The 57,671-nt window shown below is 43.6% G+C and carries 35 protein-coding genes; 19 read left to right on the top strand and 16 right to left on the bottom strand.

Going from position 1 to position 57,671, the window contains the following annotated elements; translation table 11 throughout:
• Window positions 1-424: 424 nt before the first annotated feature.
• The 5 genes from CQ839_RS20415 to obgE all read left to right on the top strand — a co-directional run bounded on the left by CQ839_RS20415 (window position 425) and on the right by obgE (window position 5,995).
• Entirely contained in the window at window positions 425-1,522 is a 1,098-nt protein-coding gene (locus tag CQ839_RS20415; RefSeq protein WP_103670136.1) for a molecular chaperone DnaJ, read from the top strand.
• Between the two features lie 171 nt (window positions 1,523-1,693).
• Window positions 1,694-2,893, top strand: coding sequence for an ATP phosphoribosyltransferase regulatory subunit (locus tag CQ839_RS20410; RefSeq protein ID WP_103670135.1), 1,200 nt, complete (start codon window positions 1,694-1,696; stop codon window positions 2,891-2,893).
• A gap of 396 nt (window positions 2,894-3,289) precedes the next feature.
• On the top strand, window positions 3,290-3,733 hold the full coding sequence (locus CQ839_RS20405) for an SH3 domain-containing protein (protein ID WP_103670134.1): 444 nt from the start codon (window positions 3,290-3,292) through the stop codon (window positions 3,731-3,733).
• A gap of 94 nt (window positions 3,734-3,827) precedes the next feature.
• Window positions 3,828-4,778, top strand: coding sequence for a cation diffusion facilitator family transporter (locus tag CQ839_RS20400; RefSeq protein WP_103670133.1), 951 nt, complete (start codon window positions 3,828-3,830; stop codon window positions 4,776-4,778).
• Between the two features lie 221 nt (window positions 4,779-4,999).
• Entirely contained in the window at window positions 5,000-5,995 is a 996-nt protein-coding gene (obgE, locus tag CQ839_RS20395; protein ID WP_103670132.1) for a GTPase ObgE, read from the top strand.
• Window positions 5,996-6,583: 588 nt separating this feature from the next.
• Here obgE and CQ839_RS20380 read toward each other — a convergent pair.
• From CQ839_RS20380 to CQ839_RS20365, 4 genes are all read right to left on the bottom strand, one after another.
• Entirely contained in the window at window positions 6,584-7,396 is an 813-nt protein-coding gene (locus CQ839_RS20380; RefSeq protein WP_103670129.1) for an alpha/beta fold hydrolase, read from the bottom strand.
• 295 nt (window positions 7,397-7,691) lie between these two features.
• Window positions 7,692-8,018 carry a DUF4359 domain-containing protein gene (locus CQ839_RS20375; protein WP_103670128.1) on the bottom strand — a complete coding sequence of 109 codons (327 nt, stop codon included), beginning with the start codon at window positions 8,016-8,018 and terminating at the stop codon, window positions 7,692-7,694.
• Window positions 8,019-8,110: 92 nt separating this feature from the next.
• Window positions 8,111-8,938, bottom strand: coding sequence for a 3'(2'),5'-bisphosphate nucleotidase CysQ (locus CQ839_RS20370; protein WP_258040811.1), 828 nt, complete (start codon window positions 8,936-8,938; stop codon window positions 8,111-8,113).
• 215 nt (window positions 8,939-9,153) lie between these two features.
• The gene (locus CQ839_RS20365) at window positions 9,154-9,321 is read right to left on the bottom strand and encodes a metallothionein (protein ID WP_103670126.1); all 168 of its coding nucleotides are present in this window, start codon (window positions 9,319-9,321) and stop codon (window positions 9,154-9,156) included.
• 98 nt (window positions 9,322-9,419) lie between these two features.
• Here CQ839_RS20365 and CQ839_RS20360 point away from each other — a divergent pair, with 98 nt between their 5' ends.
• The 5 genes from CQ839_RS20360 to CQ839_RS20340 all read left to right on the top strand — a co-directional run bounded on the left by CQ839_RS20360 (window position 9,420) and on the right by CQ839_RS20340 (window position 16,793).
• A complete protein-coding gene (locus tag CQ839_RS20360) occupies window positions 9,420-9,797 on the top strand; it encodes a metalloregulator ArsR/SmtB family transcription factor (RefSeq protein WP_103670125.1) in 378 nt (125 codons plus the stop codon).
• A 77-nt stretch (window positions 9,798-9,874) separates the two neighbouring features.
• Window positions 9,875-11,980, top strand: coding sequence for a D-alanyl-lipoteichoic acid biosynthesis protein DltD (locus tag CQ839_RS20355; protein ID WP_103670124.1), 2,106 nt, complete (start codon window positions 9,875-9,877; stop codon window positions 11,978-11,980).
• Window positions 11,981-12,215: 235 nt separating this feature from the next.
• Window positions 12,216-14,231, top strand: coding sequence for a GspE/PulE family protein (locus CQ839_RS20350; protein ID WP_103670123.1), 2,016 nt, complete (start codon window positions 12,216-12,218; stop codon window positions 14,229-14,231).
• 154 nt (window positions 14,232-14,385) lie between these two features.
• The gene (locus tag CQ839_RS20345; protein ID WP_103670122.1) at window positions 14,386-15,540 is read left to right on the top strand and encodes a type IV pilus twitching motility protein PilT; all 1,155 of its coding nucleotides are present in this window, start codon (window positions 14,386-14,388) and stop codon (window positions 15,538-15,540) included.
• Window positions 15,541-15,584: 44 nt separating this feature from the next.
• Entirely contained in the window at window positions 15,585-16,793 is a 1,209-nt protein-coding gene (locus tag CQ839_RS20340) for a type II secretion system F family protein (RefSeq protein WP_103670121.1), read from the top strand.
• Between the two features lie 105 nt (window positions 16,794-16,898).
• On the opposite strand, the gene miaA is transcribed toward CQ839_RS20340, so the two are convergent.
• On the bottom strand, window positions 16,899-17,798 hold the full coding sequence (miaA, locus tag CQ839_RS20335; RefSeq protein WP_103670120.1) for a tRNA (adenosine(37)-N6)-dimethylallyltransferase MiaA: 900 nt from the start codon (window positions 17,796-17,798) through the stop codon (window positions 16,899-16,901).
• 38 nt (window positions 17,799-17,836) lie between these two features.
• Here miaA and CQ839_RS20330 point away from each other — a divergent pair, with 38 nt between their 5' ends.
• Window positions 17,837-18,403, top strand: coding sequence for a 2OG-Fe(II) oxygenase (locus CQ839_RS20330; protein WP_103670119.1), 567 nt, complete (start codon window positions 17,837-17,839; stop codon window positions 18,401-18,403).
• Between the two features lie 167 nt (window positions 18,404-18,570).
• Here CQ839_RS20330 and CQ839_RS20325 read toward each other — a convergent pair whose 3' ends face one another.
• From CQ839_RS20325 to CQ839_RS20295, 6 genes are all read right to left on the bottom strand, one after another.
• On the bottom strand, window positions 18,571-19,962 hold the full coding sequence (locus CQ839_RS20325; RefSeq protein WP_103670118.1) for an ATP-binding protein: 1,392 nt from the start codon (window positions 19,960-19,962) through the stop codon (window positions 18,571-18,573).
• Complete coding sequence (locus tag CQ839_RS20320) at window positions 19,959-20,567, bottom strand: cysteine hydrolase (protein ID WP_103670150.1); 609 nt, start codon at window positions 20,565-20,567, stop codon at window positions 19,959-19,961. The genes CQ839_RS20325 and CQ839_RS20320 overlap by 4 nt, the downstream gene beginning before the upstream one ends.
• Window positions 20,568-20,952: 385 nt before the next feature.
• Window positions 20,953-21,534, bottom strand: coding sequence for a thermonuclease family protein (locus tag CQ839_RS20310; RefSeq protein ID WP_103670116.1), 582 nt, complete (start codon window positions 21,532-21,534; stop codon window positions 20,953-20,955).
• Between the two features lie 54 nt (window positions 21,535-21,588).
• The gene (locus CQ839_RS20305; protein ID WP_103670115.1) at window positions 21,589-21,960 is read right to left on the bottom strand and encodes a 2Fe-2S iron-sulfur cluster-binding protein; all 372 of its coding nucleotides are present in this window, start codon (window positions 21,958-21,960) and stop codon (window positions 21,589-21,591) included.
• Window positions 21,961-21,965: 5 nt separating this feature from the next.
• A complete protein-coding gene (locus tag CQ839_RS20300; RefSeq protein WP_103670149.1) occupies window positions 21,966-22,514 on the bottom strand; it encodes a 3-isopropylmalate dehydratase in 549 nt (182 codons plus the stop codon).
• A gap of 161 nt (window positions 22,515-22,675) precedes the next feature.
• Entirely contained in the window at window positions 22,676-23,179 is a 504-nt protein-coding gene (locus tag CQ839_RS20295) for a DNA recombination-mediator protein A (protein WP_103670114.1), read from the bottom strand.
• 675 nt (window positions 23,180-23,854) lie between these two features.
• On the opposite strand from CQ839_RS20295, the gene CQ839_RS20290 reads away from it, so the two are divergent.
• The 3 genes from CQ839_RS20290 (at window position 23,855) to CQ839_RS20280 (ending at window position 29,220) form a co-directional block, all read left to right on the top strand.
• A complete protein-coding gene (locus tag CQ839_RS20290; RefSeq protein WP_258040812.1) occupies window positions 23,855-24,568 on the top strand; it encodes a peptidylprolyl isomerase in 714 nt (237 codons plus the stop codon).
• A 63-nt stretch (window positions 24,569-24,631) separates the two neighbouring features.
• Entirely contained in the window at window positions 24,632-27,580 is a 2,949-nt protein-coding gene (locus CQ839_RS20285; RefSeq protein ID WP_103670148.1) for a peptidase domain-containing ABC transporter, read from the top strand.
• A gap of 92 nt (window positions 27,581-27,672) precedes the next feature.
• Complete coding sequence (locus CQ839_RS20280) at window positions 27,673-29,220, top strand: HlyD family efflux transporter periplasmic adaptor subunit (RefSeq protein ID WP_103670112.1); 1,548 nt, start codon at window positions 27,673-27,675, stop codon at window positions 29,218-29,220.
• Window positions 29,221-29,316: 96 nt separating this feature from the next.
• Here CQ839_RS20280 and CQ839_RS20275 read toward each other — a convergent pair whose 3' ends face one another.
• From CQ839_RS20275 to CQ839_RS25540, 3 genes are all read right to left on the bottom strand, one after another.
• The gene (locus CQ839_RS20275) at window positions 29,317-37,830 is read right to left on the bottom strand and encodes a hypothetical protein (protein WP_103670111.1); all 8,514 of its coding nucleotides are present in this window, start codon (window positions 37,828-37,830) and stop codon (window positions 29,317-29,319) included.
• A gap of 295 nt (window positions 37,831-38,125) precedes the next feature.
• A complete protein-coding gene (locus CQ839_RS25265) occupies window positions 38,126-38,275 on the bottom strand; it encodes a hypothetical protein (protein ID WP_181016270.1) in 150 nt (49 codons plus the stop codon).
• A 188-nt stretch (window positions 38,276-38,463) separates the two neighbouring features.
• Window positions 38,464-48,348 (bottom strand): esterase-like activity of phytase family protein, encoded by a 9,885-nt coding sequence (locus tag CQ839_RS25540; protein WP_219817826.1) that lies wholly within the window; start codon window positions 48,346-48,348, stop codon window positions 38,464-38,466.
• A gap of 1,055 nt (window positions 48,349-49,403) precedes the next feature.
• On the opposite strand from CQ839_RS25540, the gene CQ839_RS20260 reads away from it, so the two are divergent.
• The 3 genes from CQ839_RS20260 to CQ839_RS20250 all read left to right on the top strand — a co-directional run bounded on the left by CQ839_RS20260 (window position 49,404) and on the right by CQ839_RS20250 (window position 50,983).
• Window positions 49,404-49,742 carry a c-type cytochrome gene (locus CQ839_RS20260; protein WP_103670110.1) on the top strand — a complete coding sequence of 113 codons (339 nt, stop codon included), beginning with the start codon at window positions 49,404-49,406 and terminating at the stop codon, window positions 49,740-49,742.
• Window positions 49,743-49,833: 91 nt separating this feature from the next.
• A complete protein-coding gene (locus CQ839_RS20255) occupies window positions 49,834-50,430 on the top strand; it encodes a superoxide dismutase family protein (RefSeq protein WP_146048778.1) in 597 nt (198 codons plus the stop codon).
• Between the two features lie 100 nt (window positions 50,431-50,530).
• Window positions 50,531-50,983 carry a hypothetical protein gene (locus tag CQ839_RS20250; RefSeq protein ID WP_103670108.1) on the top strand — a complete coding sequence of 151 codons (453 nt, stop codon included), beginning with the start codon at window positions 50,531-50,533 and terminating at the stop codon, window positions 50,981-50,983.
• Between the two features lie 46 nt (window positions 50,984-51,029).
• Here the strand turns inward: CQ839_RS20250 and CQ839_RS20245 are convergent, their stop codons facing one another.
• Window positions 51,030-54,209 (bottom strand): efflux RND transporter permease subunit, encoded by a 3,180-nt coding sequence (locus CQ839_RS20245; protein ID WP_103670107.1) that lies wholly within the window; start codon window positions 54,207-54,209, stop codon window positions 51,030-51,032.
• Complete coding sequence (locus CQ839_RS20240) at window positions 54,206-55,576, bottom strand: efflux RND transporter periplasmic adaptor subunit (protein ID WP_258040809.1); 1,371 nt, start codon at window positions 55,574-55,576, stop codon at window positions 54,206-54,208. The genes CQ839_RS20245 and CQ839_RS20240 overlap by 4 nt, the downstream gene beginning before the upstream one ends.
• Before the next feature lie 262 nt (window positions 55,577-55,838).
• Between CQ839_RS20240 and CQ839_RS20235 the strand changes: the two genes are divergently transcribed.
• Complete coding sequence (locus CQ839_RS20235) at window positions 55,839-56,255, top strand: MarR family winged helix-turn-helix transcriptional regulator (RefSeq protein WP_219817825.1); 417 nt, start codon at window positions 55,839-55,841, stop codon at window positions 56,253-56,255.
• A gap of 35 nt (window positions 56,256-56,290) precedes the next feature.
• On the top strand, window positions 56,291-57,505 hold the full coding sequence (locus CQ839_RS20230) for a sulfite exporter TauE/SafE family protein (RefSeq protein WP_103670105.1): 1,215 nt from the start codon (window positions 56,291-56,293) through the stop codon (window positions 57,503-57,505).
• Window positions 57,506-57,671 lie beyond the last annotated feature (166 nt).

The following is a 57,671-nucleotide window of genomic DNA, read 5'->3' as shown; positions in this document are numbered from 1 at the left end:
TAGTTAAGACATAAAGCCCAAAAGAGATATGCAAAAGAGATTTGCATCGGTTGTACCTCAAATCTCTTTTGGGCTTTACGTTTTGTCCATATTGCTATAAATCGTAGAGTTTCAGTAAAGTAGCACGGCTTAAACCCATAGTATTTTTGTTGAAATTGCTGGCAAAATGCAAAACTTTTAACTGATGTTACATAGTTTAGGCTTCAGTGAAAGGCGCGGTAAGATTAGGATAAATAGCTCTTTTTTGACTTTAGGTATTGGTGTAAAGTAGGTTGACGCAATTAAATATAAAATCCCAAGACCTATACTGCATGGGCAAAGTGCGGCATAGGTCTTGGATACAGATTTTAATTATGCTGAGGTACTTAATCATTAGATACATCAGATCGCAACCATCATCTAGCCATGGGCAAAGCGAGCAAAAATGAATCAGCCCAAGGTGTCAAAACTCCATTTTATCCGCTTTGATCGGGGTATTAGTCAGTACAATCACGACTATTACGCTGCCTTGGGCCTACCAATCATTAGCAACCCTAAATACATTCGTAATGTATATTTACGGATTGCCCGCATCTTGCATCCCGATATATATGGCTTTTCGGCTGAAGAAAAAGAAATTGCAACGCAATATCTAGCAAAGCTGGTTAACCCTGCGTATAACGGTCTGATGAGAGATCAGGATCGCACAGCCTATCAAGGAATATTTAAGCTTCTTGCCAAACGCTTAATGCAGAGATCTCGTAATATCCAGATTCATTCGGAGATTGCCTGTGAGTTGGTGATGTCTCCTAGTGATGATGTTTACGAGCGCTTAGTTACCGAAATTGCCAAAGTACAATATGAATCGCTTACCCAAATTCTGGAGCATACGGCGGATATCAGTGAGCTAAATCTGGTTTACATCCTTTATAAAGAGGGTTATCGACATGGGGCAGTCAATATGCCGCCAGTGCTTGCACCAATGTTGAAGCCCAAGAAATCCTATGCATCAAACGTTCCTCTTCCTCCCCCTTCAAAGCCCAGCTACACATACAATCTTCAATATGCAAACGATCAACATGCTATAAATTCACAAGCTATCTCTGATGAAACCTTAATTCAGGTTAGAGTTCAGGGCGATGATACACAAATGATTAACAGACGAATAAAAACCTGTGAAATCTACATATCAGAGAGTAATTGGACAGCAGCGCTCCAAGATTTGCAAGAGATCTTGACAATTGATAATGATAATAGTTACTGTTTTGCTCTGTTAGGTGTGGTTTACAAAAATATCAATCAACCACAAATTGCAAAAGCGAGCTTCAAGCGATCGCTTCAAATTAATCCTCAAGAAGCCATAGCACTAAAACATCTTCTGGAATTAGAAAGTCCAAGTTCCCACCAAAGCATTGGCAATAAAAACAATAGTAAAAGCGATCGCAAATCAAGTCTCCCAAATATAAAGAAACCTATAGCTCAATCCCAAAAGAACAGTTGGCTATCCCATATAATCCAATGGGCTTTTCCCAGAAAATTCTAAAAAAATATAAATGGAAGTTCGTACTTCGCGCTACTTTACATAAAGGGCTGATCAAAAAGTTTAACGAACCCTATTTTATAGAGTTGAGGCGCGAAGCACTGCAACTCTATAAAATAGGGTTCGTCGGCAATGATTCACGGTACGATAAAAGACGAAGACTGAGAGAACTGTATGGTGCATCAACTGCCGACTGGCGCAAAAGACTTACTTCCCCTAGACGTTGCTCAAAAGCGTTGGATCGAGAGCCGTATTCAACAAGTTTTTCAATCATGGGGCTATCAACGCATCATTACCCCCACCGTCGAACATCTGCGATCGCTCACCGCAGGCGGAGCCGTTAACCCAGAATCTGTGATCCAACTGCATAGCAGTAGCATCGAAATTTTAGGACTACGCCCCGAATTTACCGCCTCGATCGCCCGTGCCTATGCTGCCCGTTTGGGACAAAATCTGGCAACCTGTCCACAACGACTCTATTACAACGCCAATGTATTTCGCCGCAGAGCCAATAACACCTCAGAAGAGTCCTTTCAAGCAGGCGTAGAATTATTGGGCGCGTCAGGTTTGCTAGCTGACGGCGAAATCTTGATGCTCCTAGCCGAGAGCCTTGATCGCTTAGAACTACAAGATTGGCAAATTATTCTTGGTGATGCCAGACTGACAGGTGCATTATTAGATCTATTGCCAGAGCAATATCGAGCCAAAGTGAGGCAATGTTTAGCTAGCCTCGATCGCATTACCCTGACGGAGATGGACTTGCCAGACGATGTGAAAGGCTATGCCTTGGAACTAATTGATCTGCGCGGCAAGCCAAAAGATGTCCTGAGCCGCTTATCGAATAGTGCATGGACATCGGGACTGACGGGCGAAATTAATTACCTCAAGTCCTTAATCGATCTCTGGGAAAGTACGGGACTCACTTCAGGCGATCGCCTGATTCTCGATCTCAGCTTTATGCAAACCTTTGACTATTACACAGGCATCGTGTTTGAAGTTGCTTGTAATAATTATGTCGTCGCTCAAGGCGGACGTTATGATCGCTTGCTTGGTGTCTACCATCCTCAAAATGTCAGCTATCCCAGTATTGGCTTTTGTCTCAACCTCGAAGATTTGCAGCAAGCTTTACAATCGCGATTGCCACAAACTCTCGCTATGTCTAGCTGCCTAGTGGTCGCCAAAACTACCGACGCAATGCAAGCTGCCTTTGCCCATGCTGCTTTGTTACGACAAGATCCAGATGTTGAAGCGATCGAGCTAGAGCTGGAATTTCGAGGTGAGGATGCCGTCCGCGAACATGCGCGATCGCGTGGTATTCCCAAAATTGTATGGGTCAGTAGTGACGGTGCGATCGACTCAGAAATGATAATCTAAAAAATAAAGGGAACGCAAAGCGCTCCCTTTATTTTTTAGATTGAAAAACCCCTGTTAAATTTGGAGAACTTAAGGTAACCTATTCAACCAATCATCCATTTTGGTTAGATTGAGATTTTATAAATAGTAAGTACTTATGCAAAATAAATTACCTAAACCCGTAAAGTTGCGCCCCTGCGGGGCGCAACTTTACGGGTTTGGATGTGTAATTAATTATGTGCATTTACTTACTACCGTATTTAGCTATTGAAAAATTCCAAATATATTGTTTAAAAAGGTTGCAAAGCAGACTTCAAGCAATATACTGGGCTTTTCTAAAATGCGAAGCGTGGCATGTAAGTTTATAAAATCACTAGCCTATTTTGTAAGTGATTTGATAGTGATAGGTATGACCGAATGAGATTTTCAGAAACCGCAAAATCGACTACAAGTTTAGCTTTTAGCCTAGGATTAATTGGGGCAATTGTGTTGACAGGCTGGTACTATGTCATTTTGCCCTATAGAAAGACTCCTCAAAAACCTGCATTCCCTAATGATCTCAAAGCTGCGCCTGCCCCAAAATCGCCGATCGCAGAGATTAAAGTGAAGCCAATTCCTCAGCCCACGGTCAAAGCTAAACCAAAACCTAATGATGTAAAGTATCAAGGTAAAGTCAATGCAAGTATTGGTCTAGTATTTCGTGCCGATCCCAATCAGTCTGCTCGGAACGTTGGTGGTGCTGACTTTAATACAAAAGTTGCTGTAATTAAAGAAACACCCGATCGCGAATGGGTGTTTGTTAGAAATGAAAGCACAAAAGAAGAAGGCTGGGTGCGCGTCGGCAACATTACCAAAGAGTGAGCAAAAATCAAAAATATAGTCGCTCTAGTTGCCTCTGATAAACTCTTAAAGATTGCTCTAAGTAATATCAGCACGCCTTAAGAGTGCATAAATAATGCCACATCAGCACAAACATCCCCCTCATCAGCATCACGGACATTCCCATGATGGACATCATCATACAAACTATAACCGTGCATTTATTGTCGGATTATCGCTAAATGGAGGATTCGTAATTGCTGAATTTGTCTTTGGTCTATTGGCGCATTCAGTATCACTGATTGCTGATGCAGGACATAATCTGAGTGATGTTTTAGGGCTAATCATTTCATGGGTAGCTATTTTTTTGTCTCGCCGTCAACCCTCTAGCCGCTATACCTATGGGTGGCGCAAGTCATCAATTTTAGCCACTTTCCTAAATGCGATCTTTTTGTTGGTTGTAACGGGTGGCATTATCTGGGAAGCCATTCAGCGATTATTGCAACCAGATAGTATGGTTGAAGGCGTAGTGATTATTATCGTTGCAGCGATCGGCATTGCGATTAATACGGGAACTGCTTTGATGTTTTTATCAGGTCGTAAGGGTGATATGAATATCCGTGCTGTTTTTCTGCACATGGCAGCAGATGCCTTGGTATCTTTAGGCGTGGTTTTATCTGGGATTGCGATTATTTTTACCAAATGGTATTGGCTTGACCCTGCATTCAGTCTTGTGATTAGCGCTTTAATTATTTTTAGTACTTGGGAGTTGTTGAAAGATTCATTTAATTTGGCGATCGATGGCGTTCCCAACGATATTGACGAGCGAGTAGTACGTACTTATCTATCTGAATGTCCAGGTGTGACTCAAATTCACGATTTACATATTTGGAATATGAGTACAGTAGACACTGCTTTAACGGCTCATTTAGTTATTCCTTCGGGATATTATGATGATCGATTTCTGGAGCAAGTTAGCCAAGATTTGCATAATCGCTTTGGCATTCAACATACAACTTTACAAATTGAAAGCGGCGATCCAGATCATCCTTGTGTTCTTGTAAATAGCTGCCGCAAGGAAGAATAATATGCAAAACCCAAACAAGAAAGGCGGCGCTTCACGCCGCCTTTCTTGTTTATCCTAATCAAGCAAGCGATCGCTATAGTCGCTATATTTCAGACATTGGTTAAGGTTTACTGAATTTACAATGCTTCGGCACTGCATAATAGAGTTAGAAATAACAGAGATAATGTCCCAAATAATAAGTGCGTTATCTCAGTTAAACAGAGAAAGAAATTGAGTTAGCAATGCATTTTATAGATCGAGTTACGATACATGTGAAATCTGGAGATGGTGGCGATGGGCTAGTTGCATTTCGCCGCGAGAAATATGTGCCTGCGGGTGGGCCTGCGGGTGGCAATGGCGGTAATGGTGGTTCCGTTATTTTGCAAGCGACAACCGATCTCCAAACCCTGCTAGATTTTCGCTTCGAGAATATTTTTAAAGCTGAGAATGGTGAGCGTGGTGGCCCCAGCAATATGACGGGTAAAAAAGGGAGCGATCGCGTAATCAAAGTCCCCATCGGTACGGTGGTGATGAATGAAGAAACAGGCGAAGTTTTGGGCGATCTTACTGAGGTTGACCAAACTTTGTTTGTAGCGAAAGGCGGCAAAGGAGGCTTAGGCAATAAATATTTCTTGAGTAATCAAAATCGCGCCCCTGACTACGCTTTACCAGGATTACCAGGAGAAGAACTTAATCTTTATTTAGAACTAAAGTTAATTGCGGAAGTCGGGATCATAGGGTTGCCAAATGCTGGCAAGTCAACATTGATCTCAGTCGTATCTGCTGCCCGTCCTAAGATTGCCGATTATCCTTTCACCACGCTCGTCCCAAATCTAGGTGTAGTTTCTAAGCCCTCAGGCGATGGTATTGTCTTCGCGGATATTCCTGGGCTAATCGAAGGCGCATCCGATGGCATTGGTTTAGGTCATGACTTTTTACGACATGTTGAACGTACTAAGCTCTTAATTCATCTAATCGATGTCACTCAAGATGATCCCCTAGCGGCGTATCACACAATTCAAGAAGAGCTAGCTGCCTATGGTCATGGATTGGCAGACAAACCCCAGATTCTAGCTCTAAATAAAATTGATGCGATGTTACCTGAAGATGTTGAGGAGGTAGCCGCACAGTTTGATCTACCGATTCTGGCAATTTCAGCTGCTTCTAAGAAAGGACTAGATAAGCTCTTGCAATCAGTCTGGAAAACATTAGAAAAGTTCGATCAGCAAAACCCATAAAAAAGGCGGTGCTCAGCACCGCCTTTTTTATATATAGCAATTTCCGATCAAACGAACCACAAGAAATTTGCAGTCCAATCGCTCCATTTGGATTGACTTGATAGGAAGTACGAATCGCCAACATAGACTTTAAACCAATTTGATGACAAAGAGGAATTACCGATTTTAAAAGAGGATTGACAACTACATCATCCGATACCATTACCCGATCTTCAGCTCCCTGTTTGGATTTTAATGAGATGTAAATTCCTTCCGCTTTTCCATGTATTTTTAAGAGAGAAAAAAATGAGTTTGATAGAAGATGCGACTGGAAGCAAAACTGAATCGATTTTTTGTCCACATAAGTCATCCTTCTCTTGTCCTAATAATACCAATTCACAAAAGTGTAACAACACTTCTGTGAATTAAAAACCAAACCCTGTAGGGGTTTTAAAAACACAAAATGGCTGCGCCACTTTGTGTTTTGGTATAACTTGAGGAGCGTCGCGTTAACCATGACGATCATGCCATCGTCAGTAAACGAAAGAAATCCACAGGGTGCAATATTAAGTATTTCGTCTGGCTGATACATTTGCGAAAATATTTGGTTTAGTGAATGCCAGCGGAAGTTAGATATTCTTGCATCAGATTGCTAGTTTCCTGTGGGTGACTCATATGCGGGCAATGTCCTGTAGCTTGCATCAGTTTTAGCGTACTGCTAAACAGGTGCTTATTTAAGTAATATCCGACTTCAACAGGGGCGATCGCATCTTCAATACATTGCAGAATCAATGATGGTGTTGTCACTTTAGGTAAATCACTACGGTTATCAGAATAAAAAGTGACTTTAGCAAATTGAGTAGCGATGGTCGGATCTGTCGAACAGAAACTTTCCTCGAGTTCATGACTTAGCTCAGGTCGGTCTTCATTTTTCATGATCATCGGCGCGAGAAAACTTGCCCAACCGATGTAATTTTTTTCCATAATATCAAGCAGATTTTCTATGTCTTGTCGTTCAAAGCCTCCAACATAATCGATATCATTGATATAACAAGGGGAAGGACTAACAAAGATCAAGTGTTTGAATAATTCGGGGGATTGAATAGAGGCTAAGATCCCAATCATGCTGCTAACAGAATGTCCAACAAAAATCGTGTCTACTAACGATAATGCTTTGCAGATTTCGAGGATGTCTTGAGCATAACCATTCAGACTGCTGTAGCGATCGCCATCGTAAGCACTTAAATCTGATTTTCCTGACCCAACATAATCAAATAGAACAATCTGGTAGTCATTTTCAAAAGTGGGTGTGATAAATCGCCACATATTTTGGTCGCAGCCAAACCCATGTGCAAACAGGATTGGTTGCTTGCCATGCCCAAATACTTTGACATTATTGCGGACAAGAATATTTTGGTTCATTATTAAAACGTAGAACTGATCTTGTTAGACAACTGCTTATAACAGGATAAACCTAATCTACTTTGTAATCATTTTTAATAATATGGTTTGCCTAACCTAAACTGATGCGAGATAAGCTTTCGCGCTCAGTCTAGAAAACATTGGCGTAATTCGATCCGCAAAATCTATAAAAAAGGCGGTGCTTAGCACCGCCTTTTTTATTTGAACTAAGAGGGTAAATACCCCACCGCTCTGCGGTGTGAGTAAATTCTAGTAAAAAAGAATTTGATACCCCGTCCGCTTGCGGCGGGGTTATTCATTTGAACATAATGAAGTTACCAAAAGCTGCGATCGTGGTGTATTTTTTATTGGGCATATCAGTTTCGTAAAGACTGAATATGACAAAATTTTGCTGCTTGGTCGAGTTTTCAACCACTGACTTGATCACACCTTTGCCCTGAGATATCACAAATTTGCATGATTGCTGAGCCGCGATCGGCATATCACCCGCACAAATTGAGGTTTTACCTGTTTCAGAAAACTGCTCGGTTGCGTAATCAATGTAACGCTCTTTACTAGGATTGCTGACTGCCATTACACCAACAACAACCACGACTCCGATTAAAATTGCTTGTAGTTTCATAATTTAAGTAGCTCAGCATAATTAAAAACCAAATCTAGAAGCGTGGGTCGCCCGCCTAGCGGGCGACCCACGCTTCTAGATTTTAAGGTTACTTACTTTTTGATAGTCGCGATCGCATCTTGGCTAATCTGACAAATTTCATTATGACAATGACCGTTACTTGCCACAATCGTTCCCCATTGACGCAATTCGAGATTGTTATAGGACAGCAATGACAAATCTGAATGAGTAAGCTGACCGCCTGCCTCAGTCAAAATGATTTCAGGAGCGCAATAGTCCCAATCCTTGGGCGCAGATTTGCCTGACACCGAGATATAGACATCAGCATTACCCGATGCGATCGCTGCAAATTTACCACCAATACTACCAACCGCTATTTCAGCAGCCTTGGGTAATTGTTGGAGAATACTTTCGAGTTGATAATTGCGATGGCTACGACTAGCCACTACCACCATTTTATCTAGCTCAACCTTGTCAGAGACTTGGATTCGATTCTGCAATCCATCTCTAGTCTCAATATATGCGCCATTGCCTAATATCCCCTGAAAGAGGCGATCTTGGGCAGGTGTTGCCACTAGCCCTAGTACAGGACGTTGGCGATAGGTCAAGCCAATATGCACCGCAAACTCATTAGTCCGACGAATAAAGTCACTCGTGCCGTCCATTGGATCGATAATCCATACCCATTCATGTCCAAGGCGATCGATACTATCTTCAGTTTCTTCACTGAGATAGGCAAAGTCTTCAGTCCCAAATACTTGCTTTAACTGGCTCAAGATAAAATCATTAGCGGCTAAATCTGCGGAAGTAACATTTCCTTCTTCGCCACCCTTAAACCTAATTTCTAAGTCTTGAGGCTCTTGATAGTACTTCATCAGAATATCCCCCGCACCCCAAGCGATCGGGCGAGCAAGCGACATAATTTCGTTTAAATTCAGCATCTTGAATTTTGGTGAAGCTAATGATTTGTACTATACCCTAACCAAAAGCTAAAAAGAAGCAGGCAGACTATGCCCACCTACTTCTTTTTGTCGCGAACACCGACAAAATAAAACCCAAGAAGAGAATGGCGGCGCTTCGCGCCGCCATTCTCTTCTTGGGTTTTATTTACTAATACGCTTGGCGACAGACGTAGTTAGCCACAACCACAGCCAGATTTTTTACAGCCAGCAGATCCTTCAGGATGCCCATCGGCACAAGCTCTGCTGCAATAAGGCTTATCATTTGCCATGATTGCTGTGTCTAGGGAGACCATACAACTACATTTTGGGCAAGCACATTTGGTTTCTGTGAGAGTTGTCATATATTTAATCCTATACAATTGAGATTAGCATATATGAATATACGTTCATATGTCAAATACTATGTGGAAAAGCGATCGCTTTTTTGTAAAATGTAACAATGCTAAATTCCTCTTCGGTTTCTCTTGACAACTTGCCGACTTGCGATCTTCATGAGATCGAGCCAACCGCGTTACAAGATTTGATTAATGCGATTTTGCCAACTGAGAAAGCGCAGAATATGGCGGAATTTTTCGGAATGTTGAGCGATCCCAATCGCCTGCGGATTCTCTCGGTTTTGTCAAAACAGGAACTATGCGTTCACGATCTTGCAGCAGTAGTGGGCATGAGTGAATCAGCGGTATCCCATCAATTGAGAGTTTTACGCACCATGCGTCTAGTCAGTTATCGCAAAAGTCAGCGCAAAGTCTATTACCAACTCCTCGATCACCATGTTTTAGAACTTTATCGCTCTGTTTCTGAGCATTTGGATGAATAACTTTTATGTCTGCTTGTGAAGTCGCCATGCTAACCTTGTAGCAAATTTTTTATCCTGCCCAACTCTGCAAACAGACAATGGAAACAACATCCTTAGATGCAAATCCAATAACAGTAGATGCAAATCTAGATTCACGTCTAGATGCAAATTCAGATGCAGATGCAAACCAATCCTCAAATTTGACTAGTAATCAAATTAATGTTTCTACTAATAATCTTGCATCCTCGAATCTAGCTTTGACGCGAGACTCAGTAACCAGCATTTTGCCTGAAGAATTGGCAGGGATAAAACTTTCACATACTAAACAGAAAGGCGACTGCTTATATCTTTATAGTCAAGATCGGGAAGTAACCTGTGCAACAAAACTATTAGAGGCGATCGCACCAAGCACACAGGATCTCGATAGTTCAGTTTTATACGCCGAAGGAATCCACCGTCTTAAATTGCATGGAAATGCATGGGCGTTGGGACTGGATTTACCGATCGCCCCATCTGCACTTGTTGCTGCCGAAATTATCGCCGCGCTACTCACCAGCTTCCGTCAAGATCCTCAACTAGCACCTAAACTTGCTCAAGCCAAGCTGAAGTTGCTCTTACAAAACAATTGTCTCAATTTGCTGTGCGAGAACCGCACCACAATCTTGCAAGCAGAGATGGTTTTACCAATGTTAAATACTTTACGAACCGTGAGTGCATCGGAATATTTTCAATCGGTAACGGTATCTAGTCGTGTCATTGGGGAGAAAAAGCCCAGCTGGTCTTTTGAAATTGATTTGTTAGCGATCGGTATCCAGAACCCCATTGAGGAAGAACTACTTGCCGCAGAAAATGTACAAGATCACAGCATTGAATTTATCAGCGAAGATGAAGAGCCTAATTCTTGGCAGAAATTAGATGGATTTGCTGGAGCGAAACTACTTGTAGTTGGTCATGCGATCTTTGGATTAAAATGGCTGGGGCAAACCGCGCCGAAAATGCTCTCTTTACCTGCTTGTATAGCAAGTTTAGCGATCGGTGTTGGGGCAACGATCGCTATTGATCGCACTCTCATTAATTATGATCAGCCCAATCAACCTACCAAATTTGTAATTGCTGATTCCAAAATCAATTTGCCAGCTAACCAGCTAGATAATTCTCCCGAAAAGGGCCTTACCAATAAACCAGCCCTCAATTTTAATATCGCTTTATTCAATGAAAAACTTGCCCTTCTTGATTGGCAGATTACAAATAAACAGCGATCGCCCGAAGTTTTGATTGTTGGTAGTTCAAGAGCCTTACGCGGCATCGAACCAAAAACATTAGAAAAAGCACTGAGCAACAAAGGCTACAAAGACATCAGTGTCTTTAATCTTGGTATTGATGGTGCAACTGCTAAGGTTGTAAATCTGCAAGTTACCCAAATCCTATCCCGTCCTCAACTACCGCGCATGATTATTTGGGCGGATGGATTAAGAGCTTTTAATAGCAGTCGCAGCGACCTTACCTATGACGAAATCACTGCATCCGACGGCTACAAACAATTGCAGGAAGCTATTAGAAATAGCAGTGTTAGCCCGAATCCTATAACTATTCCAGAGATATCTACCAAATCACCAAATCCAATCGCGCAATCCTTTGATCTTCTGTTTGCTACTTTTTCTAGACGGCAAGAAATTCGGACTTCGCTAGTTAAGAAATTTGATCGCAATACACATATGCTCAGCAACAGTGAAGCACTTCTGGCTGCGACTATGCCGAGTACCGTCACCGCTCTTGACCCCAAAGGCTTTGTTGCGTTTGATGTCACATTCGATCCCAACACCTATTTCCAAAAATTCCCTCAAGTCCCAGGAGACTACGATCTTGATTATCGGAACTTTGAGCCCAATGGCTCACAGTTCGAGGCTTTTGCAAATGTAGTTGACTTTTGTCGCCGCAATAATATTGATCTTTTAGTCGTGAATATGCCTTTGCATGAGACTTACCTCGATCAAATTCGTAGCCGCTTTGAAGCTATTTTTAATGGCAGAATGCAAGAGCTAGCCTTACGAGAAGGTTTTACTTATCTTGACCTGTCTCAAGCGGTTCTAAATCAAGCCGATCTGTTTTCTGACCCTAGCCACTTAAATAAAAAAGGGGCGATCGCAATCTCCCAACTCCTTGTCCAAAACCCCAAAATCCGTTGGCAAGCCCTCAAGAAATAACAAAAGAATGAGATGTGGTGCAACGCGCTATATCCCATTTTTATTTTTTTGTACTGCACAAATCTTTAGCTTAATTTTGTAAAACTATGAAACACTTGTGCTATTTTTGCCCAATATAGTTATGTAAACAGCTATGATCGCCTTATATTGTTTTGCGATCGCTCTTAGAATATTGCTTTGCGATCGTAAAGATCTAATCTCACTCGGGTAATGAAATCTTAGGAACTCTTGGGCTATGAATACATCAGATCAAGCGCCAACCACCGCCTCAGGCTTAAAAAATAGAACCAAAGCTCTTGCCAAACGGGGAGGTCGCACTCCCTTCGAGAGCAGACTGATTCAAGCAGGACACGCCACCACAGACCAGTTCGACCGCGCTGTCAAGGATAGCCAAGAACAAAATGTTCCATTTATTAGTGTCCTAGAGCAAATTCTGGGGCAGCAACTCGCTCCCGACATTACCCGCTATTACAAACGCCAACAACTTTTTGAACTGCGTGTTCTTTATGGTATCGAGCCAATTGATCCCGATGTTGAAATTGACAAGTTTGATATTTCCACCCTCAGCGCCTTACTCGACTCCAACATCATCCCAATTTCCAGTTGTCGAGACTGCGAGATTCTACCTCTAGTTAAGACCGAAAACAGCATTACGCTCGCCTTAGTTTCCCCCGATAGCTACAAGGTACAAAATGAGATCGCTCGCCTGCTCAAAAACATCACAATTGTCAGGCGCGTTATTTCTCGCGAAGATTTTCATCGCACCTTTGACAATATTGTCCAATTTCAAGTCAACAAAAGCGCCAAAGCTGAAGGCGCAATCAGTGATGAAGATCTCCAAGTTAAAGATGATGTCTTTGGCGAAGATATAACTGGAGCAGATGAAGGCGATGAACTGATGGTGGGCGGCGAAAATTCCGCTCCGATCATCAGTCTCGTCGATAAAATTCTCGTTAAAGCTCTCAAAGAAGGATGTTCGGACATTCACATTGAGCCACAAGAAAAAGACCTTTGCATCCGTCTTCGTAAAGATGGCGTACTGCGCGAATACTTCTTCCTGAGTGAAGGCAAGCGCTTACCCCGTAACATTGTCAATGCTGTAATCTCGCGCTTTAAGATTATTTCCAACCTGAATATTGCTGAAAAGCGCGTTCCTCAAGATGGAAAACTGAAACGCAACTTCCAAGGTCGGCGTGTAGATTTCCGCGTGAATACTTGCCCCACCCAAAACGGTGAAAAAGTAGTTTTGCGAATTCTCGATAACTCCAACACTCAACTTGGGCTTAATAAACTGATCAGCGATCCCGAAAGCTTAGAACTGATGCAAAGCTTTGCCAAACGCCCCTATGGACTAATTTTGGTTACAGGGCCTACAGGATCAGGCAAAACCACCACCCTATACTCGACTCTTGCTGAATGTAATGATCCTGGTATCAACATCAGTACAGCCGAAGATCCTGTCGAATATAACTTACCTGGTTTGACCCAATGCCAAGTGCTACGGGAAAAGGGCATGACCTTTGCCAGTATTCTCCGAGCTTTCTTACGTCAAGATCCAGACGTAATCCTTGTTGGAGAAACACGAGATGCTGAAACTGCTAAAACTGCGATCGAGGCTGCATTAACAGGTCACTTAGTTCTCACCACATTGCACACTAACGACGCACCTAGCAGTATTGCCCGTCTCGAAGAAATGGGCGTAGAACCATTTATGGCAAGTACTGCGATTATTGGTGTACTTGCTCAACGTCTACTTCGCCGCGTCTGTGATAACTGCCGTATTCCCTATAACCCTAGCCAAGAAGAACTCGATCGCTTTGGACTGCCTAGTAGCGATTTAGAAAAAACCTTCTACCGTTCTAACGTCGTCAACCGCGAAGCAATGCTTCCCAACCAACGAGTCTGCCCAAAATGTAGCGGTTCTGGCTATAAAGGTCGAGCAGGTGTGTACGAGATCATGAAAATGACCGAACGCTTGCAAAGTGCCATCAACAAAGGCGCAACCACTGAAGTCATCAAAGAGATTGCCGTCCAAGAAGGTATGAAAACCCTCATGGCGTATGCCTTTGATCTTGTCAGAAATGGTGCAACTACACTGGATGAAGTTCTACGAGTCGTCTATACCGACAAGGGGCGAGAAGCTGAAGAACGTGCCCGACGAGGCAAAGGACTGGAATGCGACAACTGTGATGCTATGCTCACACCCGAAACAATTGAATGCCCTTATTGCACAACGGCTAGAACTTTCTAGATTAGTATTTGAGCCTTGTGCAAAGTGCAAGGCTCAAATACTGGTAACTTTACTAGAGCATTTTTTAAAGTTTGTGCAAAACGTAGTTTTTATCAGCTACATAGGGAATCATGAATTTACTAGGATTAGATCAGGAGAATAGCCCGCTATGGTAATGGACTACATCATTGAAGACTTGATGGAAGAGGTCGTAGAACGTAAAGGTTCTGACCTTCACATCTCCGCAGGGCTACCCCCTTATATTCGTATCAACGGTCACCTCACCCGCACCGATCGCGATCCGCTTACTCCTGAGGAATGTCAGCGCTTGATTTTTGCGATGCTCAACAACAATCAGCGCAAAGCGCTAGAACAAAACTGGGAGCTAGACTGCTCCTATGGCGTTAAGGGACTAGCCAGATTTCGGGTCAATGTCTACAAAGATCGGGGAACCTATGCTGCTTGCCTACGGGCGCTTTCTTCCAAAATCCCCGATATGGATGATCTAAACTTACCGCCAATTGTGCGCGAACTTAGTGAAAAGCCTCGTGGGTTAGTGCTAGTTACCGGCCCAACGGGTTCAGGAAAGACCACTACGTTGGCGGCAATGATTCAAACGATCAACAAAACCCGTGCTGAGCATATTCTCACTGTTGAAGATCCGATTGAATTTGTTTATGAGTCTGTAAAGAGTGTGATTCACCAGCGTCAAGTTGGAGAAGACACCAAAACATTTGCTAATGCGTTAAAAGCGGCTCTGCGTGAAGATCCAGATGTAATTCTCGTAGGTGAAATGCGAGATTTAGAAACAATTCAGCTTGCAGTATCTGCCGCCGAAACAGGACACTTAGTATTTGGGACATTGCACACGAGTTCTGCTTCTCAGACTGTTGATCGCATGGTAGATGTATTTCCACCAGAGCAGCAAGGTCAAATTCGAGTGCAACTCTCTAACTCTCTTGTCGCGGTATTAAGCCAAACCCTTGTGCAAAGACATAATCCTCAACCTGGGCAATTTGGGCGAGTAATGGCTCAGGAAATTATGGTGGTTACACCTGCGATTTCCAACCTGATTCGTGAAGGTAAAACTGCACAGATGTATGGCTTTATCCAAACGGGTGGTAAAGAATCGATGCAAACCCTTGAGTCGGTTTTAGCAAAGTTATATATGGATGGTGATATTACCTTTGAAGCGGCGATGTCTAAGACTTCGCGCCCTGAAGAGTTGTTGCGCGTGGTTGGTCCCAACCCTGCTCCTGTGATGAAGAGAAAAGCAACTGGAGATTTGCGATCGCCAGACATGATCAAGTCGCGATCAATTAGTGGCTAGCAAGATAGTTTTTTATCCATAATTCTTATTAAAGAGGTGCAATAATGGCGAAGTTTCAGGCTAATCTCAAAGACTCCAAAGGTAAGGCAGTCCAGCAAACCATGGTTGCGGTATCTCTTAAAGAAGCTCGTGATACTTGGAAGCAAAAAGGCTTTTATGTTCAAGATGTTAAAGAGGTAAAGGGCGGTTTTGACTTTGCAGCCTTCACGATGAAAAAGGTGACTGTCAAGGATTTAGCTTTGTTCTCAAGACAATTGGCAACCTTGGTTAATGCTGGTGTATCGATGGTGCGAGGTTTAGGCGTAATGTGTGATCAATGCGCTAATCCAAGACTTAAAATCGCCCTCACCGAAGTTCTTGACGATGTTCAGCAAGGTACTAACTTTTCCGATGCGTTGCGTAAACACCCAAAAGTATTTGATAAGTTGTATTGCGCAATGGTTCAGGCAGGGGAAACGGGTGGTGTATTAGATGATGTTTTAGCTCGTCTAGCGACATTACTAGAAGATTCTGCCCGCTTGACTAACCAGATCAAATCAGCGATGACTTACCCGATAGTAGTTTCATCGATCGCTGTGATCATCTTCTTAGCGATGTGTATTTTCATCATTCCCGTGTTTGATGGTGTATTCAAGAGCTTAGGTGGTGAATTGCCAGCATTTACCCAAATATTGGTGAATATCAGCAACTTTTTAAAGAGTGAGAAGATATTTATTCTTCCAGCTACAGCTTTTGCACTTGTATTTGTCTATAAGCGCGTCTACTCAACTCCTGCTGGACAACTCTACCTTGATGGCGTTTTCTTGAAGTTGCCTTTGTTTGGAGATCTTGTCGTCAAGACTGCGGTGGCTCGATTTGCGCGTACTTTTGGTTCACTCTCGCGTGCAGGTGTGCCAATTTTGGCTTCGCTCGAAATTACTGGTGAGACAGCTGGTAATCTGGTGATTTCTAATGCGATCGAATCGGCACGAAATGCGGTAAGAGAAGGTGGTCAAATTGCTCCTGCTATGGAAAAAACTGAAGTATTTCCTGTCATGGCTTTGCAAATGGTCAGTATCGGGGAAGAAACTGGTGAAATTGATAAGATGCTCATGAAGGTGGCTGACTTTTATGAAAATGAAGTTGAAGAAGCGGTAAAAGCGCTGACAAGTTTGATGGAACCATTAATGATCGTTGTATTGGGTGGCATGGTTGGTTCGATTATTGTCGGTATGTACTTACCAATCTTCTCGATTATGGACAAGATCAAATAATATATCCATTGCTATTCATAAATCCTCAAAATATAAGAGTCGGCGCAAAGCGCCGACTCTTATATTTTGACTATAACTATAAAAAGCCCTGCGTAGCAAGGCTTTTTATAGGAGTGTGATCGCCTGTTCCCAACTACTACCCGATCGCAACCAATGTATTGGTAAATCACCATTACCTGAACCGCGAAACCATGTGCGCTGACGCTTGGCAAATTGGCAGGTATGAGTAACCGTGAGTAACTTGGCAGTTTCCAGATCTGTTTTATCAGCTAAATAATCTGACATTTCGCCATAGCCCAAAGTTTTTAAAAGTGGTAAATCTGCACCAAAATGGTTCTGTAAATCACGAATCTCATCAAGCCAGCCATTCTCTAACATTTGCTCGGTGCGATCGCTAACTAACTTACGATAAACATCGAGATCCTCACAATCCAAACCGATTTGTACAATCGGATAATCAGGCGGCTGCTCGCCTTGTTGTACTGATAAGGGTTGCCCCGTTACATAAAAAACCTCTAGAGATCGCAAAGTTCTGATTTGATCGTTGGCATGAATTTTGGTAGCCCCCATAGGATCGACTTGTTGGAGAACCTGATAGCAATAATTTTGTCCTAATTCCTCAAATTGCGATCGCAGTTCAGGCTGTGGAGCTACTCTAGGAATTTTTAGCCCTGCTGTAATTGCCTTAATATACAAACCTGAGCCGCCGACTAAAATAGGCGTGACTCCTTCAGCATGAAACTTGGCAATTAAAGTTTGTGTTTTGTCTTGATAATCAGCAAGAGTCAAAGTTTGATCAGGCTCAATAATATCAATCAAGTAATGGGGAACACCTTGACGTTCTTCCATCGTCGGTTTCGCCGTACCAATATCAAAATGGCGATAAACTTGTCGCGAATCAGCACTCAAAATTGGTGCATTTAGATATTTCGCAAGGGCGATCGCCAGACTAGTCTTGCCAGTCGCCGTTGCTCCCAAAATTACAATTAAACCGAGAGAATTCATTAGTATTTCAGCCAAAATTATCTAACCTGTAGACTTGTATGCCATTGCAAATCCCCATGCGCTTTGAGAACGAACCTTTACTCTGGTTAGTAGATGATGTTTATACAAAGGAAGAATGCGATCGCTTTATAGAGTTTATTGAAAGTTCGTCTCCCACGGTTGCTACTAATAATCCACTCTATCGAGATCAAGACCGCGTTATTAAGGACGACACCAAAATTGCTGAGGAATTATTTCGTCGTCTGTACCTTCATCTACCAAAGCAAATTAATACGCTTAAGTTAGTCGGTCTCAATGAACGGCTTAGAATGTATCGCTACCTCATGGGACAGCGCTTTGAGCCACATATGGATCATTGGTATCGTCCGAAAGTGAATCAAATTACTTTGCATACCGTTCTCGTATATTTCAATGATGACTTTGAAGGTGGGGAAACACGATTTCAAGAGCAAATTGAACAAACGATAATCCCTAAACGTGGCATGGTCGCTATCTTCCAACATAAAATACGTCATGAAGGTTGTCCCGTGCGGCGAGGAATAAAGTATGCGATGCGTTCAGATGTTATTTATGAGTCATGTGAGCCTATTGGCAAAATATACTAAGTAATGTGTAGATCAAGCTAAGGGACTTGCGAGAAAATAAAATACCAATCCAGATTTTCCAGAATCGGTGGGGTGGCTTCGCCACCCCACCGATTCTGGTTTTATATTTGGTACTTTATTAAGCCACAAGTCCCTAATTAGTTTATATATTTTTTTTTGGTATAGAACTATGTCGGAATTTCTTCCTGAATCATCGGAATCCGAATTAAAAATTCAGTGCCATTCCCCTGCTGTGATATGCACTGTAAAATCCCCCCGTGGCGTTCAGACACAACTTGGTAACTGATCGACAATCCCATACCTGTCCCTTTCCCAATAGGTTTTGTGGTAAAAAACGGCTCAAAGATACGATTTATTACATCTTGAGGCATACCCATACCATTGTCCTTAATCCGAATCTCAACCGAATCAACGTCAAGGAACTCGTCACTAGGCTTTAATTCAGTACCAATGGCGATAGTTGGTCGCCAATCCGCCGATTGAAGATTACCTTCATGATTTTTTTTCGGGTAGGGTATCTCTTCGAGGGCATCGATCGCATTGGTCAACAAATTCATAAATACCTGATTCAGTTGTCCAGCGTAACACTCTACCATCGGTAGCTTGCCATAATGCTTAACCACTTGGATTCCCGAATTATTATTTTGATCTTTGATGCGATGCTGCAAAATCATTAATGTGCTGTCAATACCTTCATGGATATCGACTGCTTTAAATTCAGCTTCATCCAATCGAGAAAAATTACGCAGTGACAAAACAATTTGGCGAATACGATCTGAACCAACCTTCATGGATGCTAATAATTTGGTTAGATCCTCCGCCAAAAAATCTAAATCTAATGTTTCTAACTCTGCGAGTACTGAATCATTAAGCCCAATACTATGCTGCTGGTACAAAGCGATCGCCTTGAGCAAAGTAGCGATGTATTGATTTGCGTAGGCCAGATTGCCGTGAATGAAGTTGACTGGGTTATTGATTTCATGAGCAACACCAGCCACCAACTGCCCCAAGCTAGACATTTTTTCAGTCTGCACCATTTGGGTCTGCGTCCGATGTAAATCTTGCAAAGCTTGGTTGAGTTCTGCTGTCCGCTGTGCCACCCGTGTTTCTAGAGCTTCTTTGATTTCGTTTAAAGTAGTTTCTGCCTGCCTACGGTCAGTGATATTGATTAAAGAGCCCCCAAGCTCATTCTGATTACTAAAATAAGCTGACAATTCAAGCCAAACAATTTCCCCCGTCTGATGTTGAAATCGCAGTTCCTGACAAATCACTGCCTGCTGCTTTTGAAATTGCTCTAGCAATTGCTGTCCTTGGACAAGATCGTCTGGAGCAAGAAAGCTGAAAAGTGGTCGAGATAGAGATTCAGCAATGCTATACCCCAAGGTCTTCGTCCAAGCTCCGTTGAGGAAGGTGAAACACCCTGATGGATCACACTTAAAAATAATCTCTCTTAAGCTTTCAACTAACTCACGATAACGTAGCTCTGATTCTGAGAGTTTCTCCATCAAGCGATACTGAATCTGTACATTAAGTTCATCTGTAATTTCATCAGGATTCATAAGCTAAGTTCAAGCTGGCTTAAAAGCTCAGTGTGAGTGATGACATTAGCATAGAGAGGAAATATGTTTTCGCAATAGAATGATTGCTCAAACACAGTCCTTGCTGAGGTGCAATCGGAGAGAATAGTAACCTGATAGCCTTGTTCATGCGCGGAACGCCCAGTGGAATCAATGCAAACAGAGGTAACGGTTCCCGCCAAAATGATATTTGTGATCGCATGTTGTTGCAGTACTTCGTTCAGATTCGTGTTGACAAAGGCGTTAAAACCTCGTTTCCCAGAAATACGCAAAATCCGATTTTGAAATTGACTCAGTTCATCGATGGTTTGCGAGCCTTCAGTCCCTTCTTGGAAAGCTCCTACTTCTTTAATCGTTTGGAGAATGCCAATCGGGTCAACTATTTCTTTGTACCCAGGGGTAAAGAAGATTGGGGTTTCTACGATCAAAACTGAAGTTTGCTCTAAGCAATTTAGGAGATGAAGTGTATTAGATAATACATTCGTAACTTTAGAAGATTCTTCAACTACACCGTGCAAAATCCCATTCGGTGAGAAATAATCATTCTGAAAACCGATTAGTAGTAAGCAAGTATTGTGGGTATTTATCAGCACTTTTAGATAGAAAAAGATTGCTTATAGGCTTTAAGTAACACAAAATATTTTACTCGATTTTGTTGATTATCAGAGAAAGTTAAATTACTCTTAAAAACTAGACGTATAAATATTTTTGAGCTACTGACCTGATGTTTTTTGAGCTATAGCAATCCCAGCATTTCTCATTATCAAAATCGGTTGTTTGAAAGCCCGCCGTTGGCGGGCTTTCAAACAACCGATTTTGGTGTTTCCAGCGCCTTTGGCGCTGGAAACACCAAAATCAGTTTCATAATGAGAATTGCTGATAGCAATCCTGATCTATTTGCGATATTAAATTGAGTTTTGAGATAATGCTCGCTTCAGGAAATTATCTCAAAACCCATTTTTAGGATTAAAGTTAATTACTTAACTGGCGACGAAAATCTCTAGGACTAAGACGCAATGGGTTTTGTGTGTCCCAAATCCCTATTTCTTGCAATCTCGCTTTAGATTGGGCGCGACTAATTCTTGCGTCGTACTTTACATTGGGCGAATAGGAATCAGCGATCGCTAGTCCCTCTGACACCAAATATTGATTAACTAATAAATTATCTTTCCAAATATAAGCAAGCAATCGATCAGAGTTATCTTTTTGCTTAACATCAAACTCTAAAATTACTTTCTGCTCTTTAATGAGATCCGACAAACGCTGACGAGCGCGATCTCCCCAAGGAGACTGCTCTTTGAGTGGCGCACTGATCCCTAATAATCTCACTCGTTGTACAGTCATATTGGGATTACTCACCACAGATGCTTCTACCGTTTGTCCGCTGACAACTCGATTAATAATCCATAGCTCACCATTTACTTTTTCCTTGGGCTGCGTAAAAGCGATCGCCATATTCGCAATCACTAAAAAAGCAACTAATAGCACAACCAAAATAAATAAACGCGGTGGCGATTTAGCGATTGCGTTTTCTTTTCCTGCTTTAGAGTTCATAGGCTGTGCGGCATAATTCAAAGTTTAAAGGGCGCTTTGCGCCCTTTAAACAATTTAGTCATGATCAATGGGAATACCAAACTGAAACCAGTGGCGCTTGCGTTTGGCAAAAAAGTTACCGAACTGCAACTTATAGACTTCATCCTCATCTTGGGTTTCTAGATCTAAGTCTGACTGGGCATAGCTCGAACAAATCAACGCATATCCCTCATCCTGTAATGTTTTGGATAAACCAATTACCTCATGCTGATCAATTTTTCCTGATTTGACTCGCATTGCACAAGCTGTACAAGCACCATTTAGGCAAGAAAAAGGTAAATCGATGCCTTGCAGTTCTAAAGATTCGAGAATATAGCGATCGCCTTGGATATCAGCTTCATAGAGCTTATCGTTTTGGCGATCATGAATACGAATGTGATATGACATAAATTTTACACACGAGTAGGAATCATGCCAGTTAGACGAGCATAATCAAATAACCCGCCAGCATCAATAACAGGTCGCACATCGCCAAGGGACTTCAGCGCAAAGGTTTCGCCAGTCGTCTCATTAATAATTTGATTGTTATCAAAATCAATGGTTGCTTCTTCCCCAGTTTTGAAGCGATCAACCAAACAATCAACTGATTCCCAAGGATATAACTCACCCGTTGCCGTACAGTTACGGAAGAAAATTCTGGCATAGGACTGAGCAACTACGGCATCTAATCCTGCTGCTCCAAGTGCGATCGGGGCATGTTCTCTGGAAGAGCCACAACCAAAATTTTCACCCGCGATAATAATCGAATAGATCGTTTTGCTTTCACCTTCAGGAATAAAGCGATCATAGCGATCGGGGAGTCCGATCATTGCATAGCTACCAAGCTTCTCGTACTCATCAGGCTTTGACGGTACAAGCGTGAGATATTCCGCAGGAATAATTTGGTCAGTATCAATATTGTCATCCAAGACAAATACTTTGCCTTTAATTGTCTTACTCATAATCTTCATTTATAAACAATTCAATCAACAGAATATAAAAAACGCTAGACGCTTTTTTATATATTTTAGATTTACCGTAGGGTGCGTTAGCACAGCGTAACGCACTCTCTAATTTTTACAGTGCGTTACGCTGCGCTAACGCACCCTACTACTTAATACAACTAATCAAAATAAAATAGAGTTACAACCTTGCGTTGCTCTTCAGCATCCTGACAAGTTTGCAATAAAGTCTCACTACCATGAAACGCAAAGCAAATTAGTTGCTGACACTTGGAGATAATTTCTTGGTTGCATCTACTACTTGCTTCAGCTAAAGATAGCGTGTCATTTTCGCCATGCTCAATTAAATGAATCACATTTTCTAGCTGCTCACGAGATTCATAGGGCTGTCTATCAAGACTTTGAGGCAAAATTACGGTCAACAAGTTTGGGTCAGCTCGCAGAGCACCCCGAATTGCAGCAAAATTTGTACCTGTTGCTCCAGAGGTAATAATACTGTTGCCAGACAGAGCCAAGGCATAGCTGAGCAGTTCGATCAGCAGTTGATGAGTTAATGGCACATGGCGGGAACCTAAAAACGCAATTCGCTTTGAGCCTTGCTGTTGTATCGTTGCAAGCTCTTGCAAAAAGTCGTCTAGCTTGGGTAGATTAATTGACTGAGTCAAACAAATCCCTCTCGTTTACTACTTACTGAACGAACACCTACACAATATCACTTAACTATATAGAAGCAAACTATAGAGTTCAGCAATTCTCATTTTTAAAATTGGTTTTTTGAAAGTCCGCTTACGGATAGCTTTTAAAAAGCCAATTTGGGTTTGTCCAACGCTTCAGGATCTGGACAAACCCAAATTGGTTTCATAATTTGAATTACTTATCAGTAGCTAGTCATAATTTAAGTAGCTATAGCAATCCTATTTTATTTGTGAGATTAAATGGTTTGAGAGAGTGAGCCCCGAAGGGGCGCACTCTCTCAAACCATTTAGGATTGCTATAGGCATAATTAATTACATATCCAAACCCGTAAAGTTGAGCACCGCAGGGTCTCAACTTTACGGGTTTGTGTAATTTATTTTGCACAAGTACTTAGAGTTAATCAAGATTCACTTGTCCTGAAATATATATAATTTAATGTTATTTTCATTCTATAAATACAGTAATGAAGAGTAAAACTTAGATTTCACTCTACGGCAAAAATAAAGAATTTATAACGCTTTGCGCTCAATTTGAGAATTTCTGTAGCCACTACCTTCTCCCCGAAGGAATTCAAGTAGACTCTCATGTGCAAAGTACTACAGCATAGCTGGCTGGAATTGTGATAATTTTCTCTCAAAATTATGGTGGGTTACTTGACAATTGATAATTTCAAAATTGAGGAAGGAAATTTTTGGGAGCTTTTAGCGACCTATCGCTTGTTGCCAAGTTTTAAACGAGAACTAGCGATCGATCGCGTGATTGCCTCCATTACCATTGCGCCAGAAGAAATTAATCTTGCTTTGCAACAATTTCAGCAGCGCTACAAGTTAATTTCACAAGAAGCTATACAAAATTATTGTCAAGCTTATAGTCTTACTGACCTACAACTTAAGGAGATCGCTCTACGCGAGTTTAAAATCGAAAAATTTAAGCAGCAGACTTGGGGCAATCGTCTCGAATCAACATTTTTAAATCGTAGAACTAGCCTAGATCGTGTTATCTATTCGCTGATTCGCCACAAAAATCCTGAGCTTTTACAAGAATTATTCTTTCGGATTCAAGATGGCGAACAGACTTTCGCAGAGGTTGCATCTCAATATTCTCAGGGTGTAGAAGCTCAAACAGGTGGCATGATTGGACCTCTATTGCTCAATAAACTCCCTTCAGCGCTCATTGAAAAATTGAGACATAGCATTCCCCAGCAAATACATTCACCTTTTCCATTAGAAGAATGGTTCGTAATTTTACGACTAGAAAAGTTTATGCCCGCTCAGTTTGATGATCAAACTACGCAGCTCCTACTCAACCAACTTTTTGAGGAACTTTTGCAAGAACAAACTTTGCAGAAAAAGTTTTGATCATTGTTAAGCTCTCTTGTTTTTCTCTTTATTTCTCTTTTTAAGATCATTGAATTAAATCACATGTTTACCAACACTAATGCTATTCAAGACCTCATTGATCGTATTCCCTTATTAAAAAATCTTGATCACTTGATTGTGAAAGAACTGAGCGATCGCCTTCAGCCTTTGCGCTATCGGATGGGGCAGATAATCTTGCGTCGTGAAACCATGCCATCCCAAGTTTTGTTTTTATGGGAAGGTCAAGCAAGGCTACTAGCCCAAGTGCCGAAAACAACATCTCCTACGACCCTAGAGACCATCAAGCCTGGGATGGTAATCGGATGGGCGAGTTTGATCCGTGACTTGCCCTGCGAAACGGCGATCGCCTCTGTTGAAAGTACTTTTTTGTCTCTAGACGCAACTGATTTTTGGCAGCTTTGCGATCGCTATCCTACTTTTAAGAATGCTTTTAGCTCTCAAGTTTCTTCAGCAGAAGTATTTGATCTATTTGCGATCGAGATGGATCGTCGTGCTCAGTCTCCTAAAGATTTTACGCAGCAGGCTCGCAATGCTTGGCAAGATGCACGAGTGCTAACTTTACCTGCGGGGAAAAATTCAATCCCGCCTCTTGATCCTGATTTTGTATGGCTAGTTAGCGGCGGGCAAAATATAGCAATCCCCTTTGGTACAAGAGTTGATCCAAATCGCACTGTCTTTGAAATTCCAGAGGCTAGCTATCTCCGCTTGATAGGCTTGCGCGATGATTTCTCTGTAACTGCTGAAGTAGTGACAGAGTTGCCACCCCATCCCACCGCCTTTGATATTCCTTATGCTCCTGATTTGCCGACTGTTAGCGATCGCAGCGATCGCAAAACCCAAGACTATCCTTATATTTATGGGCGCGGCCCCCTTGATGCGTCAGTGGCTTGTTTTGAGATGCTAGCGAAATATTGGAGTATGCCGTTTAATCGCCATGTGATCAAACGGGCGATCGCCAATCAATACGATCGCTCTCAAAGTATCTCTTTGCAGCTATGCGGCACGATCGCCGAACTAATGGGACTAAATGGACTGTTGGTAACGATTCCTGCTAGTGCCATTAGTCAGGTTCCTACACCAGCGTTATTACCTTGGCAAGATACCTTTGCGGTGCTTTACAAAACTAGCGATCGCGAGCAGGTATTAGGTATTCCTGAACAGGGAATAGTCATTAAGAAAACTGCTCAATTTGCGGAGCTTTGGGGCGAATCGGGACAGATTTTAATCATTCAGCCGACCAAGGATACTCCCCAACAAAAATTTGGACTGTCTTGGTTTTTGCCATCCCTCAAGCGCTATCGCAGCTCCTTAATTACAGTTTTAGTCGCATCTTTCTTTGTGCAGTTGTTAGGACTGGCTAATCCCCTGATCACACAGGTGATTATTGACAAGGTGATTAATCAAAACTTGCCAGCATCCTTAAATATTTTAGGTATTCTACTCTTAACGATCGCCTTTTTTGAAGCTCTGATTAGCGCCCTAAGAACCTATTTATTTGTGAATACAACTAATCGTATTGACTTAACTTTAGGTTCAGAAACAATTGACCATCTGGTCAGATTGCCCCTGCGATATTTTGAGAAGCGATCGGTGGGAGAACTATCTAGCCGCATTGGAGAACTAGAAAATATTCGTCAGTTTTTGACAGGAACAGCCCTCACCGTAGTCCTTGACGCAGTATTTTCTGTAGTTTATATCGTGGTGATGATTTGCTATAGCTGGCTGTTGACTCTGGTAGCATTGGGAACCGTGCCATTGTTTGGATTACTGACCTTTATCGTTGCGCCGATCGTCAGGGCACAGCTTCGCAGTAAAGCCGAACGCAATGCCGCAACTCAGTCCTATTTAGTGGAAGTTGTTTCAGGCATTCAGACTGTTAAGGCGCAAAGTATCGAGTTGCAGTCGCGATGGGAATGGCAACGTCGTTATGCTCGCTATGTTTCCGATGGATTTAAGACCGTAGTAACTTCCACAACTGCGGGTTCTATGAGTCAGTTTTTAAATCAGTTCTCTAACCTGTTACTGCTATGGGTTGGTGCTTTTTTAGTGCTCGATGGCAAGCTGTCTTTGGGACAGCTAATCGCGTTTCGGATCATTGCGGGTTATACGACATCACCGCTTTTACGTCTGATTCAACTTTGGCAAAACTTCCAAGAAACAGCCCTCTCACTAGAACGACTCAGCGATATTATTAATCATCCTCAAGAACAAGAAGAAGCAGGTCGTCGCAATATTCCTATGCCCGCTATTAAAGGCGCAGTTCGCTATGAGAATGTCAATTTCCGTTTTAATCCCAATGGCCCCTTGCAGCTAAATAACGTCAATTTAGATGTTCCTAATGGTCAATTTGTCGGCGTTGTCGGAACTAGTGGCGCAGGTAAAAGTACTCTGACAAAGTTAATGTCGCGGTTGTATGAACCTGAAGCAGGAAGAATTTTTATCGATGATTATGACATTGGCAAAGTGGAGCTTTATTCCTTGCGAAGGCAAATAGGAGTAGTTTTGCAAGATACGCTGCTGTTTGATGGGACGGTGCAGCAAAATATTGCTTTAACCAATCCTGATGCCACTCCCGATGAGATTGTAGCGGCGGCGCAAACCGCTTGTGCTCATGATTTCATCATGCAACTGCCGCAAGGTTATGAGTCACGGGTAGGTGAGCGCGGGGCTTCTCTTTCTGGTGGACAAAGACAAAGGATTGCGATCGCTCGTACCATTTTGCAAAAACCGCAATTACTGATTCTTGATGAGGCGACTAGCGCCCTAGACTACAATACTGAGCGTCAGGTCTGTTTAAATCTTGCTGAGGAGTTTCGCGGACGCACGGTTTTCTTTATCACCCATCGCCTTGCTACGATTCATAGTGCTGACTTGATTTTGCTGATGGATAAAGGAAGGGTAGCCGAACAAGGAACTCACATGGAATTAATGGCTTTGCAAGATCGCTATTTCTGTCTATATCGTCAACAAGAAGCAGCAGGCGATTCTTAAACCCCAGAAGTGAGTGGTGGCGCTCTGCGCCACCACTCACTTCTGGATTTGAGCGCATTGAGACTAACGATAAAATTAAAGGTAAAAAGATCATGACAAATAATAACGGCAATCAACCAACTCCAAAATTAACAAAGATCAATCCCGAAGATTTAGTCTCTAATGATGGTCTGGAGCAACCTGCGACGGCGATCGCAAAAAAAAGCAATTTCGATCAACCCTTAGCCTTGAGCCAGTCACCTAAATGGATTCCTGCGATTTTATGGACATTAGTTGGCTCGGTATCGGTGGCAATTATTTGGGCTTCAGTAGCGAAAATCGAAGAATCAATTCCTGCTCAGGGCAAACTCGAACCACAGGGAGCAGTTAAGGAAGTGCGTATTCCTGCTAATGGTCTACTTAAGGAGGTATTAATCAAAGATGGACAGAAAGTCAAGGAAGGCGAAGTATTATTGCGGATTGATGCAACTGTAGCGAAGTCTCAGCTTGAATCCTTGCAAAAACTCCGCAAAAATCTCCAGCAGGAAAGCCAGTTTTATCGAGAAGTTATCAATGGCAAAGCCGCAGAAATTGATGGAGCAAAAGTGAGTGTTGTCCCTGTGGAATTTTTTGCCCTAGCTCGAAATCGTGAAGCATTAATGACGGAAATGCAACTATATCGAATGCAAGTCAATGGTGGTGGCGCAAATCTGACAGGTGATCAACAGGATCGGCTGATTGCGTCAAGGGCAGAACTAGGCTCGCGATCGCAAGCGGCTGAGGCGAATATTAATCAGTCACTCGAACAATTAAATCAAACACGAATTAATCGCGCCAGCAGAGCAAATGCCTTGGCGATTGATACCAAAATTCTGAATGATCTAGAAATTGCCGTTAAAGAAGGAGCAATCTCCCGTGTTCAATACCTCAAACAACAACAACAGGTAATCGCTACGGAGTCAGAAATTCGGCAGTTAGCACGGGAGGAGATGAGGATTCAGGCTGCGATCGCGGAGGGACAAGCCCGACTGAATAATACCTTTGACATTACCCGCAAAGAGTTGACTAGCCAAATTGCCGACAATACAAAACGCATTGCTGAAATCGATAGTCAATTTACTAAAGCCTTGGTGGACAATACCAAGAGACTTGCAGAAGTAGAAGGTCAAATTAAACAAGCAGAAGTATTACTAAAAAACCAAGAACTCCTTGCCCCTGCATCAGGTACAGTATTTGAACTGAAAGCAGGGCTTGGCTATGTTGCTAACCCCAATGCTGGAGAAGTAGTGTTAAAAATTGTGCCTGACGATCTCCTCGTAGTGAAAGTATTTATTAGCAATCAAGACATTGGATTTGTCAAAGAAGGAATGGCTGTAGATGTCAGAATTGACTCTTTCCCTTTTACTGAGTTTGGTGATGTGAAGGGGAAATTAATCTCGATTGGTTCTGATGCTTTACCACCTGACCAAACCAATCCGACCTATCGATTTCCTGCAAAGGTGCAGCTTGAGAAACAATTCCTAGAGACTAATGGACGCAGAATTAATTTGCAGTCGGGAATGTCACTAACGGCAAATATCAAAATTCGCGATCGCACAATTATGAGTTTATTTACAGATTTCCTTGTCTCAAATACCGAAAAACTTAAATTTGTCCGTTAATTACACTCAAAAAAACAAAAAATTAAACAGTAAAAGCCTTGTAATACAAGGTTTTTACTGTTTAAAAAGGTCAATTTGTCACGAACTGATTTTGCCTTAGATACTCTTAAAGTTAGAGATTCCTAGAGAATTGGCTTGGATACCTGTTAGGGTCGCCAGCAATTCGCCGTTAGTTAAGCTAATTAGAGTATCTTTCTGTTGATTGCCAATGCCTTGTTGAATCGTAAGTTGAGTAAAGTCCAGCCCAGCCGTTAATCCTAGAAAATCTTGAGCGATCGCAAAGTCTTTGATGATATCAGCACCACTACCTACAGCTACAGCAAAGGTATCTCGACCTTGACCGCCAAAAAGGATGTCATTCCCAAGTCCGCCGTAGAGGATATCGTCGCCTTTGCCACCCAAGAGGGTGTCATTGCCGAGGTCTCCAACTAGCAAATCATTTCCAGCGTTACCAGTCAGGTAATCATTACCTTCACCGCCCCAGAGGTTGTCATTACCTGCACCACCATCTAAGCGATCGTTGCCTGCATAACCCCAGAGGTTATCATTACCGTCACCACCAAATAGATTGTCATTACCAGCACCTGCGAGAAGTTGATCATCACCAGTACCGCCATCCAAGATGTCATCACCTGAGCCAGCATTGAGAATGTCATTACCATCCTCTCCATAAAGCTCATTATTTCCATCTCCAGCATCTAAGCGATCGTCACCATAACCACCATCTAAATGATCATCACCAAGTCCTCCTAGTAGATAGTCATTACCATCTTCGCCATTGAGATAATCATTGCCATCCTCGCCATTGAGAATGTCATTGCCAAGTCCTCCAAATAGACTATCGTTGCCAGCACCTGCGAAGAGTTGATCATCACCAAGACCTCCACCTAAACTGTCATCACCTGCACCTGCAATGAGAAGATCATTGCCATCTTCACCATAAAGGGAGTTGTTGCCAGAGCCACCATCTAGGCGATCGTCACCAATATCACCCCATAGGTAGTCATCATCATTACCACCATTGAGAATGTCATTACCAGCATTGCCATTGAGATAGTCGTTACCATCACCGCCATCGAGATAGTCATTACCATCATCACCTGTTAGACAATCATTACCGATCGCGCCAAAGAGATTGTCATTACCAAGCCCGCCGCTTAGCTCGTCATCGCCAGTACCTCCATCTAAATAGTCGTTCCCCGCATCACCGTGAAGATGATCATATCCATCACCACCATTGAGCAGGTCATCGCCATTACCTCCAATAAGAAGGTCATCTCCAGCCAATCCATCAAGAGAATCATTGCCCTCTAAACCAATGAGATTGTTGTTGAATTTATCTCCTTCTAAGGTGTCATTAAATTGAGAACCTTCGAGATTTTCGATACTTTGGAAAATGTCATCGATCGCATCACCGAGCGTGATAAAGCTAGGATTTTGGCTGCTAAGTTGGAGGCTCACAGCAACGGCGGAAGATGCATTACGGTAAGAAGCAGTATCATTGCCTTTGCCTCCATTGAGAATGTCAGCACCAGCACCACCAATGAGAATGTCATCTCCTGCTAAGCCAATCAGGGTGTCATCTCCTGCTAAGCCGATCAGGGTGTTATCAAAGCGATCTCCTTTCAAGAAATCATCAAACTGTGAACCTTCGAGATTCTCAATATTGGTGAGGGTATCGCCATCGGCATCACCTAACCAACCATAGCCATCTTGGATACTGACGGCAACTGCGGAAGTTGCATCGTGATATGAGGCGATGTCACTACCCCTTCCACCATCAAGATGATCGCAATCAACACCACCAATGAGTTTGTCATTGCCATTACCACCGTAAATGGTGTCATGCCCCTCACTTCCATAGAGTTCATCATCGCCATCATCACCTGCGATGAAGTCATTACCATCATCACCTGTGATGAAGTCTTCGCCATCACCACCTGATAGGCGATCGTCACCATTACCGCCTGCGATAAAGTCATCACCAGCATTGCCTGCAATTTCATCATGTCCATTTTCACCAAAGATGGTGTCATCACCTTCGTTGCCAAATAGGGTGTCATTGCCACAACCGCCATCGATCAGGTCATCGCCAGTACCGCCCTTGATCGTGTCGTTACCAGAATTACCTTGGAGATTGTCTTCACCTGCATCACCAAAGATGGTGTCATTTCCTTCGTCTCCATAAATGCTGTCATAACCATCACCGCCAGAAAGGGTGTCGTTGTCATTACCACCAGAGATAGTGTCGTTACCTTCGTTACCAAAGATAATGTCGCGACCATTTTCACCAAAGATGGAGTCATCGCCTTCGTTGCCAGAAAGGGTGTCGTTGCCACAACCGCCATCGATCAGGTCATTCCCAGTACCACCCTTGATCGTGTCGTTACCTGAATTGCCTTGGAGATTGTCGTCACCTGCATCACCAAAGATATTATCGTCGCCGCGATCGCCAGTAATGATGTCATTATCATCACCACCAGAAATGGTGTCGTTGTCGTCACCACCAGAAATGATGTCGTTACCTTCGTTACCAAAGATAATGTCGCGACCATTTTCACCAAAGATGGAGTCATCGCCTTCGTTGCCAGAAAGGTTGTCGTTGCCACAACCGCCATCGATTAGGTCATTCCCAGTACCACCCTTGATCGTGTCGTTACCTGAATTGCCTTGGAGATTGTCGTCACCTGCATCACCAAAGATATTATCGTTGCCGCGATCGCCAGCGATAATGTCATTGCCATCACCACCAGAAATGGTGTCGTTATCTTCTCCACCAGAAATGATGTCGTTACCTTCATTCCCAAAGATGGTGTCGCTGCCATTTTCACCAAAGATAGTGTCATCGCCTTCGTTGCCAGAAAGGTTGTCGTTGCCACAACCGCCATCGATTAGGTCATTCCCAGTACCACCCTTGATGGTGTCGTTACCTGAATTGCCTTGGAGATTGTCATCACCTGCATCACCAAAGATAGTGTCATTACCATCCTCACCAGCGATGATGTCATTGCCATCACCACCAGAAATGGTGTCGTTATCTTCTCCACCATAAATAGTGTCGTTACCTTCATTGCCAAAGATATTGTCACGACCATCTTGACCAAAGATGATGTCATCGCCTTCATTGCCAGAGAGTGTATCGTTACCGCAACCGCCATCGATGAGGTCATTGCCAGTACCGCCCTTGATGGTGTCGTTACCAGAATTGCCTTGGAGATCGTCATCACCTGCATCACCAAAGATATTATCGTCGCCGAGATCGCCAGAAATGATGTCATTATCATCACCACCAGAAATGGTGTCGTTGTCATCACCGCCAGAAATGATGTCGTTACCTTCATTCCCAAAGATATTGTCGCTGCCATCTTCTCCAAAGATATTGTCATCGCCTTCGTTGCCTTGAATGGTGTCGTTCCCATGACCGCCGCTAATCCAGTCATTGCCAGTACCGCCTTGGATATCGTCATTGCCAGATCCGCCATAGATCTCGTCATCGCCTGCATCGCCTGTGATGGTGTCGTCGCCAGCATCGCCAAAAATCAAGTCATTGCCATCACCACCAGAAATGGTGTCGTTATCTTCACCACCAGAAATGAGGTCATTACCAGCATTGCCACTGATGATGTCTTTGCCAGCATTGCCTTGGATGTCATCATCACCAGCATCGCCTTGGATTGTGTCATCACCAGCATCACCAACTATTACATCATCACCAATGCCGCCCCAAATTAGGTCGTTACCATTACCGCCACTGATAAAGTCGTTGCCATCATCGCCATAGATGGTGTCGTTGCCACTATCGCCATAAATCTCATCAGCGCCTTCGTTGCCATTGATGATGTCGTTGCCACTACCGCCACTGATCAGGTCATCACCAGTGCCACTGAGGATGGTGTCATCTCCAGAGTTGCCGTAAATCTCGTCATCACCTGCGTCACCTGCGATTACATCATCACCCGCATCACCGACAATCCGATCGTCGCCAATACCGCCAGAAATTAGGTCGTTACCGTTGCCACCACTGATGAAGTCGTTGCCTTCATCACCTGAGATTGTGTCGTTGCCGTTGTCACCATAAAGGTCATCATTGCCTTCGTTGCCAAAGATGGTGTCGTTGTCATCACCACTGCTAATCCAGTCATTACCAGCACCGCCACTGATAATGTCGAGTCCAGAGTTGCCGTAAATCTCATCATCACCTGCGTCACCTGCGATTACATCATCACCCGTATCACCTGTGATGTAATCGTTGCCATCGCCACCAGAAATGCGATCGTTGTCATTACCGCCACTGATGAAGTCATCACCTTCGTTGCCTTGGATGTTGTCAGTGCCTGCATCGCCATAAATTTCATCGTTGCCTGCATCACCAAAGATTATGTCGGCATCGCTACCGCCATTGATGAAGTCGTTGCCGTCGTTACCATTGATGGTGTCATCACCTGCATCGCCGTAGATTTCATCGTTGCCTTCATTACCTTGAATGAAGTCACCATCATCACCGCCACTAATGAAGTCGCGTCCTTCATTACCTTGAATGATGTCAATCCCTGCATCAGCATAGATGGTGTCTCTGCCTTCGTTCCCAAAGATGGTGTCGTTGCCAATGCCGCCACTGATGAAGTCTCGACCTGCATTGCCATTGATGGTGTCAGAACCCGCATCACCATAGATCTCATCGTTTCCTTCATTACCTTGGATGATGTCGTTGTCATCACCGCCACTGATGAAGTCGTTTCCTTCATTGCCTTGGATGGTATCAATACCAGCATCACCATAAATAGTGTCGTCTTCAGTTTCGCCAAAGATGGTGTCATTGCCAGTGCCGCCACTGATGAAATCATATCCTGCACCTCCGTGAAGGATGTCGTTACCAGCATCTCCCCAGATATTGTCGTTGCCATAGCCACTGTCACCAAACACAATGTCATCGCCACCACCTGCATGGATGTCATCATCACCATCACCTCCTCGGATGTAGTCAGCATCTCCTGCATCGGGGTTGCTTTCTAAATCACCCCAAATGGTATCTGTACCTTGGTTGCCATAGATGATGTCTTTGCCAAGTCCACCAATAATTGTGTCATTTCCAAACTCGCCATAGAGTTTGTCGTCACCGCCGCCGCCATTAATGGAGTCATTGCCATCGCCACCAGTAATAGTGTTCGCGTTAAGATCACCTGTCAGGCTGTCGTCATATTCAGAGCCAACAATGTTCTCAATATTGAATAGAAGATCGTTGTCGTTCCATCCATCGGTGGCTCTACCTGTTTCGAGGTTAACGGTTACGCCATCAGGATCGTAGCGATAGCTAACGGTGTCAATGCCAATACCACCATCGAGGTTGTCGTTACCAGCACCACCAACGATTAGGTCATCACCAGCTAAGGCTTGGATGAGGTTGTTCTTCTCGTTGCCAATGAGAATGTCATTAAAGGGAGTGCCGATGATGTTCTCGATATTTCGCAAGGTGTCGGTATTGCCAAATCCGTCGTAGGCTTTACCTGCGTTGATATCAAAGTCTGATTCCAGATCGATGTAATAACTGTCAGGATTCTGATCGTTGATTGATTGGTTATAACGCAGTATGCGATCGTGGCTATAGTCGGTGCTTTCGTTAATGTTAACAACGACTCCACTGGGGGAGTATTGATAGCTGATAGTGTCAACACCTCTACCACCACTGAGCAAATCATCTCCTGCATCACCTACAAGGAAGTCATTTCCATTGCCACCATAAATTTGATCATTACCTAAACCCCCATAGATAGTATCAGCACCATTATCGCCAGTAATAAAGTCATTACCTACATCACCAGTAATGAAGTCGTTGCCAGCTCCACCAGAGATAATGTCATTGCCGTTACCGCCACTAATAGTGTCGTTGCCATCATTACCTTGAATATTGTCATCACCATTATCGCCAGAAATAATGTCATCACCTGCATCACCAGTGATCAGGTCATTGCCATCACCACCATAAATTAGGTCGTTGTCGTTACCTCCACTGATGGTGTCATTGCCATCATTACCTTGAATGATGTCATCGCCATTATCGCCAGAAACAATGTCATCACCTGCATCACCAGTGATCAGGTCGTTGCCATCACCACCATAAAGTTCGTCATCACCACCCCAACCATTTAGAGTGTCATTACCTGTACCGCCGTAGAGATAGTCCTTAGCATTATCTTCCTTACCTCCATCTAAGAGATCATTTCCATCTTCACCATAGAGATAATCCGTATCATGCTGACCATAGAGCTTATCATCACCAGTACCACCATAAAGGGTGTCTTGTCCTGTAAAGCCCCAAAGTATATCATTGCCACTCTCACCACGAAGATCGTCATCACCACCCCAGCCGCTTAAGATGTCATCACCCGCACCGCCATAGAGATAGTCCTTAGCATTATCTTCATTACCTCCATCTAAAAGATCATTTCCATCTTCACCATAGAGATAATCTGTACCTTGCTGACCATAAAGCTTGTCGTCACCAGCACCAGCATAAATGGTGTCGTTGTCCTCAGCACCCATGATTCTATTCTTGAATGAATTTCCGTAAAGGATGTCATTACCAGCTTCACCATATAGATTCTCATCACCCGCAGATTCAGGCAAGTCAAGAATATCATCTCCAGCAGTTCCTACATTTGGATAAATGGCATTAAATGGGATCTCGACAGAAATCTTATTAAATGTTGGAGATGCACCATTGTTGAATTTTGCGTACAGATCATTAAAAGGGATGCTGAAATCCAACTTGGGAATGCCCAACGCGTCGAGAATATCAATGCGACGACTCAATCCATCAATAACGATTTCAGGCAGATCAATCAGGTTAATACTTGCACTGATATTCTTCAGTATAGGATTGCTGAAGATGGTACTACCAAAGTTTACTTTTGCATTAACCCTCCCAATATCTACGTTAAACTTTGTTTCTAAATCTAATGCAAAGTTGGGCTTAAAGAAAATATCTGGATTCAGTTCAAATGTAACATCCATCTTGGAATCATTGTCTAGATCCTTGGCAAGTAATTCATCAAGCTCAGAGTATGGTGTGGCAACATCCAAAAATTCACCACCAGTTATTTTGGGTTCAGTGTTTCTAATTCCTAACTCAAGTTCATAAATCCCGCTAACTGTACTAATCAGTTCTATCGGCAGCAGCCTGTATCCAAAATCAAATGGTCCAGCTTTTATATCTTGGGCAAGAAATGATAGCTGCGGTATTTTTGCTAAAAGCTTATCAAAGTTCAGGGTAAGACTAGCTAGTTCATCTGGAAGAGATGGATCAGGATTAGGCTGACCAGGAAGAAGATCTTCAGGATCGGGAGGTCTTTGATTGCTAAGCTTGATAGAAAACTGGTCTTCTGTGGATGAGTTTTGTAAGCTAAAGTTAAAGTTAGGAAGCGCACTTGCTTTAAAAGTTGCCAACCCTCCAAATAGAGAAATTGTATTAACACTAACTGAAGGAGATAAAAAATCAACTTGTCCTGGCAACAAATTCACTTGTATTACAGGATTATTCAATGTATTTATGTTAACCATTCTGTGCAAAAAGCTTCCAGAGAAACCTCCAAAAATAGTCTGTTCTACACCCACTCCAGCAATACTCGCAGATGCAGTTAGCGAACCAATATTGTAGTTAAAAACGGCATCTAGGACTGCATAGGCTGAAGGAATAGTATAATTAAGCTTTGCATCAAAAATAGTTGTAAAGTTAAACTGAAGTTTTTTCCCAGAATCACTCGCGGTCAAAAGAGCTTGTAATGGCAGATCAAAATCTATTTCTCCTAAATTTAGACCTGCATATGCTTTAAAGCCTGCACTAAATGATCCTCCATTTAAATCTATTCCAGCCTTCAATCCTCCTTCGTCAAAGAAAGTTTTTTCAATGCCAGAATATCCTGTCTTGAAAACCAAATTGTCTTCAGAGCTATATTCATAAGAGTTCTGGATCTGTTTTCCAAAAAACTTGTCTATATAGTCAGATGTCTTAGCCTGAAAAGTATAACGGCCAAAATCGATTCCACTTGAATAAGTTTTCGTGCCAATTGACTGTTCAACAAATATGGGAGAACCACCCAAGTTTAAAACCTTAGAATCATCTTCTTGCTTCAGTGAAGCCAAAGTAGAAAGATCTAAATTTTGACCCAAAACTGTCGATGCAAAGATTGCTCCTTCATCCCCAACAGTATCCACAGCATTCACCTTCCAATCGACAGAATGCCCAACCTCCTCCAACAACACCGCCGCCAAAACCTGTGGATCACCCACATATTGAGACAAGAATCCTGTAGACAGATAGATCTCCCCAGCGGAACTAGCAAAAGCCGCATTAGCCCCTTGTAAATCCGAAGCAGATAACAACTTCAAATCAGGCAACTTCGAGAAATCACCAGCAATCCATTGGTCGCGCAAAGCACCCAACACACCGCGATCCAACGTTTTGCCAAACACAAACTCACTCTTATCAAAAAAGTCCTCCCGCTTCGCAAAATCTGTCAAGAAACCATACACAGATGCGATCGCCGCAGTCAACGAAGCTGAAGTAGAAGCATCAAGAGCAGGAGCAAGCTCGGCAAAAATTGAATTCAACATGATATGTGTCCCTATTGTTTCAAATAATTAAGCTAAAACGTCAAAAAAGCCAAAGCAAAGCCGATAACAAATAAGGCAAAAAATGCCTGTGATTTGTTTCCATATTTTTAATGTGACCAATTACAGAATTCGTATTTCAGAACTCGTAATTTTTTATTCTGTGAAGAGTAGTCAGTTTATGCACACACCGAGATATCGAAGCCATATTTTCTTATTCTGTGAAGGATAGTCAGTTTATGCACGCACTGAGATATCTGAGCTAGACAAAAGTTTCAAATCAGCCAACGGCGAAAAATTACGACTTACCCATTGGTCGCACACAAAAATCCTCTCGCTCCGCAAAATCCGACAAAAAGCCATACACAGATTGAATCGCATCATTTAACGAAGCGGAAATAGATGCATCAAGAGCAGGAGAAAGACCAGAAAAAATTGAAGTCAACATATAGCAATCCTAGGGTGATGGGATTAGTGGCGATCGCAGATTTTTAGAGAATGCGATCGCTGTTTGATGATGTAAGTGGCGATCGTAAAAAAAACACCTTGTCCATTGACGGACAGGGTGTTTTTTTGTAATTCCTAAGCTAATTCCTCATCAGACGTAGGGACTCCTATTTCTCATCTGAAAACATTCTAACTAAAGTTGAAAGTTGTAGGAGTGGAACCAGCTAGGATGTTGTCATTGATATTGCTAGAAGCAAATCCAGTGACTCCATTCAAGGTTAGCAGGAGCGAACCATTACCAAAATTACCGTTGCCAGTAACACCATCACCTAAACGGAACTGAGTGTTGCCACCAACAGTACGTACGTCAATGGCAGCGATGTTATTGAACTGGAGCAGATCGCCTCCAACTCCACGTAGGAATTGATTCACCACGTCGCTATCATCACCGAGGTTATAGACGACTCGATCCGTGGCTCCATCATTGAGACCGAGGAACAATGTGTCATTGCCAAATCCACCAACAAGTACATCTGCTCCTAAACCGCCAGTTAGAGAATCGTTACCGAATCCGCCACTGAGAATATTGTTGCCATCATTGCCTGTAATAACGTTATTGACGCTATTGCCAGTACCATTGATGTTTGCACTACCAGTTAGAGTCAAGTTCTCAAGGTTTTCTCCTAGAGTCCAAGACACATTGGATCTTACCAAGTCTGTACCTTGATTCAATTCCTCAGTAATTGAATCACCCAAGTTATCGATGATGTAAGTGTCATTGCCTAGACCACCAATGAGTGCATCTGCACCAACTCCACCATCAAGGATGTTGTTCCGACTGTTTCCAGTAATGATGTTATTAAGATCGTTACCAGTTCCATTAATCGTACTACCGCCTGTCAGCGTGAGGTTTTCCACATTGGCTTCCAAGGTGCGCGTGACACTTGAGAGAATAGTGTCAGTTCCCTCATTGGCTAGCTCGTTGACCACATCACCAACATTGTCCACAATGTAGGTGTCGTTACCAGCACCACCAGTTAGAGAATCTGCATTACTGCCACCATTGAGTATGTTGTTGCCGCTATTGCCAACGATCGCATTTTGTAGTCCATTACCAGTACCGTTGATATCGCTGTTGCCAGTGAGAGTTAGATTCTCAAGAGTGCTACCAGCAAAAGTCCAGTCAATACTCGAAAGAACGGTATCAGTTCCAGATGAATCAGAGATAGTGTCATTGATGTTATCAACAATGTAAGTATCATTGCCCGCTCCACCAATTAAGATGTCTGCTCCTAAACCACCATCTAGGATATCGTTACCAAATTCACCACGAAGAGTGTTATTGCCGCTGTTACCAGTGATGATGTCGTTCCCGAATCCGCCTGTGACGTTCTCGATATTTGCGATCGCTGTAAAGCCAGATGCCACACCAGTGTTTAGGTTGATAGTTAAGTCGGCTGTAGTTGAACCATAGAAAAGGGTGTCGATACCACCTAGTAGGTCAACAGTTACCGATTCAACGTTGGTTACTGTCCCACCTGCAATTATTGAAACTGGCGTTCCATTGAAAACTACACTCAGAGATTCGGAATTATCTGTACCGAGAATATTCAAGGTATCGTTACCAGCACCACCATCAACGATATCTTTGCCATCACCAATGGTATAGCGGAAGATATCATCACCATCAAGACCATTCAGAATATCGTTGTTGCCAAGTCCAGCAATGATGTCCTGACCGTTAGTGCCTGTGAAAGCATTGACACTTGAAGTACCGACATAAAAGTCACCAGTGACGATGGTTGGCGCTGAGGTAAGAGTTTCCACTGTACCTTGGTCATCGGTGTAGCTCATTACCACACGCAATTGGCGATTGACCTGAGCTTGAGTGGGGGTGAAGGTGCTGTTGGTCGCGCCTACGATGTTGGTGAATGTTACACCACCGCCAACATCTGATTGTTGCCACTGATAGTTAAAGACAGCGTTAGTTAAACCATCAACATCTGTGAATAAGTTGCTAGCAACAAGGGTTTGGGTCTCTGTTGGTGTGGTGTCTGAAATCGATACCGTGCCGACTGGTGCATCGTTGACCGCAGCGATCGCAATGGTTTGGGTTGCAGCAATTGAGCCGCCCTTTCCATCGACAACGTTGTAGCTCAAGTTAACCGTGCCATTGAAGTTAGCATTGGGGGTGAAACTGTAGGTGCGATCGCGGTTGTCAATTAAAGTGCCATTGGTAGCAGTTAGGCCAGATACAGAAAGGACATCGCCATTCGCATCGGTAAAGCCAGCTAGTAGATCAGCCGCTAAGATCTTATAGGTTGTGTCTTCTTTACCAGCAGCAAGAGTTGCAGGTGTACCTGTCAGAACTGGAGCATTATTGACATCATCATTGAGAATTGTCAAAACTGCCTTGGGTTGATTGATCCCGATTAATGTTCCAGAACTAGGATTTTTGAGACTCAAGTTGATGGTTTCATTACCTTCAGGATTGGTATCTCCCACAATTGGAATCTGCACATCCTTAAAGGTTTCACCAGCAGCAAAGGTTACCGTAATGGGCTTGTTGTTGTAGTCCAACAAGGAAGCCTTGTAAGTATCAGGATTGAAGAAAGCTAACAGTTGTCCGCCTTCATAGAGTTCCCCTGGAATACTGTAGTGAGCCTGAACATCGAGCAAGAACCAACCTGCACCGAGAATATCTTGAGCATCAATAATGCCCGATGATTCTTCGTCGCGAGTCAAGAAATTAGCAGCTCCAGGTACAAATCGTGATGGATCGTGTTGAGCGATTTGGGTGAGTTTATCGGTGGCAATATCGTACTGCCAGATTTTGCCAAGGGCATCTTGCCCTCCAATATCTTCTTGGAGCAGGATATGCCCATAGCGATCGATGGTGAAGTTGTCAAACATCTTATGACCTTCTGTCCCATCAAGCACCATTTCTACAGTTCCACCTGACTCAGGATTTGTCGGATCGTCGAAACGCAGTCTCCAGAGACGGCTAGGTCCAGTAAAACTATTGGTGGTAGTGAAGTAGAAATCCTTGGGATTGGAAGGGTCCCATGCACCATCTTCAGGTCTAAGGAAGTTGGTCGCACCAGCAGCATTACTAGCGGTTTCCAGTGCTGCACCTGTTGTATTTTCAACGCTTCCTAAATCCGCTAGCGCAAACCTTGTCCCAGAAGCCAGAGTAGTAGCATTGGTTTCTGATGTTAGTCCATCTACTTTAATGCCAAACAACTTACCGTTGTTGAGTCCAGCCTTATCAATCTCAGTACCAGTGTTAGTTTTGTTCCCGACATAGAAGTAAACCTGACCACCAGTACTGTCATCCATCCCTGCAACGACAGTTTTGTCACTTGCAGTGATGCTGGCTACGGCATTTTCCCAACTGAATTTACCAAGGTAAGGCAATTGATAAGTAGTACCAGCATTTAAGCCTGTAGCAATATGACCAAAGGCGCGACTTTCAGGACCAGACTCCTCTCCATTTAAGAAGATGCGCTCTTGAGTCCCTAGCCCAGTGGCACTGTTATAGAAAGCAGAAACAGGGGCTAAATCCGCAGAACAGAATCGAGAGAAAGCAGTTGTGCCTTGGACAAAGTTAGAACCATTCCAAGTATTGACATTTTGAATTAGGTCGTCACCACTCACAACTGAAAGATCGGACTTGTTAATTACCCACTTGGAGACAAATGCGCCTTTAGAGCCATGATCGCGATTGACACCACCAGTATTGGGAATCTCATGATTCATCAAAACAGTAAATGTACCATCGCCATTGTCATAGGAACCAAGTCCGTCAGGAATACCCGCCATCCTATAGCCACCGATGCTATCACCTGCGGTCAAAATTGATGTGAAGCTGACACCTGCTGCCGTAGGAACTAGATAGGGAGTTGCAGAACTGCTAGCACCTTGGGTTTGAGCAAAAGTCGGCGGAATCACGCTGCCCGTTGCCGTACCATCATTCAATTGTAGTTCTACAGTACTTGTTCCCGATACATCGCCTGTTCTTGTGATGCGAACGGTTACCGTTGTGGAACCATTGCCTTCGGTAACTATGTAGTTAGCGCCACTGAAGTCGATCGCAGAAACAGGCAAGGTTTTGCTCAACTCAAGAATTCCTAGCTTCTCGGTTGGTGTATTGCCAGAAACATTGAAATCGTTGTCATTAATTAGAGCCAGTTGGTTGGGTCCAATCAGTGCTAGACCTTCTAGTTTTTCTACACCTGTGTAACCATATTGAGCGGCATTAGCGATCAGGCTCTTCGAGACAACATTAATGCCAGCGCTGGCGAGTTCGGCAGGAGTTAGCTGCTCGATCGCTGTTTTGCCTGCTGGGAAGGTAAAGCTAGCATTGTAGATATTGGTTGCTGCGCCCAAATCAATTTGATAAATCAATTTGTTGGAAGCAGAAGTCGCTAGGTCATCGCGTTCGACAACGGCGAATTTGCCATTCCCAAGGGAAACAGCATCGCCAAGTTTGTCGGTTTTGGCATTACCACTTGCAGAAATACTGTCTAGGAGATAAATGTATTCGCCAATTACAGCTTTGGAAACCGTGTCAAATTCCAAAATCCGCAAATTCCGTGAGTTTCTAGAAGTCGTATCGCCAGCATTATCAGGATTGTCGATCGCACTCTGAATAAAGGCATAAAGCTTGTTGCCTTCTAGAGCCACAGCTTCAAAGCCTCGATTATTGCGGCGTTGAGCGTAGACTGAGGGTAATGCTTCTGTACCGAAGGTTCCAGCAGGTGCATCAGGATTTGGTGCTGTTGCAGTACCTTGAGGGATGAAGCGATCGAGGAGTTTCCCATTCACATCAAAGTGATAAATAGCGGGACGGTATTCATCCACCATCCAGTAATCACCATTGGCGGCAACGGCAATTCCTTCTAAATCAGCACCCAAAGGATCGTTGGGCAGAACATTGCCATTGAGATCAACAGCAATTTCATCGGTATAGGCAGTTCCATTAGTTCCTGCTTGCAGGTTGGGCAATCCTGTTAAGGGAGTTGTACCATCGGGACGGAATAAACCAGTGCGATTAGTAATCGTGATTTCGCCAGTAGTGCGGTTAAGCTCAAAGCTGACGATTTCGGGTTGGAAGTTAGGCAAGTAAAAAGGTCTATTTGCTCCCGTTGGATCGCCATTGGGGCCGCGATCGGTGTTAGTGACAAACTTGAGATTGCCATTATCGGCGAGTCCTTGGAAGTACAAGCCAGAGAAGCCACCCAGTGAGATTTGTTGTCCATTAGAAGCTGTCCCCAAGGTTGGCAAGTTAGTAAACTCATAGTTGGTGACCTGTGTAAGCACCTGATCTTGGCGGACGCTGAGATTTTGGATGCGTGTATCAAGGTTAGCGGCAACATCCGTAGCATTGAAAGGATTAGTACTAAACTGATCACCGAGGTATTCGGCAAATGCGTCCTGCTCAGATCCTGCTGCGGCAAAAGTAAACTTTCCTGCTGCTAAAGCAAGCGCTGGGTCAACCACACCGTTACCATTGAGGTCAATCGATTCACCGCGTAAATCTACACGATTAGCGATCGCCGCATTGTCTCTCACAAATTTAGGGAATGGATAGTTATCACCACCAAGTCCACCTGTACTGCTTGTTCCTGCGAGGAAGTTCAAGGTCACCATGCGGAAGGTGCGGCTTGCATCGCCAACCAATACACCATCGCGAACAATTACATCCTTAATCGAGCCATCATCATTGAGTACGACCAGATTTTGAACTCGACTGCCTTGGGTGGTGACTTCGCCTGTACTACTATTAAAGGCGATCGCTGTTTTGGTGGGGTCAAAGCTAAATTTCAAGCCGCCAACTTGTGGGAACTGCCCAGGAGTACTACCAGGACGAGTCCCAGCCACAGCATGTTCGATTACCCACTGAAGTTGTTGCGCCGTAACCGTGATCAAGCTCAAACCATTATTAAACCGTAGGGAATTCTCAACATCCAACTGAGAGACATCACCAGTTTGTTTGTTTGGCGCAAGGGGATTGGGCTGCGTTGGTAGTTTCTGAATATCATCACTATTGACTGCACCAGATGATGCCGAAACTACGCCAATGTTGTCGCGGATGCCACCACCATTTTTTAGGGAAATGACAACGGTAGGATCGATTTGCTTAGCTAGCCAGAGGTTGGCATCAGCAGTGAGATTCCCAAAATTGGTTTCTTGAGTACGCACATCATCACGGGTTCCATTCAGGAATACGCTTGATTTGCCCACAATCAAATTGTCCTTCGTAGCAATGACATTGCGGATACCATCGGTGATTGCCACAACATTAGGATTCGCCACGTCTCTTGGATTTACATCAGTACCATAAACGCGATCGACACCTGCTTCATCCGTAGCATAGGCTCCATTGATGCTGCTATTGAGTGAGTTGACATTGAGAATGCCATTACTGTCAAACTCAGTGACTAAGCGACCAACATACTTGTAGTTCCCATCGGTATTCGCGACCAGCACAGGATTGCCATCGGCTCCAGTTCTCACAACTGGGTAAACACCATCGCTAGCATCACCCGATCGCAAAACATCATTACTATCTGACAGCAATGTGTTTGATCCACCTGCAAGGATAATATCCACATCACGTAAGCGAGGAGCAAGCTCATCGCGTTCAATGTTGAACTGCTGCATATGTGACAGCAAAATGATTTTATTGATACCTTGAGCCTTGAGAATATTTACCGTAGCTTGAATCTCGGCGGCTAGAGCATCGTAATCAGTCGGATTAGATGGCGAGATTCCAATACTGCCACTAGAAGAAATATTCGCCAAGGTGGGAGTTGTTGCACCGACAATACCGATTCTCTGATCGTCAGCATTTCCTGCAACTCCATCATTACCCGCTAAGGTAATTACGGTACTCTTCGCCAATTTACCCTTGATGGTACTGGCTTCGGCAGTGGTTTGATTGGTAGCTAGGTCTGATGTACCTAGGTTTCCCGCAGTAATTTCGGGACTGAAGTTCAGGTTGGTGCTGAGATAGGGGAACGCTGTGCCAGGATTACCGCTGCCCGTGCGGATAACGTCGCGAACTTGCCTTACTCCCAAATCAAACTCGTGATTACCCAAGGCAGATGCTTGAATTCCAAAAGCATTGAGAATGCCAATGTCACCACGACCAATTACTGGCGCAGAGTTTGTTCCTAATCCGCCCACACCATTGAGACTAAGATCACTGGAAGCATTGAAAAAAGCACCAGGGATGTAATTGTCGCCAGAGGATAATGTCAGGGTATTTTGAGTGATACTACTTGGCAAGTTAGGATCAGTTCTTAAACGATTCAGAACCGCAGAAAATCTCACTGCATCATCGATCGCTGGAATTCCACCTTCAAAATCGGAAGCATGAAGAATTTGCATTCTGAAAGGCGCATTAGGATCGGGGATTGTTGGCAGATTAAACCTTGCCACAATAGGATCGTGGTCGCTAATTTGATCGGCAAACTCAGAGTTAATATGAACCACATCAAACCCATCGAGTTTGCTGCTGAGATTGTTGCTAGCTAGAATGTGATCCAATGTCTGTGCGTTGCCTTGGAAGTTGTAGGTATAGCGCTCGTTAGCTGGCAGAGTTTCGACTAAAGTATTCAACCCACTACTTTCCAAAATGCTGAGGGGACTAGAGAACTCGAAATCATTCAAGTCTCCTGCTACCACGACATTAGCATTGGGGTTGGTTGCCAACAGTCCTTGTACGAAGTCTTTGACGATGGTGGCTTGCTGGTTGCGTTGTACTTCGCTGTTTAGTGTCGGTGGTTGATTGGGTCCAAATAGAGGTTGATCGCCACCTTTGGAATTGAAGTGATTACCGATGACGGTTACTTCCTGTCCATTGAAGACAAATTTGCCCACGAGCGGTTTGCGGCTACTAGCGAAAGCGTCACCATCAGTCAGATTGCTATCGGTCAAGCGTTGTAATGAACCTTCAACAAAATTCACGCGATTGGGATTAAACAGGAACGCTACGCGGATATTGCCACCAGGCTCGCCACCATCTTGATTGTTGACTGGGTTAATTTGACGATATTCATAGGTAGGACCACCTGCGGCAGCGATCGCATTAATTAGCGTTTGCAGAGTTATATTTGCATCAACCATCCCATTGTTAGTTGCGCCATTGTTGTCCTGAATCTCTTCGAGATTAATGATGTCGGGGGACTTCATATTGGCGACAATTGCACTCGCGATCGCATTAAATGTCGTATCGCTTGGATCGAGGTTTTCCACATTGAAGGTTGCTACTGTCAATTGTGTAGCACTACTCGTAAGGTTGGTGACCTCTTTTTGTAAAGTCGATGGTTGTACTACCGTTGGCGCAGATGAAACCAAAACTTCGTAGTTATTGAAGTCGTAGTTGACTACACCTGTAATCGAGCCAAACTGAGCGCCGACATTCACATCAGGCAATAATATAGAGGAATTGTTTAGATCGTCGATTTGAATTCGCTCTGGATTGAAGTCGCTCGCTGTAATCAAGCTGCTGCTTCGGCTAGTGCGACTGGTAGCATTAGCACCATTGTCTGCTAATACCCAGATTTCTTCGGATGTGCCAAATTTTGCCGTGGGTGAGGTCGCAACTGGATTATTTACCTGAACCAACATACCTTCAAGACTTTCGTAAAAGTCGATGCCATCTTGAGCGGGATCGAAGACTGTGCCAGCATTTTCCACATTGCCGCTAGCAGCATCATTGGAAATAATCTGGGTGGGAATTGTGCGTCCGCCATTGCCAAGAATCGTTGCTGCGGGTAAAGCATTGCCGATGGAAAGCTTTGTAATTACTGGGCTGACAATTTGAGTGACAGTAAGGTTGTTAGCTGAACCTCCAGGACGAAACTCAGATACGGTTCCGTTAACTAGTAAAGAATCTCCTACAAGTACAGTTGGAGCAGAAGATGTAAATACAAAAATGCCTTCAGAAGTAGCATCATTCGCATCGGGATTGGGGTCTTGCAAGTAGAAACCATTTGATGCGATCGCGGTGACGATACCTTCAACACCTGTCACTGCTTGCCCCGCATAGGTGGAAATATGTCCCGCACCTTGAATGTCGTGAATACGCACACTGGGCACAACTACAACATCGTTGTCGGTGATGGTGAGATTTAAAGAAGTAGTGCTACCCAAAGCAATTCCTGAAGATGGATTGCTAATGCTTAATATGGCAGTTTCTGTGCCTTCAGCCAAGACATCATCTACTACTGTAAAAGTGATAGATCCTGTGGTAGCTCCATTTGCAATCGTGATGACATTATTACTGAGCGTATAGTCACCTGTAGTAATACCAAGTCCATTCACAGCAACGGTAACATTTTGATCTCCAGTAACTGCATTAGAAGCGGTAGCAGTGACAGTGATTACAGTTTGACCTGCTTCTGACCCACTGCTGGAACTCACAGACAGGTTAACTGTAGGAAGGTCAGTAGCGATCGCAAAATTTGTTGTATTGGGAACAGTCGCAGTGTAAATACCATCAGTTTGATCGACTGTCCAGTTAGCAGCATTAAAGACTAGGGATTTGTAGTTTGCGATGCTGGATTGCCCAGCCCTAGCGCCAGCATATTCACCATAGTCAGCACTTGTTCTTAATAGTATTGCGTTAACTCCAACTGTCAATCCTGCATTTGTAATTGGATCGCCTGAGGTTACTGTGTCTCCCGTCGATACAGCAGTTAAGATTTTAGTGGGAGCACTCGCACTTGAACCGAGAAAAGCATAGATAACATCGCCACTAGCAGAGAGTCCATAATTCGCACTGCCAGAGACTGTAGCTCGCGAGAGCGTTCCGACTGAAGCGGCAAGTGAAGTTGCATTGTCAACTGCGCTAAAACGTATCACTGTTCCAGCACTTATCAAACTAGATCCTGATGTCCACTGAAAATAAGATTCACCAGTGTTAAATGCTGTCGGGCTAATAGCTTCGTTGTCAGTGAAATAAACGGTTGTATTTGGGTCTATGTCAACAAACGTGACAATTGACCATCCATCTTCATCAGCGTTAAAAGATACAAATGCAATATCGCCAGAATTTAGTGCCATTTTTTGTTGCCTTGATCGATTTTAGGTAATAAGAGGGAATGATTATTGAATAGAGGATTGGCAAAGAATATGCATCTGTAAAAATGCAAAGTAAAACTGCATGATAATTACTTGTCGCGAGCACTTAGGGTTGCAGGCGTAATTATCAGGTGATTCTTTCTAATCGGTTTTAATACTTACGAGAAGATGCTTAAATCCTCGTAATTAAGGTCTTTTAGGATCAAGTCCAGCCATAGAAATGTTCTATTGATCTCCAGCGAAACACTTGCCCAACAGCAATATCAAGCATTAATGGGGAGCATTTCACCAGAGATAAAATTAAGATTTTGTAAGCACCTAGAACTTAACTATTTCACTGACACTTAAAACATATTTTTCTTGAACTCTAACTTTTTTTCCTTACTAAGCCTACAGGAAAGTTCTATAAGCTTGGGTTAAGATAACCATGTAATTTTGGTTAAGAAAAGGATAAATATAGATGTGATTAGGACATCCGTAATAGTCTATTGATTTGTCCCGTTTTCTCACTATTCAATCAATTAAGATAGTTCTTGAAATATCTTGTTTGACGGCAGCAATTCTCATTATAAAAATCAGTTTTTTGAAAGCCAGACTTAGGTGAGCTTTCAAAAAACTGATTTTGGTGTTTGCTGCACCTGTGGCGCTGCAAACACCAAAATCAGTTTAATAAGTAGATGACCATAATTAATTACAAACCCAAACCCGCAAGGTTTCGCCCCAACGGGGCGAAACCTTGCGGGTTTGACTGATTTACTCTGCACAGGTACTTACAGTAATTACCGATCAAACGAAACACAAGGTATTTTTTGAAAGTGTTGCTTCGCAACACTTTCAAAAAATACCTTGGTTTGGGTTTGAGCGCAAAGCGCTGTAATGAGAACTTCTGGTTAGACAGCCTGTCTTTTGACTACCTGATCAAATAACGTCATCATGTACTCAGACTAAAATTCAACTCGACTTTGCGGCTAAGCCGCGTAGGGCATCAGCTATCGCTTTGCCCTTATTTTTCGTGAATATTTAAGGAATAAATAACTATGAAACGCATTTTTTCTATTCTCGCGATCGCATTAACTATGTTTGTGAGTCTTGCTTTTGGGCAACCAGCATTTGCGGAAGTATCCGCAGGTGCAAAAATCTTTAACAATAACTGTGCGCAATGCCACGCAGGTGGGCGCAACAACGTAGTCGCCGCTAAGACTTTGAAGGCAGATGCATTGGAGAAGTATGGCAAGAATACCGTTGCAGCCATCGAACTCCAAGTTACCAAAGGCAAAGGAGCCATGCCTGCTTTTGGCAAGAAGCTCAGTGCTGAAGACATTACTTTAGTTGCTAACTATGTGCTTGATCAATCCAATGCTGGTTGGGCTAAATAGGAATTGATTTCTTGTTGAATGACCGTGATTGGCGAAAGGCTTTAGTGCGCTGCCAGTCACGGTTACATTATTTTTTAAGGAAAGCGATCGCATGATTAACTCATATTGCAACAAAATCCCATCCAGATTTGCGGCTAAAGTCGCTGTCTTGCTATCTTGTGTCACACTTGCCACGATCTCTACTAATGCGGTAGCGATCGCCCAAACAGCAAAATCTAAGGCTACTTCTAGCATTCTCAATGTCAAGGGTGAACAAGTTGGCACGGCAACATTTACGCAAACTCCTTTAGGCGTGACGGTTTCTCTCGAAGTGCGAAATTTGGCAAAGGGAGAACATATGGTACATGTGCATGAAAATGGAAAATGTGACGCGCCAGACTTTAAGACATCGGGGAATCATTTTGCTCCAGCACATATGGATGATGCGCATGATCATGAGCATATGCACAACAAGCATGAAGAAGACAAACATAAACCTGCGGGGGATCTACCAAATATCATCGTCAAACAGGATGGTACTGGCTCTCTGACTGCACTATTGCCAGCATTAACCTTGGGCTCTGGCAAGAATTCGTTACTGAAGCAAGGCGGCACATCAATTTTGATCCATGCGGGTGCAAATGGGAAATCGACAATTCCCAATGTTGATTACAAAACCCGTATTGCCTGTGGGGTTATTAAGCCTTAAAGAAGAGATGATTTGCCGCGCTAGGCGCGGCAAATCATCTCTTCTTTAAGGCTTCTGAGATACAAATCTGTGCAAAAAACTTTTAAGGAATACTTAAACAATGTTGGAAATAGCTTCTATCTTATTAAATTTGAATTTATCAACTACGCCTAGCATAGATTCCCATTTAGATAAATCTTCATTACCTGTTCGCATTGCCCATGAAGTGAGAACTTCGCAAGAAGTTGGCGGCACAATTCATATCGAACCTAACGATCGCCCTATTGCTGGTAAAAAAACTACCATTTGGATCGCGCTCACTAAGCGCGGCGGCGAGATCATCCCTTACGGAAAATGTAATTGTCGTCTGGAAGTGAGATCGCTTAGCGATCGCAATATTAAATTTACAGTTGCTAATCCTTTGGCAATTATTGAACGCTATTTGGGATTGCCGAGTATGGAAGTGACATTTCCGCAAGTTGGTAGATATGAGCTTAAGTTAAGTGGTTCAGCAAGAGATGGGGAAGATTTCTCGCCGTTTGAATTAACTTTCACCACAAATGTAGGTAAATAATCAAAAAGTAAAGAAAAGCGGCGCGAAGCGCCGCTTTTCATTTAAATTAATTAGGTGGTATAGATACAGGTGGCTTCGGTTGAAGTGGCTGATTATCTCTAGATTTTTCCTTACTGCGAATATCGCGATTTTTCCAGCGTTCTTGTAATGCTTCCATATAAACGTAGAAAACAGGCGTGATGTAAAGTGTTAACATTTGCGAAAATACGAGACCACCAACTACAGCTAATCCCAAGGCGCGGCGAGATTCTGCGCCTGCTCCGAAACCAAGGGCGATTGGTAAGGTTCCCATCAGGGCTGCCATAGTTGTCATCATGATCGGGCGAAAGCGAACTAAACAAGCTTCGTAAATAGCATCATAGGGAGTGCTACCTTCTTTACGCGCCGCGATCGCAAAGTCAACCATCATGATCCCATTCTTTTTAACGATACCAACTAAGAGAATGATACCCACAAAAGCATAGACATTCAGTTCACTGCGAAAGATTAGTAGAGTAAGTAATGCGCCAAAACCTGCGGAGGGTAAGCTGGTGAGAATCGTAATTGGATGGATAAAACTCTCGTAGAGAATGCCGAGAATGATATAGATCACAAAGATCGCGGCAACTAGCAACCAACCTAAACCCTGTAGTGAATCTTGGAATGCTTGGGCTGTGCCTTGAAACTTCCCTGAAGTGGAAGCAGGGAGAATCTCGCGAGCCGATTGCTCGATTATTCCCACCACATCACTGAGAGAAACATTTGGCTTGAGATTGAAGGAAATTGTCACCGCAGGTAACTGTCCCGTATGATTTACCGATAAAGCGCCCACGGTCTGCTTGAAGGTCGCCACGGTACTGAGGGGAACTAATTGTCCATTATCCGATCGCACTGATAGCAGGTCAAGGGATTTCAAATCGGCTTGATATTCGGGGCTTAAGCCCATGATCACGGAATATTGATTGTCGGGAGTATAAATTGTGGAAACTTGACGGGTTCCATAGGCATAGGACAGCGCTGATTCGATTTGATTGGCAGTTAATCCTAATGCTGATGCGCGATCGCGATTAATGTCGATACTGACTTGAGGATTTTTAATTTGTAAATCACTGGTGACATCTTGAAGCGTATCTAGCGATCGCAGTTTTTTCTCTAGTTCGGGCGCATATTTATAAAGCTGATCGAGGTTTGTATCGGATAGGGTGTATTGATATAGAGCCTTAGATTGCTGTGCACCAATCCTGATTGTGGGCGGATTTTGCAAGAAGGCGCGAATACCTGCCACCTTTGCCATTTGGGGGCGAAGTTTTTGCACGATTTGATCAGCACTTAGCGATCGCTTACTGCGTTCCTTTAAACGCATAAATAAGCGTCCATTATTCCCCGATGCATTGGGACCTCCTGCGCCAACGGTGGAGTTAACGGCATCAATATTGGGATCTTTGCTGGCGATTTCGGCGAGTTGCGCTTGATGTTTTGCCATTTCTTCAAAGGAAATCCCTTGAATAGCCTCAGTAGAAGCAACAAGTTGACCGATATCATCATTGGGAATAAATCCTTTCGGCACAATCACAAATAGAAAAATAGTAGCAACTAAAATCGTCGCCGAAATCACCATCGTCACCCGATGATACTTTAACGATTTACGTAAGCTCCATTCATAAAAGCGTTGAAAGAATCCACCCTGATTTTCAAGATGTTCTAGTCCATGATGGGCTTGATTCCCATTCCCATTGCTAGAATTATGACTGGATTGCTGCTGATGATCGCTATGACTGAGAAAGCGGCTGCACAGCATGGGCGTAAGGCTGAGCGAAACAAATCCCGAAACGAGAATTGCTACGCTAATCGTGACTGCAAATTCTTGAAAGAGTCGTCCTAAAATGCCCCCCATAAATAGAATCGGAATGAATACCGCTACGAGCGAGATCGTCATCGACATGACCGTAAAGCCGATTTCCGTAGAACCATCGATCGCTGCTTGAAAGCGAGATTTACCCATTTCCAAATGTCGGACAATATTTTCTAGGACAACTACCGCATCATCAACGACAAAGCCTACGGATAAAGTAAGCGCCATTAAAGAGAGATTGTCGAGGGAATAGCCCAACTTGTACATAATCGCGAAAGTTGCCACCAGCGAGATCGGCAGGGCAATACTGGGAATCAAGGTTGCGGAAAAATTTCGTAAGAAGAGAAAGATCACCATTACCACTAGTCCGATCGACAAGAGCAAGCTAAACTGCACATCTTCCACAGAGGCTCGCACTGATTGGGAACGATCGTAGAGAATTTCCATGTCGATCGCCGCAGGGATTTGCGATCGCAAGGTTGGCAAAAGCTTCTCTAAGGTATCGACAATCGCGACAGTATTTGTCCCTGGTTGGCGTTGAATGGCAAGAATAATCGCTCTTGTGCCGTTATACCAACTCGCAAGGCGATCGTTTTCCACACTATCAAGGACTTGACCAACTTCATTTAAGCGAATTGGTGCGCCATTGCGATAAGCCACGATCAAAGGACGAAACGCTGCTGCATTCTCTAGACTGCCATTGGTATCAATGGTGAGCGTGCGATCCTGTCCATAGATTGTTCCTGTCGGTTGATTGGAATTTCCCTGTGCGATCGCTGTGGCAACTTCATCAATACCAATCCCCTTAGTTTGCAGAGATTGCGGATCGAGTTGGACACGCACTGCATATTTCTGAGAGCCAAATACCTGTACTTGGGCAACCCCATCCACAGTCGAAAGCCTTTGCGCCAAGAAGTTTTCAGCATAGCGATCGACTTCCGATAGAGTCAATACTTCCGACTTCAGCGCGATATATAAAATCGGTTGGTCGGCGGGATTTACTTTTCGATATTGCGGTGGACTGGGCATTGTCGGCGGCAATTGTCTTGCGGCTTTGGCGATCGCAGCTTGGACATCCTGCGAGGCTCCATCAATTTGACGATTGAGATTAAACTGCAATGTCACCTGTGTACTGCCAAGGGAACTGCTAGAAGTCATCGAGTCCAAACCTGCGATCGAGGAAAACTGCTGCTCCAAAGGTGTCGCCACCGAAGCCGCCATTGTCTCAGGACTAGCCCCTGGTAACGTCGCTGACACGCTAATCGTGGGAAAGTCCACGGTGGGTAAATCGCTAACGGGTAATAGACGATAGCTGATAATCCCAAAAAGTAGGATGCCGAGCATGATCAAGGTGGTCATCACGGGACGACGGATAAATGGCTGGGTAATGTTCATTTTTGCAAGTCCTTTGGCGATTCTTTTGGAGATTCTTTTTGTGGCTCCTTTTGTGGCTCTTTTACTTCCACCTTGGCGTTAGGCGATAGATTAAACTGACCATCAATCACCACTTTCTCATCTACTTTTAAACCTTCAGAAATCGCCACTTCATTACCTACCGTATTGCTTACTTTCACAGGACGGATTTCTACGGTGTTATCAGCTTTGACCACATAGACAAACTGTCCTTTCTGGCCTGTTTGCAGCGCTTGAGCAGGAACAGCGATCACATTAGTTTCTTCGGATAATTTCATTACCACATCAACGCGCTGGCCGGGGGCTAAGCGATCGTCTTTATTGGTGAAAGTCGCCTTTAACTGCACAGTTCCTGTTGTGGCATCGACCAAACTATCGATAAAAGTTAGTTCACCTTCAACGGGCTTTTTGTCGTTCGCTACAAAGGCTTGCACCTTGAGCTTGCCGCGCTTTTGATATTGCTTCACCTGAGATAGCGATCGCTCTGGAATTGTGAAAGTCACATAAATCGGCTTAATCTGACTAATCGTGACTAACGGCGCAGTATCATCAGCTTTAACCAAATTCCCTTGATTGACCTTGATACTGCTCACCCTGCCATCAATCGGCGCATAAATCGAAGTATAGGAAAGTTGTACCTTGGCATTGTCGATTAATGCTTCTCCTGCCGCCAGATTTGCTTTAGCCGCTTCGATATCCGCTTTAGTGGATTCTGCCGCCGCGATCGTTGTATCGATCGCACTATCTGACGCACTCATCGTTGATTGTGAAGCTTCGGCATTGGTGCGGAACTGATCCACCTGTGTACGGCTAATTGCGCCCTGAGCATAGAGACTTTCATAGCTTTTACGTTGCGTATTAGCAAACTGCATCTGCACTGAATCGCGATCGCGATTGGCTCTAGCTTGGGCAATAGTTGCCTCTGACTTCACTTGGTTGGCGATCGCCTGTTGTAATTGGGCTTCACTGCGAGCTTGATTAGCGATCGCTTGCTTTAACTGCGCTTCTAAGGGGCGCGGATCGATCTGAAATAGCAAATCGCCTTGCTTTACATCTTGTCCATCTTTAAAGCCAACCTCGATCAACTGTCCTCCGATCCGTGATTTCACGGATACGGTAGCTGATGCTTCCACTAAGCCAGTACTACGAATCTGCACAGGGAGAGTTTTCTGCACAACAGGTGCAACTGCCACAGGCACAGCAGGACGGAGCTCTTTGCCAGACTCAGCTTGGGATGTGCCACAAGCCGTGATCAAATTAGAGGTTCCCAGCGAAACCGATATTAATAGAAACGCAGAGAGGAGAGGATGCCGCATAGTTTTCAAGCGATCGTAATTATTTGAAGTCATACAGGTAAAAAAATTGTGAAGCTCTTTTTTGCCTGCTAAGTAGTTAGGCTCTAAACCCCAAAGAAGCTGATTTGCTCGCTTTGCGGGTGAATTAGCTTCTTTAGGGGTTGATTTTTACTTAAGCCGTAGTACTTATACATTCATGCTGTATTCTGATTGTTAACTTAGCTAACTATTAGTATTACTACATTACTATATCTCTAGAGTCAAGATGGATTCGTCACTTAATTCAATTTCTCCACAACTTTGCGCCGCAAGAGTTATGGATGTTGTCCCTACTGTGATGCGATGGATCTATACTGAGGTACGGCAGCAAGAATCAACTTGCCTGACCATTCCTCAGTTACGCGCCCTTGCTTTTCTGCAAATTAATGCAGGGACATCGCTCGTTGCTCTAGCTGAATATTTGGGTGTCACGAGTGCCTCAACTTCGACAATGGTTGAGCGATTGGTGCAAAAGGAATATGTAACTCGCGTTGAGCATCCAAAATCAAGGCGTAAGGTCGTTCTCAGCCTTACTGTTGCTGGTGAAGAGCATTTACAACAAGTACGACAAATAACTCGCGATCGCTTGGCTGATAAAATTGCCCATCTGCCTCCAGAGCATCTTGCTCATTTGCTCAACGGGCTTGAAGAACTTAGTCAAATATTTGTTTTTCGTGATTGCGCTGACGATTGACAAATAATCGGCTGAAGTTAGACTATAAATTAATAATGCTAGATTTATTGCTTGTTGCTGCTTTAGGATTTTTAGGGAGTTTTGGTCATTGTGTGGGCATGTGCGGCCCCTTGACTGTCGCTTTCTCGCTTTCAGGTAAAGAAAGCAACTCCAAAGATAGTTCTATAAATAATTCTAGAAGTTGGCAACAGCATTTGTATTTTCATGCATTGCTAAACATTGGCAGAATTTTTAGCTATGCGATCGCAGGGGCTTTTATTGGTGCGATCGGGTCGGTGCTAGTAGCGAGTGGACAATTTGCAGGAATTGAGAGCGATTTGCGGCGATGGTTGGCGGTTTTGACAGGGCTTCTATTGGTATGGATGGGAATTGTCCAGATCAAGCCTGAAGGTTTGCCCAATCTTCCCTTTCTCAATCCGATGGCATTGGTGGGACTGCACCAACGTCTTAGCAATGCGATGATGAAATTATCATTGCGTTCCCATCCACTTACACCTGCATTACTGGGGATGACATGGGGATTGATTCCCTGCGGATTTCTCTACACTGCTCAAATCAAAGCTGCGGAAACTAGCAATATGACGCAGGGTGCGCTAACGATGTTGGCGTTTGGATTGGGAACGTTGCCCTCAATGCTGGGTATTGGTGTATTTGCAGGTTTATTAAGTCGCGATCGCCGTAGTCAGTTATTTAGAATGGGTGGCTGGATTACGCTCACGATCGGCATCTTAACGCTATTACGCACTAGCGATATGGTGGATTATACAGGTCATGCAGGTTTAATTTTGCTAATACTTGCCCTCGCCGCTCGTCCTCTTAGTCAGATTTTTAAGTCTTGGTCAGCGTTAATGATCTATCGCCGTGCGATCGGTGTTGGTGCATTTATTCTCTCTCTTGCCCATGCTTTCCATAAAATTGAGCATACTTTTCAATGGAATTTCGATGCTTTATCCTTCATGATTCCGCAGCACCAAATCTCAATCTGGCTAGGTGCGATCGCGATCGCACTCATGACTCCCGCTGCCCTCACGAGTTCCGATTGGATGGTAAAGAAACTAGGTAAAGCTTGGCGCTATGTGCATTTGCTCTCGGTTCCCGCTTTGGTACTTGCATCAGTTCATACAATTGCGATCGGTTCTAATTATCTGGGTGCTGTAGAATGGACTCCCAAAAATTGGATTTTGACGATTTTATGTGGGGTAATTTCGGTGGGGACTTTGTTGATTAGGGTTTGGAGATTTAAAAACTAATTGCGATCGCTTAGTGTCGAACCATTCTAGACAATTAAAAGCCCCACCCTTGCTATGTCATTGGACTAATCTTTTTAAGCCCACATTCCGCTCCCAAAAAGAAGCGCAAAATAATTAGAATAGGAAAAAAGCAAGGATAGAAACAGGAGGGAGATATCAGAAACGA

The organism is Pseudanabaena sp. BC1403, from assembly GCF_002914585.1.
Classification (GTDB): Bacteria; Cyanobacteriota; Cyanobacteriia; order Pseudanabaenales; family Pseudanabaenaceae; genus Pseudanabaena.
Note: the sequence above shows the minus strand (reverse complement) of the source record. Positions and strands in the feature narration are given on the sequence as shown.

What these genes read in the sequence shown, in the direction of transcription:
- CQ839_RS20415 (WP_103670136.1), top strand. Translation starts at nt 425, where the DNA reads ATGAATCAGCCCAAGGTGTCAAAACTCCATTTTATCCGCTTTGATCGG.
- CQ839_RS20410 (WP_103670135.1), top strand. Translation starts at nt 1,694, where the DNA reads ATGGTGCATCAACTGCCGACTGGCGCAAAAGACTTACTTCCCCTAGAC.
- CQ839_RS20405 (WP_103670134.1), top strand. Translation starts at nt 3,290, where the DNA reads ATGAGATTTTCAGAAACCGCAAAATCGACTACAAGTTTAGCTTTTAGC.
- CQ839_RS20400 (WP_103670133.1), top strand. Translation starts at nt 3,828, where the DNA reads ATGCCACATCAGCACAAACATCCCCCTCATCAGCATCACGGACATTCC.
- obgE (WP_103670132.1), top strand. Translation starts at nt 5,000, where the DNA reads ATGCATTTTATAGATCGAGTTACGATACATGTGAAATCTGGAGATGGT.
- CQ839_RS20380 (WP_103670129.1), bottom strand. Translation starts at nt 7,396, where the DNA reads ATGAACCAAAATATTCTTGTCCGCAATAATGTCAAAGTATTTGGGCAT.
- CQ839_RS20375 (WP_103670128.1), bottom strand. Translation starts at nt 8,018, where the DNA reads ATGAAACTACAAGCAATTTTAATCGGAGTCGTGGTTGTTGTTGGTGTA.
- CQ839_RS20370 (WP_258040811.1), bottom strand. Translation starts at nt 8,938, where the DNA reads ATGTCGCTTGCTCGCCCGATCGCTTGGGGTGCGGGGGATATTCTGATG.
- CQ839_RS20365 (WP_103670126.1), bottom strand. Translation starts at nt 9,321, where the DNA reads ATGACAACTCTCACAGAAACCAAATGTGCTTGCCCAAAATGTAGTTGT.
- CQ839_RS20360 (WP_103670125.1), top strand. Translation starts at nt 9,420, where the DNA reads ATGCTAAATTCCTCTTCGGTTTCTCTTGACAACTTGCCGACTTGCGAT.
- CQ839_RS20355 (WP_103670124.1), top strand. Translation starts at nt 9,875, where the DNA reads ATGGAAACAACATCCTTAGATGCAAATCCAATAACAGTAGATGCAAAT.
- CQ839_RS20350 (WP_103670123.1), top strand. Translation starts at nt 12,216, where the DNA reads ATGAATACATCAGATCAAGCGCCAACCACCGCCTCAGGCTTAAAAAAT.
- CQ839_RS20345 (WP_103670122.1), top strand. Translation starts at nt 14,386, where the DNA reads ATGGACTACATCATTGAAGACTTGATGGAAGAGGTCGTAGAACGTAAA.
- CQ839_RS20340 (WP_103670121.1), top strand. Translation starts at nt 15,585, where the DNA reads ATGGCGAAGTTTCAGGCTAATCTCAAAGACTCCAAAGGTAAGGCAGTC.
- miaA (WP_103670120.1), bottom strand. Translation starts at nt 17,798, where the DNA reads ATGAATTCTCTCGGTTTAATTGTAATTTTGGGAGCAACGGCGACTGGC.
- CQ839_RS20330 (WP_103670119.1), top strand. Translation starts at nt 17,837, where the DNA reads ATGCCATTGCAAATCCCCATGCGCTTTGAGAACGAACCTTTACTCTGG.
- CQ839_RS20325 (WP_103670118.1), bottom strand. Translation starts at nt 19,962, where the DNA reads ATGAATCCTGATGAAATTACAGATGAACTTAATGTACAGATTCAGTAT.
- CQ839_RS20310 (WP_103670116.1), bottom strand. Translation starts at nt 21,534, where the DNA reads ATGAACTCTAAAGCAGGAAAAGAAAACGCAATCGCTAAATCGCCACCG.
- CQ839_RS20305 (WP_103670115.1), bottom strand. Translation starts at nt 21,960, where the DNA reads ATGTCATATCACATTCGTATTCATGATCGCCAAAACGATAAGCTCTAT.
- CQ839_RS20300 (WP_103670149.1), bottom strand. Translation starts at nt 22,514, where the DNA reads ATGAGTAAGACAATTAAAGGCAAAGTATTTGTCTTGGATGACAATATT.
- CQ839_RS20285 (WP_103670148.1), top strand. Translation starts at nt 24,632, where the DNA reads ATGTTTACCAACACTAATGCTATTCAAGACCTCATTGATCGTATTCCC.
- CQ839_RS20280 (WP_103670112.1), top strand. Translation starts at nt 27,673, where the DNA reads ATGACAAATAATAACGGCAATCAACCAACTCCAAAATTAACAAAGATC.
- CQ839_RS20275 (WP_103670111.1), bottom strand. Translation starts at nt 37,830, where the DNA reads ATGTTGAATTCAATTTTTGCCGAGCTTGCTCCTGCTCTTGATGCTTCT.
- CQ839_RS25265 (WP_181016270.1), bottom strand. Translation starts at nt 38,275, where the DNA reads ATGTTGACTTCAATTTTTTCTGGTCTTTCTCCTGCTCTTGATGCATCT.
- CQ839_RS25540 (WP_219817826.1), bottom strand. Translation starts at nt 48,348, where the DNA reads ATGGCACTAAATTCTGGCGATATTGCATTTGTATCTTTTAACGCTGAT.
- CQ839_RS20260 (WP_103670110.1), top strand. Translation starts at nt 49,404, where the DNA reads ATGAAACGCATTTTTTCTATTCTCGCGATCGCATTAACTATGTTTGTG.
- CQ839_RS20255 (WP_146048778.1), top strand. Translation starts at nt 49,834, where the DNA reads ATGATTAACTCATATTGCAACAAAATCCCATCCAGATTTGCGGCTAAA.
- CQ839_RS20250 (WP_103670108.1), top strand. Translation starts at nt 50,531, where the DNA reads ATGTTGGAAATAGCTTCTATCTTATTAAATTTGAATTTATCAACTACG.
- CQ839_RS20245 (WP_103670107.1), bottom strand. Translation starts at nt 54,209, where the DNA reads ATGAACATTACCCAGCCATTTATCCGTCGTCCCGTGATGACCACCTTG.
- CQ839_RS20240 (WP_258040809.1), bottom strand. Translation starts at nt 55,576, where the DNA reads ATGACTTCAAATAATTACGATCGCTTGAAAACTATGCGGCATCCTCTC.
- CQ839_RS20235 (WP_219817825.1), top strand. Translation starts at nt 55,839, where the DNA reads ATGGATGTTGTCCCTACTGTGATGCGATGGATCTATACTGAGGTACGG.
- CQ839_RS20230 (WP_103670105.1), top strand. Translation starts at nt 56,291, where the DNA reads ATGCTAGATTTATTGCTTGTTGCTGCTTTAGGATTTTTAGGGAGTTTT.